Annotated in this window: 54 protein-coding genes and 1 other annotated feature (1 of these 55 running past the window's edge); of the genes, 10 read left to right on the forward strand and 44 right to left on the reverse strand. The window is 33.4% G+C overall.

Going from position 1 to position 57671, the window contains the following annotated elements:
- Window positions 1–97 precede the first annotated feature (97 nt).
- The 3 genes from EXD82_RS06325 to EXD82_RS06335 all read left to right on the forward strand — a co-directional run bounded on the left by EXD82_RS06325 (window position 98) and on the right by EXD82_RS06335 (window position 3383).
- On the forward strand, window positions 98–1498 hold the full coding sequence (locus EXD82_RS06325) for an RNA-guided endonuclease TnpB family protein (protein ID WP_142536077.1): 1401 nt from the start codon (window positions 98–100) through the stop codon (window positions 1496–1498).
- A 217-nt stretch (window positions 1499–1715) separates the two neighbouring features.
- Window positions 1716–2822: an acyltransferase family protein gene (locus tag EXD82_RS06330; protein WP_142536078.1), complete on the forward strand. Its 1107-nt coding sequence runs from the start codon at window positions 1716–1718 to the stop codon at window positions 2820–2822.
- A 144-nt stretch (window positions 2823–2966) separates the two neighbouring features.
- Window positions 2967–3383 carry a YjdF family protein gene (locus EXD82_RS06335; RefSeq protein WP_142536079.1) on the forward strand — a complete coding sequence of 139 codons (417 nt, stop codon included), beginning with the start codon at window positions 2967–2969 and terminating at the stop codon, window positions 3381–3383.
- A 37-nt stretch (window positions 3384–3420) separates the two neighbouring features.
- Here EXD82_RS06335 and EXD82_RS06340 read toward each other — a convergent pair whose 3' ends face one another.
- The 20 genes from EXD82_RS06340 to ltaE form a co-directional block, all read right to left on the reverse strand.
- Window positions 3421–3828 (reverse strand): hypothetical protein, encoded by a 408-nt coding sequence (locus tag EXD82_RS06340; protein WP_142536080.1) that lies wholly within the window; start codon window positions 3826–3828, stop codon window positions 3421–3423.
- A gap of 74 nt (window positions 3829–3902) precedes the next feature.
- On the reverse strand, window positions 3903–4289 hold the full coding sequence (locus EXD82_RS06345; RefSeq protein ID WP_142536081.1) for a hypothetical protein: 387 nt from the start codon (window positions 4287–4289) through the stop codon (window positions 3903–3905).
- A gap of 196 nt (window positions 4290–4485) precedes the next feature.
- Entirely contained in the window at window positions 4486–5373 is an 888-nt protein-coding gene (gene pepI / locus EXD82_RS06350) for a proline iminopeptidase (protein ID WP_142536082.1), read from the reverse strand.
- A 138-nt stretch (window positions 5374–5511) separates the two neighbouring features.
- The gene (gene ymfI / locus EXD82_RS06355) at window positions 5512–6246 is read right to left on the reverse strand and encodes an elongation factor P 5-aminopentanone reductase (protein ID WP_142536083.1); all 735 of its coding nucleotides are present in this window, start codon (window positions 6244–6246) and stop codon (window positions 5512–5514) included.
- 83 nt (window positions 6247–6329) lie between these two features.
- A complete protein-coding gene (gene pknB, locus EXD82_RS06360; protein WP_142536084.1) occupies window positions 6330–8168 on the reverse strand; it encodes a Stk1 family PASTA domain-containing Ser/Thr kinase in 1839 nt (612 codons plus the stop codon).
- Window positions 8169–8184: 16 nt separating this feature from the next.
- Complete coding sequence (locus tag EXD82_RS06365) at window positions 8185–8931, reverse strand: Stp1/IreP family PP2C-type Ser/Thr phosphatase (RefSeq protein ID WP_142536085.1); 747 nt, start codon at window positions 8929–8931, stop codon at window positions 8185–8187.
- Between the two features lie 15 nt (window positions 8932–8946).
- Window positions 8947–9975 carry a 23S rRNA (adenine(2503)-C(2))-methyltransferase RlmN gene (rlmN, locus tag EXD82_RS06370; RefSeq protein ID WP_142536086.1) on the reverse strand — a complete coding sequence of 343 codons (1029 nt, stop codon included), beginning with the start codon at window positions 9973–9975 and terminating at the stop codon, window positions 8947–8949.
- Window positions 9976–9980: 5 nt separating this feature from the next.
- Window positions 9981–11306, reverse strand: a complete 1326-nt coding sequence (gene rsmB, locus EXD82_RS06375) for a 16S rRNA (cytosine(967)-C(5))-methyltransferase RsmB (RefSeq protein ID WP_142536087.1) — start codon at window positions 11304–11306, stop codon at window positions 9981–9983.
- A gap of 184 nt (window positions 11307–11490) precedes the next feature.
- The gene (locus EXD82_RS06380; RefSeq protein WP_142536088.1) at window positions 11491–12192 is read right to left on the reverse strand and encodes a zinc metallopeptidase; all 702 of its coding nucleotides are present in this window, start codon (window positions 12190–12192) and stop codon (window positions 11491–11493) included.
- Window positions 12193–12221: 29 nt separating this feature from the next.
- A complete protein-coding gene (locus EXD82_RS06385; RefSeq protein WP_142536089.1) occupies window positions 12222–12959 on the reverse strand; it encodes a DUF116 domain-containing protein in 738 nt (245 codons plus the stop codon).
- Between the two features lies 1 nt (window position 12960).
- A complete protein-coding gene (gene fmt / locus EXD82_RS06390) occupies window positions 12961–13899 on the reverse strand; it encodes a methionyl-tRNA formyltransferase (RefSeq protein WP_142536090.1) in 939 nt (312 codons plus the stop codon).
- A gap of 12 nt (window positions 13900–13911) precedes the next feature.
- Window positions 13912–14352, reverse strand: a complete 441-nt coding sequence (gene def / locus EXD82_RS06395; RefSeq protein WP_142536091.1) for a peptide deformylase — start codon at window positions 14350–14352, stop codon at window positions 13912–13914.
- Window positions 14353–14390: 38 nt separating this feature from the next.
- Window positions 14391–16883, reverse strand: coding sequence for a primosomal protein N' (gene priA / locus EXD82_RS06400; protein ID WP_142536092.1), 2493 nt, complete (start codon window positions 16881–16883; stop codon window positions 14391–14393).
- A 101-nt stretch (window positions 16884–16984) separates the two neighbouring features.
- On the reverse strand, window positions 16985–18193 hold the full coding sequence (gene coaBC, locus EXD82_RS06405; RefSeq protein ID WP_142536093.1) for a bifunctional phosphopantothenoylcysteine decarboxylase/phosphopantothenate--cysteine ligase CoaBC: 1209 nt from the start codon (window positions 18191–18193) through the stop codon (window positions 16985–16987).
- Between the two features lie 4 nt (window positions 18194–18197).
- Window positions 18198–18467 (reverse strand): DNA-directed RNA polymerase subunit omega, encoded by a 270-nt coding sequence (gene rpoZ / locus EXD82_RS06410; protein ID WP_142536094.1) that lies wholly within the window; start codon window positions 18465–18467, stop codon window positions 18198–18200.
- Window positions 18461–19087, reverse strand: coding sequence for a guanylate kinase (gmk, locus tag EXD82_RS06415; protein WP_174919181.1), 627 nt, complete (start codon window positions 19085–19087; stop codon window positions 18461–18463). Before gmk ends, rpoZ begins: the two co-directional genes overlap by 7 nt.
- A gap of 16 nt (window positions 19088–19103) precedes the next feature.
- Complete coding sequence (locus EXD82_RS06420; RefSeq protein ID WP_142536096.1) at window positions 19104–19985, reverse strand: YicC/YloC family endoribonuclease; 882 nt, start codon at window positions 19983–19985, stop codon at window positions 19104–19106.
- Window positions 19986–19988: 3 nt separating this feature from the next.
- Window positions 19989–20819 carry a diaminopimelate epimerase gene (gene dapF, locus EXD82_RS06425; RefSeq protein WP_142536097.1) on the reverse strand — a complete coding sequence of 277 codons (831 nt, stop codon included), beginning with the start codon at window positions 20817–20819 and terminating at the stop codon, window positions 19989–19991.
- Between the two features lie 85 nt (window positions 20820–20904).
- Window positions 20905–21597 carry a YjjG family noncanonical pyrimidine nucleotidase gene (locus EXD82_RS06430; RefSeq protein WP_142536098.1) on the reverse strand — a complete coding sequence of 231 codons (693 nt, stop codon included), beginning with the start codon at window positions 21595–21597 and terminating at the stop codon, window positions 20905–20907.
- Between the two features lie 179 nt (window positions 21598–21776).
- Entirely contained in the window at window positions 21777–22805 is a 1029-nt protein-coding gene (gene ltaE / locus EXD82_RS06435; protein ID WP_142536099.1) for a low-specificity L-threonine aldolase, read from the reverse strand.
- A gap of 215 nt (window positions 22806–23020) precedes the next feature.
- On the opposite strand from ltaE, the gene EXD82_RS06440 reads away from it, so the two are divergent.
- The 3 genes from EXD82_RS06440 to EXD82_RS06450 all read left to right on the forward strand — a co-directional run bounded on the left by EXD82_RS06440 (window position 23021) and on the right by EXD82_RS06450 (window position 26909).
- On the forward strand, window positions 23021–23824 hold the full coding sequence (locus EXD82_RS06440) for an MBL fold metallo-hydrolase (protein ID WP_142536100.1): 804 nt from the start codon (window positions 23021–23023) through the stop codon (window positions 23822–23824).
- 14 nt (window positions 23825–23838) lie between these two features.
- Window positions 23839–25611: an Rqc2 family fibronectin-binding protein gene (locus tag EXD82_RS06445; RefSeq protein ID WP_142536101.1), complete on the forward strand. Its 1773-nt coding sequence runs from the start codon at window positions 23839–23841 to the stop codon at window positions 25609–25611.
- 221 nt (window positions 25612–25832) lie between these two features.
- Entirely contained in the window at window positions 25833–26909 is a 1077-nt protein-coding gene (locus EXD82_RS06450) for a M24 family metallopeptidase (protein ID WP_142536102.1), read from the forward strand.
- Between the two features lie 99 nt (window positions 26910–27008).
- On the opposite strand, the gene EXD82_RS06455 is transcribed toward EXD82_RS06450, so the two are convergent.
- Together EXD82_RS06455 and EXD82_RS06460 are read right to left on the reverse strand one after the other, a co-directional pair.
- A complete protein-coding gene (locus tag EXD82_RS06455) occupies window positions 27009–28346 on the reverse strand; it encodes a hemolysin family protein (RefSeq protein WP_142536103.1) in 1338 nt (445 codons plus the stop codon).
- 244 nt (window positions 28347–28590) lie between these two features.
- On the reverse strand, window positions 28591–29436 hold the full coding sequence (locus EXD82_RS06460) for a DegV family protein (protein ID WP_142536104.1): 846 nt from the start codon (window positions 29434–29436) through the stop codon (window positions 28591–28593).
- Between the two features lie 171 nt (window positions 29437–29607).
- Here EXD82_RS06460 and EXD82_RS06465 point away from each other — a divergent pair, with 171 nt between their 5' ends.
- Window positions 29608–30192, forward strand: a complete 585-nt coding sequence (locus tag EXD82_RS06465) for a TetR/AcrR family transcriptional regulator (protein WP_142536105.1) — start codon at window positions 29608–29610, stop codon at window positions 30190–30192.
- Window positions 30193–30253: 61 nt separating this feature from the next.
- On the opposite strand, the gene EXD82_RS06470 is transcribed toward EXD82_RS06465, so the two are convergent.
- The 16 genes from EXD82_RS06470 to EXD82_RS06545 form a co-directional block, all read right to left on the reverse strand.
- The gene (locus EXD82_RS06470; RefSeq protein ID WP_142536106.1) at window positions 30254–31189 is read right to left on the reverse strand and encodes a DMT family transporter; all 936 of its coding nucleotides are present in this window, start codon (window positions 31187–31189) and stop codon (window positions 30254–30256) included.
- Between the two features lie 119 nt (window positions 31190–31308).
- The gene (gene ileS, locus EXD82_RS06475) at window positions 31309–34428 is read right to left on the reverse strand and encodes an isoleucine--tRNA ligase (RefSeq protein WP_142536107.1); all 3120 of its coding nucleotides are present in this window, start codon (window positions 34426–34428) and stop codon (window positions 31309–31311) included.
- 79 nt (window positions 34429–34507) lie between these two features.
- Window positions 34508–34737 (reverse strand) — a binding site (T-box leader).
- Window positions 34738–34857: 120 nt separating this feature from the next.
- On the reverse strand, window positions 34858–35481 hold the full coding sequence (locus EXD82_RS06480) for a DivIVA domain-containing protein (protein ID WP_142536108.1): 624 nt from the start codon (window positions 35479–35481) through the stop codon (window positions 34858–34860).
- A gap of 15 nt (window positions 35482–35496) precedes the next feature.
- Entirely contained in the window at window positions 35497–36282 is a 786-nt protein-coding gene (locus EXD82_RS06485; RefSeq protein ID WP_142536109.1) for a YlmH family RNA-binding protein, read from the reverse strand.
- On the reverse strand, window positions 36282–36530 hold the full coding sequence (locus EXD82_RS06490; RefSeq protein ID WP_142536110.1) for a YggT family protein: 249 nt from the start codon (window positions 36528–36530) through the stop codon (window positions 36282–36284). The genes EXD82_RS06485 and EXD82_RS06490 overlap by 1 nt, the downstream gene beginning before the upstream one ends.
- Window positions 36531–36549: 19 nt before the next feature.
- A complete protein-coding gene (locus EXD82_RS06495) occupies window positions 36550–37002 on the reverse strand; it encodes a cell division protein SepF (RefSeq protein WP_142536111.1) in 453 nt (150 codons plus the stop codon).
- Between the two features lie 15 nt (window positions 37003–37017).
- On the reverse strand, window positions 37018–37725 hold the full coding sequence (locus EXD82_RS06500) for a YggS family pyridoxal phosphate-dependent enzyme (protein ID WP_142536112.1): 708 nt from the start codon (window positions 37723–37725) through the stop codon (window positions 37018–37020).
- Between the two features lie 102 nt (window positions 37726–37827).
- A complete protein-coding gene (locus EXD82_RS06505) occupies window positions 37828–38856 on the reverse strand; it encodes an NAD(P)H-dependent glycerol-3-phosphate dehydrogenase (protein WP_142536113.1) in 1029 nt (342 codons plus the stop codon).
- 18 nt (window positions 38857–38874) lie between these two features.
- Window positions 38875–39489 (reverse strand): glycerol-3-phosphate 1-O-acyltransferase PlsY, encoded by a 615-nt coding sequence (plsY, locus tag EXD82_RS06510; protein ID WP_142536114.1) that lies wholly within the window; start codon window positions 39487–39489, stop codon window positions 38875–38877.
- Between the two features lie 21 nt (window positions 39490–39510).
- The gene (der, locus tag EXD82_RS06515; RefSeq protein WP_281282230.1) at window positions 39511–40836 is read right to left on the reverse strand and encodes a ribosome biogenesis GTPase Der; all 1326 of its coding nucleotides are present in this window, start codon (window positions 40834–40836) and stop codon (window positions 39511–39513) included.
- Window positions 40837–40865: 29 nt separating this feature from the next.
- A complete protein-coding gene (locus tag EXD82_RS06520) occupies window positions 40866–42194 on the reverse strand; it encodes a DUF512 domain-containing protein (protein WP_142536115.1) in 1329 nt (442 codons plus the stop codon).
- Window positions 42195–42470: 276 nt separating this feature from the next.
- Window positions 42471–46007, reverse strand: coding sequence for a pyruvate:ferredoxin (flavodoxin) oxidoreductase (gene nifJ, locus EXD82_RS06525; protein WP_142536116.1), 3537 nt, complete (start codon window positions 46005–46007; stop codon window positions 42471–42473).
- A gap of 224 nt (window positions 46008–46231) precedes the next feature.
- Window positions 46232–46798 carry a phosphate propanoyltransferase gene (gene pduL / locus EXD82_RS06530; protein ID WP_142536117.1) on the reverse strand — a complete coding sequence of 189 codons (567 nt, stop codon included), beginning with the start codon at window positions 46796–46798 and terminating at the stop codon, window positions 46232–46234.
- Between the two features lie 135 nt (window positions 46799–46933).
- Window positions 46934–48019 (reverse strand): 3-dehydroquinate synthase, encoded by a 1086-nt coding sequence (aroB, locus tag EXD82_RS06535; protein ID WP_174919182.1) that lies wholly within the window; start codon window positions 48017–48019, stop codon window positions 46934–46936.
- A gap of 1 nt (window position 48020) precedes the next feature.
- Window positions 48021–48626: a flavodoxin family protein gene (locus EXD82_RS06540; RefSeq protein ID WP_142536119.1), complete on the reverse strand. Its 606-nt coding sequence runs from the start codon at window positions 48624–48626 to the stop codon at window positions 48021–48023.
- A 39-nt stretch (window positions 48627–48665) separates the two neighbouring features.
- On the reverse strand, window positions 48666–50447 hold the full coding sequence (locus EXD82_RS06545) for a PP2C family protein-serine/threonine phosphatase (RefSeq protein WP_142536120.1): 1782 nt from the start codon (window positions 50445–50447) through the stop codon (window positions 48666–48668).
- Window positions 50448–50578: 131 nt separating this feature from the next.
- Between EXD82_RS06545 and EXD82_RS06550 the strand changes: the two genes are divergently transcribed.
- Window positions 50579–51046, forward strand: a complete 468-nt coding sequence (locus EXD82_RS06550; protein WP_142536121.1) for a hypothetical protein — start codon at window positions 50579–50581, stop codon at window positions 51044–51046.
- A gap of 67 nt (window positions 51047–51113) precedes the next feature.
- On the opposite strand, the gene EXD82_RS06555 is transcribed toward EXD82_RS06550, so the two are convergent.
- From EXD82_RS06555 to EXD82_RS06570, 4 genes are all read right to left on the reverse strand, one after another.
- Entirely contained in the window at window positions 51114–52340 is a 1227-nt protein-coding gene (locus EXD82_RS06555) for a BaiN/RdsA family NAD(P)/FAD-dependent oxidoreductase (protein ID WP_142536122.1), read from the reverse strand.
- A gap of 12 nt (window positions 52341–52352) precedes the next feature.
- Window positions 52353–53279 (reverse strand): phosphatase PAP2 family protein, encoded by a 927-nt coding sequence (locus EXD82_RS06560; RefSeq protein WP_142536123.1) that lies wholly within the window; start codon window positions 53277–53279, stop codon window positions 52353–52355.
- A gap of 70 nt (window positions 53280–53349) precedes the next feature.
- Window positions 53350–53874 (reverse strand): hypoxanthine phosphoribosyltransferase, encoded by a 525-nt coding sequence (gene hpt / locus EXD82_RS06565; protein WP_142536124.1) that lies wholly within the window; start codon window positions 53872–53874, stop codon window positions 53350–53352.
- Window positions 53875–54014: 140 nt separating this feature from the next.
- The gene (locus EXD82_RS06570; RefSeq protein ID WP_330573739.1) at window positions 54015–54581 is read right to left on the reverse strand and encodes an HD domain-containing protein; all 567 of its coding nucleotides are present in this window, start codon (window positions 54579–54581) and stop codon (window positions 54015–54017) included.
- Window positions 54582–54766: 185 nt separating this feature from the next.
- Here EXD82_RS06570 and EXD82_RS06575 point away from each other — a divergent pair, with 185 nt between their 5' ends.
- Window positions 54767–55024 (forward strand): hypothetical protein, encoded by a 258-nt coding sequence (locus tag EXD82_RS06575; protein ID WP_142536126.1) that lies wholly within the window; start codon window positions 54767–54769, stop codon window positions 55022–55024.
- Between the two features lie 16 nt (window positions 55025–55040).
- Window positions 55041–56114: a pyridoxal phosphate-dependent aminotransferase gene (locus tag EXD82_RS06580; protein ID WP_142536127.1), complete on the forward strand. Its 1074-nt coding sequence runs from the start codon at window positions 55041–55043 to the stop codon at window positions 56112–56114.
- A 52-nt stretch (window positions 56115–56166) separates the two neighbouring features.
- Here EXD82_RS06580 and EXD82_RS06585 read toward each other — a convergent pair whose 3' ends face one another.
- Both EXD82_RS06585 and EXD82_RS06590 read right to left on the reverse strand, forming a co-directional pair.
- Complete coding sequence (locus EXD82_RS06585; protein ID WP_246082020.1) at window positions 56167–57456, reverse strand: sensor histidine kinase; 1290 nt, start codon at window positions 57454–57456, stop codon at window positions 56167–56169.
- Window positions 57457–57473: 17 nt separating this feature from the next.
- Window positions 57474–57671, reverse strand: partial view of a winged helix-turn-helix domain-containing protein gene (locus EXD82_RS06590; RefSeq protein WP_142536128.1) — the end only. 495 nt of this gene lie beyond the right edge of the window; only the last 198 of its 693 coding nucleotides appear in the window; the start codon falls outside the window, past its right edge — the gene reads right to left on this strand; its stop codon occupies window positions 57474–57476.

The following is a 57671-nucleotide window of genomic DNA, read 5'->3' on the forward strand; positions in this document are numbered from 1 at the left end:
AACCGTATTTTTAAAATATTATATACAGATTAATGTATAAACCTGATTCAAAATGGATATAATATAATAAAACACATTATGAATCGAGGTGAGAAAGATGAGTACAGTGATAAAAAATATAAAACAATATTCACTGCCTTTGAGTGAAGATGCAATCAAAGACCTTATATATTTAGCTACAGAATACAGGAACTTTAAAAATTATCTTTATTCAAGATTCAGCGGAATAAAGAGTATTCATCTTTTAAAAAATCCTCGAAAGAATGTGAGAGATAAATGGATAAAATCCGGAGAACGGAAAAAGTTTAAATTACCAGCCAGATACTGGAAGATAGCGCTAGATGAAGTATTTTCAGATATCAGAGGTAATTGGACTTCTACAAAGAAAAAGATAAAATACGCAATTACAAGAAATGATAACCTGACTCGGGAAGATATCCATTATATAAGATATATTTTAAGCTCTGATGAGCTGTATTATAAAACATTAAATCAGATAGAATTTGATATTCCAGATAAGTTTAAAGAGATAAAATTAAATTTTAAGTATTTGAACAATTTAATAAGACGATATACAAGAAAGTATAAAAACAAAATTCCTTACACAAAGAAAAATAATATATTTTCTGTAGATACTGGTTTATACAGATATGAAAATGGAAACATAAAAATAACAACTCTAAATAAAGGTAAAAGGGTATCAATTCCATTAAAGGATAGCAATAAATACAAAACCACTTTAAAAATAAAGATAGTTGATGATAGAATTGAAGTTCATGTACCTTTAAAGATATCACCAAAAGATCTAAATGGAGATATTGTAGTTGGTATAGATAAAGGAATAAACCATATTATAGCTACATCAACAGAAAATCTATACGGTGGTAGATTAAATGAATATCTGACAGATGAAACTGAAAGGTTGAATTATATAAATTCAAACAGAAACAGATTTTATGCTATGTATAAAACTGCCTTGGAAAATAATGATGTAAAGAAAGCCGAAAATATACTGAATAACAATCTTGGAAAGAAAAAATACAATCATCGGAAAAATAGAAATGATGAAAAGATGAAGTCGTATATAAATCATTCTATAAATGAATTTATACTAAAAGAGAAACCAAAAGAAATAGTTATGGAGGATCTGACTTTTGCAAACTGGAACAGTAAGTTTCCTAAAAATATAAAGAGAAAACTTTCAAGATGGACAAAAGGCTATATCAGAGAAAGGATTGAATATAAGTGTGAGTTATACAATATAAAATATACTTATATAAATCCAGCTTATACAAGTAAGGTATGTAGTATTTGTAGCAGTTTTGGAAAAAGAAATGGTGCCTCTTTTATATGTTCAAACTGCGGTGAGACACACGCAGATACAAATGCAGCAAAAAATATACTTTCAAGAAAAGATGATAAGGAAATAAGTTTATATACAAAGTATACAAAGGTTAAAATGATACTTGAATCCAGAATATCAAATCATAATAGTTAATAATATTAAATTTAATCACAAATATATGTATCTCACAAGCATATATTTCATCCAATTTGGAGGGTTAAATAGTAGTGTTTTATAAAATAATATTTTAAAAATACGGTTGTGGGATAACCAACTGGCACAACCAGGACTTAAAACTGATGTAAGTCAGAATAAGAGCGAAATATCTAAAAAGACTATATTTGTCTATATTTTTAGAACCAGAATAACTATGAACAAAAATATACATATGACTGTGCTGAAGGCAATAGGAATAATTGTAGTCGTAAGCTGTCATCTTGAGGAAAATATGTTCAATATTATCGGAATTCCTCTATCTCTAAGTAGAGAACTATTCCCTGAATATTCATATCATATTCCTCTGTTTGTATTTGCTTCGGGATATTTTTACAAAAGAATATACGAAAGCGACTACAAAACACTTGTAAAAAAGAGATTTGCAAATATCAGAAACTACTACAGATCTAATCTGTTTTACCTTGTATTATCATTTATTCTGGTATCTACAGGACTGCTCACAAGAAATATAGAATTTTCACTGTTCAGCTTTTTTGTTGAACCGTTTCTCGGTGGATTTCAGTTTTATTTCAATGGCCCTGGATGGTTTGTACCTTTTCTGTTTACTGTGCGGATTATGTATCCACTTTTCAGAAAAGGAGCATCATATATGCTTTCTTCGTTCAAACAGGGAGAAGAAAAGGACTTCAGAGATGAACTTATATTCACTGTATTTCTATGCGTAATAGGAGTTATTGCTGCATATTTTGCAAATAAATATCCTGTTGAAAATCAGGTGGTAAAACCATATCATGCAGTGCTTAGAACTTTGTGGGGACTTCAGTATATGCAGATAGGACTTTTATTCAGAGAGTTTCTTGAAAAATATCTGAAGTACAATATATATGAGTTTGTCATGATCGTAGCCTCAAAAGTCGTGTTTTATATGATTTTTGGATACTCTACGTTCTCGCTTAGAACTGTAAGTTTCTATGGAAACAATGTTCTAGGACTTGTTACCTCTATAATAGGGATACTTTATGTACTATATCTTTCAAAATTCATATGTCGTATTGTAGATGGCAAATATCCAAAAGTTATGGATTTCATAGTATTTATAGGAGATAATACATGGAGTGTAATGATACACCATCTTCTTGTAAAATGGACAATTACTCAGATGATAGATGCCGGTATGTTCAGTGGGTATGAATTTGTTGTGACATATTTTGTTACACCTATACTTTGTCTTCTGTTACCACTTCGGTTTGTATATGTGTGCAAAATATACAGAGAAAGAAAATCCACTCAGCCGCGGTAAAATTTTGACAGTGTGATATAATAAATTTAAGACAAAGATAAAAACACAGTCTGGTTGGTAGTCCAGACGTACAAATATGTATCAGTAGCCTTCCTCCTTGGTCGTCCGTTCTTTGTCCTCATATAATTTTAAGGAGGACTTGCTATGGACAGATTATCAGGTAGTTTCAAGGTATTTTTTGAACCACCATTCTGGGTGGGCGTTATTGAGGAGATTTCAAACGGAAAACTTTCCGCATGTAAAATCACATTTGGAAGTGAGCCAAATGATTCCGAGATTTTTGAATTTATACAGAAAAACTACTACAGATTAAACTTCAGTCCATCTGTTGCTGTAGTTAAAAAGGAAAAATCTCAAAATCCTAAAAGAATTCAGAGAGAGATCTCAAAATCCAGAAATAACTTTTCCGTATCCACAAAATCTCAGGAAGCACTGAAAATTCAGCACGAACAGATTAAATGTGAGAGGAAAAAGTTGAATAAGGACAGAAAAAAGGAAAAAGAGGAATATATTTTCCAGCTTAAACAGCAAAAGAAAAAAGCAAAGAAAAAGGGCAGATAGCCCTAACTTTAAAAGGAGCAGATAAACTGCTCCTTTTTTATATATTAACTACATTAATTATTCTTTTGTCATAAATGTTCTCTGAACTACAAGTATAGCCACCACAACTGCTGTTCCCAATATAAATCCAGTTATATCTGCAAATGCTAAACCTAGTCCTAATTCCTACAAGGAAACATGCATTCACCATTACACCTGCACCCTGCCAATTTGGTATCGCATTGAAGAAAGGAATATTCATAGATTTTTCAGCTATTGATAAAGCAAATCCCAAAACCACAAAGAAAACTCCTGTATATACTAAAAATATATTAGCTGGATTGTCAACTATAAACATCTTTGCAGCATATACAAAAACAGCAACTACTAATGCATATAATGCACCTTTCCAGTGAATACTTCTTTCATGTCTTCTTTCCATACTAACTGATTTTGCATTTCTCATAACTCTCCCTCCTATCATACATTAGAAACTATTATATTCAGGAAAACAATATTCAAAATCCTATTTATCTTATATTATTTATTTGTCATAAGTGTTCTCTGTGCTGCAAGTATAAAAGCTATTATTGTACTTCCACCTACAAAATGTGAAAATGTCGGAAATACAAGTCCAAGACCTATACCTACAAGACAGCACGCATTTACCATTACACCTGCACCCTGCCAGTTTGGTATCGCATTGAAAAAATCTATGTTCATCGCCTTTTCAACTATTGATAACGCAAAACCAAGAACCATAAATATAACACCAGGATATATAACAAGTGGACTTGTAACATTGTCTACTACAAATCCTTTTATCAGATATACTGCAAGAGCAAAGCACAGTGTATATAATGCACCTTTCCAATGAATGTTTTTATCCCGTCTGTCATTATTTTCTGCAGCTTTTGCACTTTTCATATCAATCCCTCCTATATAAGACTGAATTTTCATTTATCTATCTGTTACTTATATTGTACTCCTTTTGCATTTATAGTCAATCAATGTAACAGAACTGTAAATACAGTTACAACGCTGTTACATTTTATACTTTTTTTATACAAAAACGGACACACAAAATTGTGTGTCCGCATATTATCAATAAAGTTTATTTATATTATTTGTCGTGTCTGTTCATCCAGTCTATTAACATATTGACATATTTTTCATTATCTTCAACGAAGCACATATGACGGCAATCTCTGAATAATTCCCACTCAGAAACTGGTATTCTATCGTACATATATTTAGCTATGTATGGAGTACATAAATCGTTTCCACCAGATACAACTAGTGCAGGTTCTTTTATATCTTTTAACTGCTCAGTTACATCGTAGTCTTTAAGTGTTCCAAGAGGAGTAAATTCGTTTGGTCCCCATCCTACAACGTAAGCTTCAACACCTTTTTTAACTGGTCTTGTTAAGCACTCTGGACTGTTTTCATCAGTTGCTCCAGCACAGTGACGACGCATATACTCAGCTTCTGCTGCCTGATATTCAGGTGAGCTGTAGTCTCCGCTTTCTGTAGCTTTTGCTATTGCTTCCTGCATTTCAACTGGAAGAAGTGCTATATTTCTCTTCCGCTCAAGTCCCCACATCCAAGATGCTGGAAGTGTACTTGATAGTATTATACTTTTAACACCTTCTGGTTTGTAGTTGCATATATAGTCTAGAAGCTGCATACCACCCCAAGACTGTCCTAATATGTGAACTTCTTTTAGTCCCAGGTGTTCTCTTAGAGCTATTAACTCTTCTACCCAAGTTTTTGAGTTCCATAGGTCAGGTCTGTTTTCTACAAATGATTCACCGCATCCTATCTGATCGTACATTATAAGCTGTCTGTTGTCTAACTCAGCTATTCTATCAAGTACTTCAAAGTAGTTGTGTGAAGAACCTGGTCCACCATGTAAGAATATTATTGGTGCTTTATCTGGGTTTGGCTCACCTACTATACGGTAGTATGTCTTGTATTCAAGATATGGCATGTATCCTTCTGTTATTTTCATCAAAATCACTCCTCACTTTTTACTGTTCGGTAAATTTTCCGATATATTTTAATTATAAAGCGTTATCACGCCCTCGTTTTTATTATAACAATATTATGAGGGGTTTACAAGATGAATCTATAGAAAAAAATTATTGTTTTAAGCTATTACAAATCCACCATTTATATTAAATACCTGACCTGTTATAAAATCCGCCTTATCAGAGGCCAGATAGAGAGCCATGTTAGCTATATCTTCCGGCTGTCCATTTTTCATAAGGGGAGTTTCCTGTCTAAGTTCCTCAAGCACTTCATCTCCATAATACAGACTCATATCAGTAAGTATTACACCAGGTGCAATTGCATTTACTGTTATATTTGATGGACCTACCTCTTTTGCAAGTGCTTTTGTCATTCCTATTACGGCTGCTTTTGATGTAGAGTAATGAACTTCACATGATCCACCTACTACTCCCCACATAGATGATATGTTTATTATCTTTCCTGATTTTTCCCATATCATATGTTTCAGAGTTGCTCTTGTACAATTAAATACTCCTGTCACATTTACAGACATCATTTTTTCCCATTCTTCATCCGTTATATCTGTAAACAGTTTATCCTGACTTATTCCTGCATTATTTACAAGCACGTCTATTTTTCCGTATTTTTCTATACAATAATTTATCATTTTGTCAACTTCATAGCTTTTCGATACATCTGCTTTGTATGCTGATACATTTAGTCCTTCTGACAATAGTTTATTCTCTAATTCCTTTGCTTCTTTTTCTGATGAGTTATAGTTTATTATTACATTGTATCCATTTCTGGCAAATAATTCTGCTGTGCATTTTCCTATTCCTCTCGATGCACCTGTTATTATAGCTGTTTTCATTTTATATCTCCTTAATTTTATATTTATACTATATATATTATCAAAAAAGACACCTCTTATGAGATGTCTTTTTATTATATCAATTATTCAGTTGCTCCACCTGTGTCTCCGCCTGATGATCCTCCGTCACTTCCTGAACCACCTGTGTCTCCGCCTGATGATCCTCCGTCACTTCCTGAATCTCCTGTGTCTCCACCTGATGATCCTCCATCACTTCCTGAATCTCCTGTATTTCCACCTGATGATCCACCTTCATTTCCTGAACCACCTGTATTTCCACCAGTTGATCCTCCTGTATTTCCATCTGTATTATCATCTGGCTGTTCAGGTACTGTAGGTTTGTTTGCTGTATCTTCACCCTTACTTACTACAAGTGATATTTTTCCATCTTCGTTACTCTGAGACAGTACTGTTCCTTCTTTGTATGCGGAACTAAACTCATAAGTTATATCTCCAACTGCAAATCCACTTGATTGTATCATGTTCTGAGCCCGGCTAAGTGACATTCCTACTACGTTAGGCTCTGATTTATTGTTACTTCCCTTACTTACTACTACTGTAATCGTATCTCCTTCTTTAAGTTCTGTTCCCTCAACAGGATCCTGAGATATTATACAGTTTTCAAGTACCGAATAACTATATTCCTCGCTTGATACCTCAAGTTTAAGCCCTTTTGCTTCAAGCGTTGATCTTGCCCGATCAAGCTGCATTCCTACAACATTCGGAGCTATTATAGATTCTCCGCTTCCAAATAAACTGCTTCCAAACAGTTTGAAAAATACGAATATCTGAGCTACAAGAACAAGTGAAAGTAAAACTGCAGCTACTTTCAGTATTTTTCTCATTTTTGGAGTTTCTTCTTTTACAGGTTTTTTTACCTTTTTCTTTCTTTTTCTTGATCTTTTTGGAATTTCTTCTTCCTCTTCCTCATCAAAATATTCTTCTTCCTCTTCTTCACCATCATAATATGCACCATTATCTCCGTCTATGTCAGCTATTGATGAAGGCATTATTCTTGGTTTTGCTATTGTATTCAGATTTCTTTCGTCTATATGCTTTGTAGCAAAATCATCATATTCTTTTATAAAATCAAGGTCTATATTCTTTTCTATATACTCTATATCCTCTATAAGCTCTTCAGCTGTCTGATATCTATCCATAGTATTTTTTTCAGTAAGTTTTTTGATTATAGTTCTTACACTCTGAGGTATTCTTATTTTTTCCTCTTCTGTAAATTCTATATCATCATTTATATGCTGAAGTGCTATTGCAACTGGAGTTTCTCCTCTGAAAGGAACCTTTCCTGTAAGCATTTCATAAAGAACTATACCTAATGAATAAAGGTCAGCGTTGTTTGTTACAAATTTACCTTTTGCCTGTTCTGGTGAAAAATAATGAACAGATCCTATTACACCGCCTATATTCGTCATTGTTGAGTTTGATACAGCTTTTGCTATACCGAAGTCAGCAACTTTTACTATATTTCTTCCCTCATTTGATATAAGTATATTGTGAGGTTTTATATCTCTGTGTATTATCCCTCTTTTGTGTGCACTTCCAAGTGCCATAGCTATCTGTTTTGTTATATCAAGAGCTGTGTACTCATCAAGAGTACCCTCTTCCTGTATTATTTCCTTTAGATTTTTTCCATCTACATATTCCATTACTATATAGTGAACTTTTCCGTCTTCACCTACATCATATACATTCACTATATTAGGATGAGAAAGACTTGCTACCGCTTCTGCCTCTCTTTTGAACTTTTTAAGGAAATCCTGATCATCCACAAATTCCGGTCTCAGCACCTTAACTGCTACCCTTCTATTTAGGAGATTGTCTTTTGCCTCATATACATAGGCCATTCCACCTTCTCCTACTTTTTTCTCTATTTTATATCTGTTACCTAAAATTGTTTCTCCCACGTTATCACCGTCCTGACTATGCCCTTACAAGTACCACGGATACATTATCCCTACCTGTTTCATTGGCTGTATTTATTAAACTATCACTTATATATTCAAGATCTTCACTACTATCCATTATTTCTTCTATTTCAGAATCTTCCACACATCCAGTAAGACCGTCTGTGGCAAGAAGAATGATTTCATCTTTTTCTATTTTTCTTTTAAATATATCAACTATTACAAATGGATCCGGTCCTATCGCTCTTGTTATTTCATTTCTTTTCGGATGAGACATAGCTTCTTTTTCTGTTATTATATGTCTTTCCACAAGTTCCTCTACATATGAGTGATCTCTGGTAACTCTTATAATACCAGCTTCTCTACTGTATATGTATCCTCTACTATCACCGACATTTGCAATATATACATGGTCCTTATATAAAATTGCAGCTGTAAGAGTCGTTCCCATTCCAGAAAACTCTTCATTTCCTTCAGCTTTTTCATGTACCATCGTATTTATAATATTATACGCCTGTTTTAGTATATCGTCTATATATTCTATTTTTATATTTCCGTTTTGAAGAAGATTTTCCTTTAGAAATATTATTATATTTTCTGCAGCAATTCTGCTCGCAACTTCTCCCTTTTTATAGCCTCCCATTCCGTCAGCTATTGCAAAAATTCCTATTTCTCCATGTTCTGATTCTATAATTTCTCCCATGCAGTAATCTTCGTTATTCTTTCTTACCATCCCGACATGAGAGGCACAATAATATTCCATAGACGTCCTCCTTTTTTACCTGCGCTTTCTTCTAAGCTGTCCACAGGCGCCGCTTATATCAGAACCCATTGATATTCTGACTGTTGCAGGTATATTTCTAGATTCGAGATAATCTCTGAATCTATATATAAAAGCTTTGTCCGGCTTTTCAAAATCTCTTTCTTCAACCTCATTTATAGGTATAAGGTTGACATGGCATAACATTCCCTTTAAAAGTTCAGATAATGCTTCTGCCTCTTTTTTACCGTCATTTACTCCCTTTATAAGAGAGTATTCAAAAGTCACTCTTCTGTTTGTTTTTTCTATATAATATCTGCATGCCTTTATTATATCATTTATTGAGTATTTATTGGCAACTGGCATTATTTCTTTTCTTTTTTCATCGTATGGAGAATGAAGTGAAAGGGCAAGATTTATAGGTATCTGCATATCAGCCAGTTCATACATTTTTGGCACTATACCACATGTAGAAAGTGTTATATGTCTGTATCCTATATTAAGTCCTTTTTCATCATTTACAATCTTTAAAAACTGTTTTGTATTCTCAAAATTATCAAGAGGCTCTCCGCTTCCCATAAGTACAAGGTTTGATACTCTTTTGCCAGTATCTTCCTGTATTTTCATAATCTGGTCCAGAATTTCCCACGGTTCAAGATTTCTTATAAGACCATCCATTGTAGATGCGCAGAATCTGCATCCCATTCTACATCCTACCTGATTTGAAATACATACAGTCACTCTACTGTCATAGTCCATCATTACAGTTTCTATTATTTCTCCATCGTTAAGTTCAAACAGATATTTACTTGTTTTCCCATCTTTTGAATTGAGTTTTAAATCTATTTTTATATTACCTATGTACGAAACCTCTTCAAGTTTTTCTCTTAGAGATTTAGGTATATTTTTCATATCATCAAAAGTCTTTGCTCCTTTGTATATCCATGAGTAAATCTGAGTTCCTCTGAACGGTTTTTCTCCGATTTCCTTCATAAATTCCTTGAGCTCAGCCTCTGTAAAATTTTTAAGAGCTATTTTATCAGCCATTTTTATTACCTCATTTTTTTCATTTTCGCTATAAAGAATCCATCTATTCCGTGTATATTAGGATATATTTTCAGATATCCCTTTTCCTGTTCCTCAAGGTCTACGTTCACCTCTGTTATAGGAACCATACTGAATTCCTCATGCTCTTTTATGAATTCTTCTACTATTTCGATATTCTCGCTGTCCTGAACAGTACAAGTCGAATATATAAGAGTTCCCCCTGGCTTTACATATTTTGAAGCATTTTCAAGTATCTTTTTCTGTATAACCGGAAGTTCTGATACCTCTTCTCTGCTTTTGTATTTTATTTCAGGTTTTCTTCTTATTATTCCAAATCCTGAACACGGAACATCGGTTAAAACATAGTCGAATTTTTCTACGCTTTCTTTATCAAATTCTGTCGCGTCAAATTTTTCCACATCTATATTTTTAAGTCCCAACCTGTGAGCTGTAGATTTTATAAGTTTTATCTTGTGGTCAAATACATCCCTTGCAACTACTTTTCCCGTATTATTCATTATAGTCGCCATATGAGTTGTTTTTCCACCCGGTGCACTACACATATCAAGCACTTTTGAATTTTCTTTTGGAGATGCTATTTTACCAACAAGCATTGAACTTACATCCTGAACTGTAAACATTCCAGAAAGATATAGCCTGTTTTTATCTATTCCTTTAAGTCCTTCAACTCTTACAGCTTCATCCATCATAGCAACCGGATATGCATTTATTCCATCTTTTTTGAATTCTTTTATAAGTGTATCTCTATCTGTTTTAAGTGTATTCACTCTTAGATACATTTCCGGTCTTTCATTTCCAGATTCAAGAAGTTCTTCCGTAAATTCCTCCCCGAATTTCTGTATCCATTCTTCTATTATCCACTGCTGATATGAATATTTTACAGCAAGCCTTCTTGCAGGATCTTTTATATCTATTTCCTTTATTGTATTTCTCTGTCTTATTTCATTTTTCAGGATTGCATTTACAAATCCTGAAGACTTTCTGTCGTATTTTACTGCAAGCTTCACTGTTTCATTTACAGCCGCATAATCCTGTATATTATCAAGAAAAAGTATCTGATATGTACCCATTCTAAGGATTATTCTTACAAAGCTGGACATGTTTTTTGTTTTTATCTTTGATAATTTGTTTATTATATAGTCAAGGTATTTTTTATTTTCAATGACCCCGTATACGATTTCTGTTGCAAGGCCTTTTTCCCTTGTTTTTATATCATTTTCTCTAAAAATCCTGTTTATTGCCATGTTTGAATAATTTTTGTTTATCTCCACATCGCATAGAATTTTAAATGCTGCTTCTCTCGCATTCATGCTTTTTATCTCTCCTGACCTATAGTTTTTGTTTTTAGTCATATTGATATAATTATAATTATACACTACTTTACACTAAAAAGTAAATTCTTAGGGATACTATATTCAAATATCATGTTTTATTCACATATAAAAGTATTATTTTTCCGCATAAAAAAAGAGGAGAATATTCTCCTCTTTTTGATTAATCATCTCTGTTTGATGCTATCAGTACAAGTCTTAAAAGCTGAAGTAAAGCTGTAAGTGCTGCTGCAACATATGTCATAGCTGCTGCAGTAAGAACTTTTCTACTGTATCTGTTTTCTTCATGGCTGACTATTGCCAGATCTTCCAACTGGAAAAGTGCTCTTCTGGATGCATTAAACTCCACAGGAAGTGTTATTATCTGGAAAAGTACTGTCGCTGAGAATAAAAGTATTCCTATCTGAAGCATTGTATTGTTTCCAGTAAAGAATAATCCTGCAAATATAAGTATCCATGAAACACTCGATGCAAAGTTTACAACCGGAACTATAGCTCCTCTTATAGTAAGAGGTGCATATCCGTCCGCATGCTGAAGTGCATGTCCGCATTCATGTGCGGCAACTGCAATAGACGTTACTGATGCTCCATAGAATACATCCTCAGAAAGTCTAAGAACCTTTCTTGTCGGGTCATAATGGTCTGTAAGCGTTCCTCTCACAGGTTCTATTCTTACATCGTATATTCCATTTGCATGAAGTATTCTCTCTGCAACAGACCGTCCTGTATATCCACTTGCAGATTTAACTCTGAAGTATTTCGCAGTTGTTGATGATACCTTAAACTGCGCATACATTGTAAATATTATCGCCGGCAATAATATTATCATTGTCGGATCCCAAAATCCATATCCATAATATGGCATATTTTTCACTCTCCTAGTTTTTTATTATTCTAAAGGTTTCCCTTGAAGAATCTTACAGCATTTCTCACATCATCTATATTTACCCTTGTATCAAAGCACGGTCCGTTTGGTCTTTCATTAAATACACCATATACAGGTATTTTTCTGACCTCCCTCACTCCAGATGTGAGATCTCTCTCACATGCAACAGCTATTACCGCCTTTGGTCTTGTGTCCACTATTATTTTTCTGGCAAGAGTTCCACCCGTTGCAACAAATATCTTTACGCCTTCCTCATCTCCAAGCTGAGCAAGTTCTGATATGTTGCATAGTCCACATCTTGCACAGTTTTCTATTGTAGATGTTACCTTGAATCTACAGCTGTGAAGCTGTATACAGTGAGGCATAAGTACAAGTATATCCTCTCCGTCAAAACTGAATTTCAGACTTTTTATGTATCTGTTGTTCAGTTTTATAAAAATTCTTCTTATTCCCGCCTTGTCTATTCCCGATATATCGGCCATTACTGTAATAAGTGGAAATACAGCTTTGACAAGTCCAAGATTTATTTTCATAAGAAACTCAGGTACTTTTCTGTCTGCTACAGTCAGATACGTTATAACTGTAGATGCTGATAGAAGAGCTATCAGTATAATCATAACAGCTATTACGGATATTATTATAACAGCCGGTTTTTTCATTACAGCAACTGCCATAATTGCAGTTATTACAATTATTATTGCCGATATTATACCTATCGACGATATATATTTTCTGAAATCGCTCATACTATTTTTCCTGACCAAGTATTGCTCCTGTATCTATACTGTTTCCTTTTATATATTCAGATACAGGCATTCTTTTTTTGTTCGGCATCTGTATTTCTTCAACAAGAAGTATACCATCTCCTGTACTTATCTTTATACCATTTTTGTCGACACTTAAAACAGTACCCGGTTCTTTTGATGATTTTTCATTCAGTACATCTGTTTTCCATATTTTCATTTTTACATCGTTATAGAATGTATATGCTCCCGGCCATGGATTTACACCTCTTGCAAGGTTATGTATTTCCTCAGCTGATTTTGTAAAATCTATATTTCCAAGGTTTCTGTCCATTATAGGCGCATAAGAAAATTCATCGTGATTCTGTGGAGTTCTCTTTGCCTCGCCCTTTTCTATAAGGTCTATAGTGTCCTTCAGAATTTCAGCTCCCTCTACCATCATTCTGTCGTGAAGTTCACCTGCAGTTATATATCTGTCTAAATCAAACTCCTTAGAAAGTATTATATCACCTGTGTCAAGTCCCTCATCCATGTACATAGTCGTAATACCTGTTTTTTTCTCTCCGTTTATTATTACCCAGTTTATAGGTGCAGCTCCTCTGTATTTAGGAAGCAGAGAAACATGTACATTTATACATCCGTATTTAGGTATTTCAAGAAGTTCTTTTCCTAGTATCTGACCAAATGCTATAACTACAATTAAATCAGGATTTATTTCTTTTATACTTTTTACAAACTCTTCATCTCTGGCTCTTACGGGCTGAAGAACCGGTATATCGTATTTTACTGCAAGTTCCTTTACAGGAGGCATTGCAAGTTTTTTTCCTCTTCCTTTTGGTTTGTCCGGCTGTGTTACAACTGCTGCAACCTCGTGTCCTTCATCTATAAGTTTCTGAAGGCATGGGACAGCTATATCCGGTGTTCCCATAAATACAACTTTCATTCAGACTCCCCCTTATTTATTTACTCTGTCTACAAAAAGTATTCCATCAAGGTGATCTATCTCATGACAGAATGCTCTTGCAAGAAGACCTTCACCTTCCATTGTAAATTCATTTCCGTTTCTATCAAAAGCCTTTACTTTTACATAGTTAGGTCTTGTTACTTCTTCATTTATATCGTCTACACTCAGACATCCTTCCATATCTGTCTGCTCTCCACCTGTAGAGATTATTTCAGGATTTATAAGCTCTATTATTCCGTCTCCAACATCTATTACTACCGCTCTTTTTAGTATTCCTACCTGTGGTGCCGCAAGTCCTACACCATCTGCATGATACATTGTATCAGCCATATCATCAAGAAGAACGGCAAGTTTTTCATCAAAGTTTTTAACAGGTTTACATACCTTTCTTAAAACTGGTTCTCCCATTTTTGTAACTCTTCTTAAAGCCATTTTTATATCCTCCATTTATAAGTTATTTTTATAATTTCCTACAGGATACTGTTTGGATTTATATCAATAGATATATTTATATTTTTATCAAATACAGAATCCCTTTTAGTTATACATACATATCTTATTATACCCTTTAATAAGTTTATTTCAACACCCTCATCTCTAAATAAAATCTGCCATCTGTAGTTTCTGTTTATTTTTGATATAGGGCATGGATTTGGACCAAGCATAAATTCAAAATCCGTATATCCCCTCTCCTTCAGAAGATAGACTATGCTGTTATACATACTGTGTATATTTCTTTTTACTATACCCTCATTTTCTCCACTTATAACAACACTTATCATATTGTTAAACGGAGCATATTCAAATGCTTTTCTGATTTTTATTTCATTTCTATAAAAGGATTCAAAATCATAGTCCATAGCATTTTTTATCGCATAATGTTCCGTATTATATGTCTGAAGTATGACCTTTCCATCTTTTTGAGCACGACCTGCTCTTCCGGCTACCTGTGTTATAATCTGAAAAGTTGTTTCAAAGCTTCTGAAATCCGGAAAATTAAGCATCATATCTGCAGATACAATTCCCACAACTGTAACATTGTCAAAATCAAGTCCCTTTGTAATCATCTGTGTTCCAACGAGTACATCCGCTTCCTTTTTGGAAAATCTTTTGAGTATGTCGTCAAATGCACCTTTTTTAGATGTTGTATCCTTATCCATTCTCAGAACCTTTATTCCCGGTATCAGATTCTGAAGTTCTTCTTCTATCCTCTGCGTACCCGTACCAAATGGTTTTATATACGGACTTTTACATTCCGGGCATTCTGCAGGCATTTTTATTTCATAGCCGCAATAATGACACCTTATACTGTTTATTCCCTTATGATATGTAAGAGATATATCACAGTTTGGGCATTTTGCTACGTATCCGCAACTTCTGCATGATACAAAATTTGCATATCCTCTTCTGTTCAGAAATACGATGGACTGCTCTCCTTTTTCGTATGCATTTCTTATTTCCTTTATCATTTTTCTGCTGAATATACTCTTATTTCCATATTCAAGTTCTTCTCTCATATCGACAGTTTCTATCTTCGGAAGAGGTTTTTCATTTGCTCTTTTCTTTATTTCAAGAAGTTTGTACTCTCCATTTTCCGTCCTGTAATATTCTTCAACAGATGGTGTTGCAGATCCCATTATAAGTGTTATTTTCCACTTGTATGCCATAAATCTTGCAACCTCAATCGTACTGAATTTTGGATTTTTCTCGGATTTATATGATGATTCGTGAAACTCATCTATTATAACAAGCCCCAGACTTTTAAACGGTGCAAATATTGCGGATCTGGCACCTATAAGTATCCTGGTATCTCCATTCTCTACTGATTTAAATACATCGTGTTTTTCACCTTCTGAAAGCTGACTGTGAAATACACCAACTATGTCTCCAAATCTGTTTTTTATTCTCGCCACAGTCTGTGGTGTAAGAGAAATTTCAGGAACAAGAAGAATACTGTCAAGTCCCTGTGACAAAGCGTACTCTATAATATCCATGTATACCTCGGTTTTTCCACTTCCTGTTACACCATGTATCATATACGGTTTTTTACCTTCGTCAAACATTTCATTTTTTATTGTTTCTGATACGTATTTCTGTTCTTCATTTAGAACTATTTTTTTTCTATCTGATTGGTATACTGAATCAGGTCTTCTATAGTAATCTTCATATCTGAACTTTACAAGACCTTTTTCACTCAGAGATTTTATACTCCGGGATGATACTTTCAGAATTTCCATTATATCATTTATTTCTGATGAATCATTCAGTTTCAGAAACTCTATTATATCCTTCTGTCTTTTTCCAAGCCTGATTTTATTTTTTTCTATGTATATGTCTATATTCTCTATTTCATCTGATATACTCACTATACATAATTTTTTTTCGTTTTTTCTGCTTTTATACTCCCATTTCAGCTGTATAAGTCCTTTGTTTTTCATCCTGTATAGAAGTTCTGTCAGATTTTCTATACCTCTGATTTTATTTTCTTCTATTCTCTCTTTTCCATTCAGAAGACTTTCAATTACTTTTTTCTCATTTTCAGATAAATTTTTAATAATTTCATATATTTCTGCATCTGAAATTCTGGAAATTTTTTCACCAGGATATACCACTCTATAATTTTTTATATTGATTCCTTTAGGATGCATAACATTTATACAATCCATATATGTGCATAAATATCTGTTTCTCATCCATTTTATAAGTTCCAGCTGATTTTCCGAAAATATTGGATTCTCATCCAGCACATCAACTATATCCTTCATATTATCTGGACATTCATTTGTTATTCTTCCAATTCTGAATATATATCCTTCCACAGGTTTGTTTCCTCTGCCAAAGGGAACCAGCACTCTATGTCCAGGTTTCAGTATATCTTCAAGATGATCCGGTATTTTATATGAATATACTGTATCTGTATGTATGCTGTTGTTTTTGACTATAATCTCTGCATATCTATTCATCCTGATTCCTCCCTTGCATAGGTATTTTCAGATATATAATAATTATTTCCTTAAATTTATAAAAAAATAGGGGAAAGAATCCCCTATTTTATCTGCAGATTCTACCGGTTCTGCTTTTCCAAAAGCTCTTTTACCTTATCTAGTATTATGTCAGCTACATCCTCTTTGCTCATTAGAGGGTAATCTTCCATATTTCCTTCTGCATCTATTATTTTAACAATATTTGTATCAGTATTGAATCCTGCTCCCTTTTTAGTCAGGTCATTTGCAACTATAAAATCGAGATTTTTTGACTCTATCTTTCTCTGTGCATTTTCAAGTAGGTCATTTGTTTCGGCTGCAAACCCCACAAGAACTTTGTCTGATTTTATTTTTCCCATTTCTTTTGCTACATCCTTTGTTCTTGCAAGTTCTATAGAAAGATCTCCGTCCTTTTTCTTAACCTTTTTCTTTGAATAGTTTTTAGGTTTATAGTCAGCAACTGCAGCACTCTGTATAAGTGCATCACATTCCTCAAAGTTTTCGTTTACCGCCTCAAAAAGACTTTCTGCAGACATTGTTTTTACAAGTTTTTTAATTCCTCTTGGAACCTCTATGCTTGTAGGCCCTGATATAAGAGTAACGTCTGCTCCTCTCATCACAGCTCTTTTTGCTATTGAATATCCCATTTTTCCAGAAGATCTGTTTGTTATATATCTTACGGGATCTATATCTTCTACTGTAGGACCTGCTGTTACTGTTATTTTCATACCTTTCAGGTCATCACTTCCATAAAGAGATGCATATACAGCATGAACTATATCGTCCACATCGGCAAGTTTTCCCTTTCCTGTATCTCCACATGCAAGTCTTCCAGATGCAGGTTCCACAAATGAATATCCGTATTTTTTCAGTTTTTCTATATTGTCCTGAACTATAGGATTCTCATACATACCAGTATTCATAGCCGGAGCTATTATTACATCAGCTTTTGTCGCCATAACTGTAGTTGTAAGCATATCATCGGCTATTCCTGAAGCAATTTTTCCTATAACATTTGCTGTAGCAGGAACTATAAGAAAAGTATCCGCTTTCTTTGCAAGAGATATATGCTCAACATCCCATGTTTTAGGTTCCTCAAACATATCAGAAACTACAAAATTCTGGCTTAGCGTCTGAAAAGTCATAGGTGTTACAAATTCACATGCCGATTTTGTCATTATGACATGCACTTCTATATTCATTTTCTTAAGCCTGCTCACAACCTCGCATGCCTTATACGCAGCAATGCCTCCGCATACTCCTATGACAACTGTTTTTTTATTTTCCACTTAATTAGTCCTGCTGCTGAGCAAGCTGTCTGTTCTGTTCTTCTTCGTGAAGTTTTTCTGCTTCTGCTATTTCCTCTTCAGTAAGAAGTCTGTAAGTTATTTTTCCTTCAGTAACTTCTTTTGTAGCAGTTATAACAGGTTTTTCTTTCTTTTCTACTGTTACAAGTGGTTCTGCTCCATCTACAAGCTGTCTTGCTCTCTTTGCAACAGTCCATACAAGATAGTATCTGTTATCTATTTTTTCAAGTACGTCATTTATTGATGGTTTTAACATGTTTCATATTCCTCCCTGAATTTATTTATTATATCACTGCTGTATCTTGAAACTCTGTTCTTTTCAGCAGATAGTATCTCTTCTATTTCAGAAGCCGCTTTTTCAACTTCTTCATTGATTATAAAATAATCATATTCTTTCATTGTCTGTATTTCTTCATATGCCATTGAAAATCTCTTTTCAATCTGCTCTTCAGTTTCTGTTCCTCTTCCAGTAAGTCTTTTCTTAAGTTCTTCAAGAGATGGTGGAAGAACAAATATTAAAACTGAATCAGGGCACATTCTTTTTACATTAAGTGCACCTATCATTTCTATCTCAAGAAGCACATCTATACCTTCTTCAAGATCCTTCATTATAGCTGCTTTTGGTGTTCCGTAGAAGTTTCCGTATCTTTCAGCATATTCAAACATATCGCCGTCATCTATCATTTTTTTAAACTCGTCATGAGTTTTGTAGTAATAGTTTACTCCTTCTACTTCCCCTTCTCTCGGAGCTCTGGTTGTAGCTGATACCGAAAGTTTTATATTTTTGTTGTTTTCAAGAAGTTCTTTACATATTGTTCCTTTTCCAGCTCCAGATGGACCAGAAACAACCATAAGGATTCCTCTTTTTTTCATCAAACCGACCTCATTTCCTCTATTCTATATTCTGTATCTGTTCTCTTATTTTTTCAAGTTCGCTCTTTATCTCTACTACAGTGTCTGTTATATCAAGGTCTGAAGATTTTGAACCGATTGTATTTGTCTCCCTGTTCATTTCCTGTATAAGGAAATCGACTTTTCTTCCTATTGATTCGTTTGATTCTATAGTTTTTCTAAGCTGTCCTATATGGCTTTTGAATCTCACTATTTCCTCTGTTATATTGCTTTTATCAGCATATATTGCAGCTTCCATAGCTATTCTATTTTCGTCTATTGCTTCGGGATTATCTATGAATTCCTTTATTCTTGCTGTAAGCTTGTTTTTATTTTCAAGCACAACTCTATCAGCATATCCTTCTATTTTTATTATATATTCCTCAAGAAGGTTGCTTCTCATCTTAACGTCGCTTTCAAGCTTCATACCCTCTTCTCTTCTCATTTCAGTAAGCTTTTTCATAGATTCCTCTACAGCTTCTTTAAGCATTGACCATATAAACTCTTCATCTTCTTCTTTTTCCTCTGTTCTTACAACATCAGGAAACTTCGCTATGTTTATGGCGCTTATATCATCTTTAAGATCAAACTTGTCTCTTATTCTTTTAAGAATTTCAACATACTGAGAAGCAAGATTTTCATCAAGTTTAAGCTCTACATCCTCACTTCCAGATACCTCCATTCTTACAAATACATCCGCTCTACCTCTTTTGACATATTCCTTTATAAGATTTCTGACCTTTTCTTCAAGAAAAGATATTCTTCTGGGCATTCTTATATTTATGTCAGAGTATTTATGGTTTATAGTTCTACATTCAACCACAAACTCATAGTTTTCATTCTTGAATTCGCCTCTACCGAATCCTGTCATACTGATAGCCATATCCTATACCTCCAGATATCCTTCACATATTTTAACAGCTGGACCTGTCATATAGATACAATCGTCTATATCTATTTTTACTGTACCGCCTTTTGAAGTTACATTTACACTTTTTTCTGTTTTTTCAAGGTAATTACATATAACTGCTGATGCTGTCATACCTGTTCCACATCCAAGAGTGTATCCACATCCTCTTTCCCATGTATAAACATTTATATTGTACTGATCTCTGACTTTTACAAAGTTTACATTTGTTTTTTCCGGGAATATTTCGCAGTGTTCTATTGCTGGTCCGTATTTTTCTATAAAGTCAATATCAAACTCATCTATAAATACTATTGTATGAGGAACTCCCATAAGCATTGAAGATAGCTCAAACTCTCTATCAAGTATTTTCACTTTCTGATTTATAAACATTTCTTCATCTGTATTTACAGGAACATCTTTGGCAAGAAAGCTTCCATGTCCCATATCCACTTTTATGCTGTTTACTCTTCCATCAGATGTTTTAAGAGTTATATGTTTTACCCCATCAAGTGTATCCACAGTAAATTCTTCTTTTTTGACTATATGTGTATCGTATACAAATCTACAGAAGCATCTTATACCATTTCCACACATGGCAGCTCTCGAACCGTCAGAATTATAGTATACCATTTCAACGTCTGCCTTGTCTGAATTTTTTACTACAAGAAGTCCATCAGCACCCACTGACATTCTTCTGTTGCATACTTTTGCTGCAAAAGATGAGTAATTTTCAGGCTCTATACCATCAAATCTGCCATCTATTGCAATGAAATCATTTCCGATTCCGTGAAGTTTCCAGAATTTCATCTTCATAACCTCCTCTGTCAGCACTGTATATCCGACAAAATACTCTATCTTAACTATATAATTATATCCTAGTTTTGAGATGTTTTCAATTAACTATCGAATCCAAATCGTGTAAATTCTGTATTATATATGTAGGAGATAGACTGCTTTCATTTTTTATACCTTTTGGGTTATACCAGCAGGTATCAATTCCTGCATTATATCCACCCTGTATATCACTTGTCAAAGAATCACCTATTATAAGTACCTCACTCAGATCATTTATTCCAACCTCTGATATAACTTTTTTGAAAAAATTTATATCCGGTTTTTCATATCCTACTATTTCTGATATAAATATATGACTCACTATATCCTGAAGTCCTGATTTTTCGAGTTTTTTCTTTTGAGCTACAGCCGTTCCATTTGTTACAAGAACTATTTCAAATTCTTTCTTTTGTTCCTTTATAATATCCATTGCATCATCACAGAACACAATCGTGTCCCCAAGTGCCAGTTGATATTCCCTGTTAAAAGAATCAGAAATACCAGCATCCATTCCTTCTTTTGAAAAAAATTCAACAAACCTTTCGACAAGTATTTTTTCTTTTGACATTTCTCCACGCTCAAGCATCTGCCAGTATTTTCTATTTATTTTTGAATATCTTTCAATCATTTCATCAGAACATTCTCCAAGATTAAATCTCTCAAACAGTGTTTTTATCGCTGCTTTTTCTGCTGATTCAAAATCCAGAATAGTTCCATCAATATCCCACAGCAGATATTTATATTTAGACATTATATCCTCCTGTTATATTATTCTTTATTAAATAATAAATAAATTTCTTTTAAAATATTATAACATGATATCAATACACTGTCATTTGTGCTATACAGACATGTTTATTCTGTCTTTTATAAATACAAAGCAAAAAAAATACGCATCCAGAAACAGGATGCGTATTTCATATACAATTATTATCCGATAAGCTCTTTTACAGTATCTATTACATAGTCTACATCTTCTCTGCTTACGTTTACATGAGTAACAAATCTGTACTCTCCATTTTCCATACCGCTTATTTTGATTCCTTTGTCGTACATTTTCTGAACAAATTCTTTTTCTTCTATAACAGTTTCTGGAAGTACAAAGTAAACCATACTTATATCATTTGTATTTTTATTTACTGTTATTCCGTCTATCTCGTCAAGTTTTTCAGCAAGATAGTGGCTGTTTTCGTGGTCTATAGATAGTCTTTCTGTCATTTCGTCTATAGCTATAAGTCCGGCAGCAGCAAGTATACCTACCTGTCTCATACCACCACCCATAAGTTTCTGTTTTCTTCTTGCTTTCTCTATAAACTCTCTGCTTCCTGCAACGATAGATCCAACCGGTGCTCCAAGTCCTTTTGAAAGACAGAACATTACAGAATCACACTGTGCAGTTATTTCTTTTACATCCACACCAAGTGCTTCAGCTGCGTTGAATATTCTTGCTCCGTCAAGATGAACCGGAAGATTGTGTCTTTCAGCTACTTCTTTTATTTCTTTAAGATTTTCCACACTTACAACAGTTCCTCCAAGACATGCATTTTCTACACATATAAGTCCTGTTGACGGCTCATGTATATCATCTCTTCTTATCGCTTTTTCAACTTCCTTAGGATCAAGTTCTCCTTTTATTCCTGTTTCAAGAGTTCTAAGCTGTACTCCGGCTATAACTGCAGGTGCACCTACCTCATGAACAACTATATGATAATCCTTACCTATTATTATCTCCTGACCTCTTGTGCAGTGAGTAAATAGGCAAAGCTGGTTTCCGAAAGTTCCACTTGGAACAAATATTGCAGCTTCTTTTCCCACTTTTTCAGCCGCTCTTTTTTCAAGTTCGTTAAGTGTAGGGTCGTCTCTATATATAGAATCTCCTACTTCTGCTTCAGCCATTGCTTTTCTCATTTTGTCAGTAGGCATTGTTACTGTATCACTTCTTAAATCGATAAATCTCATTTTCTGTATCTCCTTAAAATAAAATTAGTTTTAGGCTAAAACCTTACAGATATATTATATCAGAAGATATCGATTTTTTACACAATTAGAGTATTTTTAAATGAGCTATTTTTTACTGTTATTTTTTAGTTTTTTATCCTTATACACCTACTGTTGACGCTATTATATATATATTGTGTTATAATAAGAGTATATTTTTTGAAAGGAATGATATAATGAAACTTACTATGCTAGGCACTGGAAATGCAATGGTTACAGAGTGCTACAATACATGCTTTACAATAAGCGACGATAATAGTCATTTCCTTGTCGATGGCGGAGGAGGAAACGGACTTCTTGTTCAACTAAAATCTGCCGGAATCGACTGGAAAGACATAAGAGATATATTTGTTACACATAAACATATAGATCATCTACTTGGAATAATGTGGATGATAAGACTTATTTGTCAGAATGTAAACAGAGGAAATTATACAGGTGAAGCCAGACTTTATGCACACGATGAGGTAATAGACATTCTTATGGATATGTCTGAAAAACTTCTTCGGAAAAAAGACTTTGCTGTAATCGGCAAAAATCTTCATCTTATAAAAATAACCGATGGAGAAACTGTATCTATCATGAATAAAGACGTTACTTTTTTTGATATACAGTCTACAAAAGCCAAACAGTTTGGTTTTTCAATGATGATAGACAAGGATAGAAAACTTACATGCTGTGGCGATGAACCATACAATAAATGCGAGAAACCATACGCACAAAACAGTGCGTATCTTCTTCATGAGGCATTCTGTCTTTATTCTCAGGCTGATGTTTTCAAACCATATGAAAAAAATCATTCAACTGTAAAAGACGCATGTGAACTTGCCTCAGAACTTAATGTTGATAATCTTATACTTTATCATACAGAAGACAAAAATATAGAAAACAGAAAAGAGCTTTATCTGAAAGAGGGCGAAGAATTCTTCAATGGAAATATATTTGTTCCTGAAGATCTTGAAGTTATAGAGCTTATATAGAAAGGAGATTTCAAATGGCATTAGATGGTTTAGTTGTACATTCACTTGCCGATGAATTAGGCAGATGTCTGTGCGGCGCTAAAATAGATAAGGTTTATCAGCCTGAGGAAGACGAGATACTTCTTCAGATAAGAAACCACAAAATAAACTACAGACTTGTACTTAGTGCAAGTGCATCAAATCCAAGAGTATATCTTGCGGATGACTACAAAAAAAGCAATCCAAAGAAAGCACCTATGTTTTGCATGCTTCTCAGAAAATACATTCAGGGTGGAGTTATAACTGCTGTAGAACAGGTAGGATTTGAAAGAATACTTAAAATAAGCGTCGAATCTTTTGACGAACTGAAGGAAAAAAGTATAAAAAATATCTACATAGAAATAATGGGAAGACACAGCAACATAATTCTTGTATCAGAAAAAGACAATAGAATTATAGATGCTGTAAAAAGAGTTCCTGTAAGTGTCAGCAGAGTAAGACAGATTCTTCCAGGACAGGATTATGTGCTTCCTCCTTCTCAGGACAAGCTAAGTCCACTTGAAAAAATAGAATTGGATGAATTCTCATCTTCTATTAGATTACATGATATGCCTGTTTTTAAGGCTATATATTCTTCTATATTAGGTGTAAGTCCAACTGTTGCCAGAGAGATATGCTTCAGGGCTGGAGTTGATAAAAGTGAACTTGCTCCTTCTCTTTCTGATTCTGAAATAGAGAAAATATACAATTCATTTGAAAGTATATTTTCATCAGTTAGAAAGAATGAATTTTCACCTTGTATAATAATCAATGAAAAAGTCGATAGAATAGTTGATTTCAGTTGTATTGACCTTCTTATGTACCACGAAATAACATCTATAAAAAGAGATAGTATTTCCGCAGTCATAGAAGAATACTACAGAACAAAGGATATAAAAGATAGAATCCATCAGAAATCAGCTGTAATGAAGAAAAATATTTCCATAAAACTTGAACGACTTATCCACAAGCTTGAAAAACAGAAAAAGGAACTTATAGAATCCGAAAACGCTGAGGAGTTCAAAATAAAGGGAGAACTTATAACGTCATATATATACATGATAGAAAAAGGTATGGAAAGTGTTGAGGTTCAGAATTTCTATGATCCTGAATACTCAAATATAACAATAACTTTAAATAAAAATCTTACTCCTTCAGAAAATGCTCAGAAATACTTTAAAAAATACAACAAGCTTAAAAATGCAAAAGTTGAAATTACACATCAGATGAGTATGACAAAAGAGGAAGTAGACTATCTCGAAAATATTATATTTTCTATAGAAAACTGTGAAAATACAAAAGAACTTAGAGATATAAGGGAAGAGCTTATAAAAACCGGTTATGTGAAATCACAGAAAAAGATTGGCAAAAAAGACAACCAGCCTTCAACTGCACCACTTGAGTTCATATCTTCTGACGGCGTAAAAATACTTGTCGGAAAAAATAACAGACAGAATGACTATCTTACACTTAGACTTGCAGACAACGATGATATATGGATGCACACAAAGGACATCCCTGGTTCTCACGTCATAGTAAAATGTGCCGGAACTGAAGTAAGTGATAAAACACTTACTGAGGCTGCTACTCTTGCTGCATACTACAGTAAAGCCAGAATGTCTGCAAAGGTTCCAGTTGATTATACAAAAAGAAAAAATGTCAAAAAACCTTCAGGTGCAAAACCTGGTATGGTTATATACGAAACAAATAATACAGCATATGTAGATCCTTCAGAGGAAGTCGTTGCATCACTAAAAATAAAGGAATAATTCAAAAGAGAGATGATAATTTTTCATCTCTCTTTTTTAATGTGAGTGAATTTATTTTGATTATATTTTCATATTTTCTTTAATTATGTAAATACGTTTGCCCCGATTTTAAATATTTCTGACTTTTTTTACAAAAAGGTATTCCATTTTAAATTTATTGTGCTAAAATTAAATATGGTAATACATTTATGTAATACAATTTTAGCAGGAGGTAGTTTACAATGAAAACTCAGAGATTAAATGCTGTTTTAGAGCAGATGAAAAAAGACGGTATCCAGCAGATGATAGTGAGTGATCCATACTCAATATTCTACTTAACTGGATTAATGCTACACACAGGAGAAAGATTATTTGCTTTATACCTAAATGTAGACGGAAACCACAAATTATTCGTTAACGAATTATTCCCAATAGAAGAAGATCTTGGTGTTGAAAAAGTTATATTCAAAGACACTGATGATTCTGTAAAAGTTGTTGCTGATAGAGTTGATCACAACGCTGTTATGGGAATAGACAAAAACTGGCCAGCTAGATTCCTTCTTGGATTAATGGAACTTGGAGCTGGAAGCAAATTCGTAAACGGTTCTTATATAATAGACAGATTAAGAATGTGCAAAGACGAAGAAGAAAAAGAATTAATGAGAAAAGCTTCTGCGTTAAATGATAAAGCTGTTGAAAAACTTGAAGCAGCTATAACTGGTGATTTAACAGAAAAACAGTTAGTAAGTGTATTAAAAGGTATATATGAAGAATTAGGAGCAGACGGACTTTCTTTCGATCCAATAATAGGATTTGCTGCAAACGGAGCTAACCCACACGGTGAGCCTGGTGACAGATACGTTAAAGAAGGAGACGCTATAATACTTGACCTTGGATGCGTTAAAGATCACTACTGTTCAGATATGACAAGAACTGTATTCTACAAATCAGTTCCTGAAAAAGGTAAAGAAATATTTGAAATAGTTCTTGAAGCTAATAAGAGAGCTATAGAAAAAGTTAAACCAGGTGTAAGATTCTGTGATATAGATGCAGCTGCAAGAGACTACATAACTGAAAAAGGTTATGGAGAATACTTCACTCACAGAACTGGACATTCTATAGGATTAGAGTGCCACGATCTTGGTGACGTTTCTGCAGTTAACACTGACGAATTAAAACCAGGTATGATATTCTCAGTTGAGCCAGGTATATATCTACCAGGAGAATTCGGTGTAAGAATAGAAGACCTTATACTAGTAACTGAAGATGGTTATGAAAATCTAAACAGCTTCAACAAAGAATTAGTTGTTGTTGGTTAATATTGAATTTAAAGGATGCTGAAATTCAGCATCCTTTTTTATTTTATGTACAAATTAAAAGAGAGATGAAAACTTCACCTCTCCTGCATATTATAAATTTTATTTCTCGATATGTTTATCTGTTCTTTTGTTTACTGTTACAATAGCCTTTTCGATTTTTCTGTTTTCTATCTTTTCAACCTTTATCCTGATGCCATGCACTGCAACCTCAATTCCAGTTGCATCTGAAGGTATTGTTCGTAGACAGCTATAAACCATTCCCGCAACAGTATCATATGGAAGATTCTCCGGAAATTCTACATCTATTTCATCCGATAAATCCGAAATAATGGTATTTCCTCTTACAGACCACTCTGTTTCAGATATTTTCAGAATATCCTTATCTTCTTCATCATCAAATTCGTCATATATATTACCAACTATTTCCTCTATAAGATCCTCCATAGTAACAATACCAGAATTATCTCCGTATTCATCTATTACTATTGCTATATGAGTTTTATTTTTCTGCATATCCTTAAAAAGAACTGCAGCTTTCATGTTGTCTGAAACAAGATATGCCGGTCTTAAAATATTTCTTATATCAAATTTATCTATGTCACATGAATTTCTAAGCCCTATGAAAAATTCTCGGGCATTCATTATACCCAATATTTCATTTTCATCATCGCCATAGACAGGGTATCTGGAATATCCATATTCTTCTATTATCTTTTCAATTTCATCCGGTTTCATATCTACAGATATAGAAATAACATCCGATTTTCTGGCCATAACAGATTTTACAACTTCATCACCGAAATCAAATACATTCTCTATCCATTCTCTTTCATCTTCTTCTATTTCTCCACTTTCCTGTCCCATACCTACCATGAGCCTTATCTCTTCCTCTGTTATCTTTTCCTCTTCTGCTTCTGTTTTCATTCCAATCAGCCTAAGTATGGTGTTTGTAGATACCGATAAAAACCACACCACTGGTCTTACTGCAGAAGATATAAACGATACCGGAACACAGGATATTTTAGCTATCTCCATCGGCTTTTGCATAGCTATTCTTTTGGGAACAAGTTCACCAAATATAAGCGTAAAATAAGAAAGTATAAGTGTTATAACGACCACAGCTATGGTATCCAGTGTCGTTTCCGGTATATTTCTTAATCCAAGATCGTTATAAACCCAATTCACTAGATATCCTGAAAAATTGTCAGCAGCAAATGCACTTCCCAGGAATCCTGCCAGTGTTATACCTATCTGTATAGTGGATAAAAATCCTGACGGATCTTCTGATATTTTAAGAAGCTTTCCAGCAGTTTTATCCCCTTCTTCATACATAGCCTTAAGCCTGGCAGTATTTACAGAGATAAGCGCTATCTCTGTCATTGCAAAAAACGCATTCAGTAGTATAAGTACCACCTGTAAAATTAATTGTCCATACATTATTATAATCTCTCCATTCTATTCAATATATTATACGTTTTAATACTCATAACCTAATATGTATACTAAAGCACTCTTTTTGAATAGATACAGTAGAGCCTATACAATTTTTTTGATATTATTGAATACCTTTTCGATTCTTCCTCGTCATCTGAGTCCATAAAATCCTCTTTCCTTTATGTTTATTTAATCTATATTATATTATATCAATAAAGTTTTTTCAAGAATTTTATATATGAAATAACTATATTTCTGCTGCATTAAGAAGTATACATCCTTCAGCTGCATAAGTTCCCATTATAGGACCTATTTCACATATAACAACTTCCTTAAATGCTTTAAGCTTTTCTATTTCAATTTTTACTTTTTCAGCTTTTTCAGGAAGATTTGAATGTCCTATAAACAGAGTCTTATTCTCTGTATTTTCCTGCTTATCAAGAAACAGAGATATAAGTTTTCTTACACTATTCCCTTCTCCTCTTGCTTTATCAAATGGATGAACAAGTCCACCCTCAACTTTTATAAGTGCTTTAAAATTAAATGTATTTATTATACTTCCAGCCAATTTACTTATTCTTCCGCCCTTTATTGCATTTTCAAGAGTCTGAAGTACTCCAAAAAATGCCTCTTTATCTATAAGTTTCATTATGGCTTTTTCTATTTCATCCGCACTTTTTCCATCTTCAGAAAGTTTAGCAGCATAATACACAAGTAAACCTTCTCCTATAGAACCACTTAATGTATCTATTACTCTTATATCTACTCCACCATCTTCATCATACATGCTTTTTGCAAGTACAGCACTATTGTATGTTCCTGAAAGTTTTGAGCTTATACTTATAACAACTACATCTGTATTCTCCTCTTTATATAAATCAAGAAATCTGTCTGGAGATGGACATGCTGTTTTTGGAAGCTGAGATTCCTGTTTCATTCTCTTATAGAAAGTATCATTATCCATTCCTACTCCCTCTTCAAATCTATCTTCACCGAATATTACATCAAGACCTATAACTTTTATACCATATTTTTCAACTATTTCTATAGGCAGGTCACTTGCACTATCTGTTATTATTCTTACTTTACTCATCTTTATTCCTCTTTCATACGTTTTTTCGGTCGGCCGACCGATTTACTTTTATTTTAATATCCTATTCCTATATTGTCAACTTATATTTATATACTGCGGATAAGTATATTTGACAGCTTTATGGTTAGATACTATAATTAAGTTATAAATTTTTAAAAGAAGGGTTTTTTTATGAAATCAAACAACAATACAAAGCAGATTATTCTTGAGTCTGCATCTAAACTTATAGCAAAACAGGGCGTTAAAAGTACAAGCCTTGCAGATATAGCGAAATATTCTAATATAAGCAAAGGTACACTTTATTACTACTATTCTTCAAAATACGATATTATAGCTGATATAGCAGATACTCATCTTGAAATAATTACAAAGGCTGTACTCGACTGTGTAAAAAATGTTACCGGCGATGAAGATACATTCAGTCTTGTTCAGGTAATAGTTGATAGAATATCCACTATATCATCTACCGGCAGAATACATATGTACCTTATATGTGAAGCAATTACTGAAAATGAAGCTCTAAGACTTCAGTTTGCTGAAAAATACAGAGAATGGAGATTCACTTTAAGAGAGGAACTTATAAAGGCTTTCGGTGGTATTAAAGATGAGAGAGAAATAGAGGCCTTATCTTTTCTTCTTATATCAGTAGTCGATGGACTTGTTATGCAGAGCCTTCTCAAAGCTGAAAATATTCCATATTCGGATATTGCAAAATGTCTTGTAGATACAATAGTTACAAAAAAAACACGTGATTAATCACGTGTTTTTCTATTTATATATACAAACTGTATTATATTTTATATAATTATTTCAAAAATTAATATCTGTTTCTTTTGTACCTCAGGATTCCAATTTTTTCTCTTACTTTATCAAGATCTGTTTCAAGGATACAAGCCGCTGATATAACTATAAAAGCTCCCAGTAACTGTATCTCAGACATTGTTTCTCCAAATATTATAAATGCGAATACACTTCCAAGTATTGGTTCAAGTGATACAAGTATACTTGTAACCTGAGTTTCTATATACTCTGTAGATTTAACATAGAATGTACTTGCTATGAATGTAGATAATACCGCTATTGCGAATGCGTTTATGATTACTCTTACTGAATAGACTCCTGTAAATGCAGAGGCAATATTTGAAAAATCTGCAAAGAATGAAAGTACTATTGTACTTGATATAAATCCATATACAAGTATAGAATCCTTTGAATATTTACCTTCAAAGAATCTTGGAATAACTATCTGCATTGCAAATGTTATACCATTTATAAGTCCTGCTGCAACTCCTATAACATCAAGGTTATTTCCACCTGTAGATATTACATCTGATATACATACACATCCAAGTATGCACATTATTATTACTGCAACTTTTTTCTTTGTCATCTTGTCCTTAAATATTACTGCACCAAATATACTTACCCAGATAGGATTTGTAAACATAAGAACTGTTGCCACTGATATAGGTACTCTTGCAACCGATACATTATATGTCATGAATCCAAGCACAAAACATATTATTCCATATACCGCTCCAGCTACAACTGCTCCTATTCCACTTTTTAAATCTTCAGGCTTTCTTATAAGCATATATATAAAGAAAAGAACTCCAGCTACAGAACATCTTATAAATGCTATATCCATAGCAGAAAGACCTGAATTAGAAAGAATTCTACTGTTTATACCCATAAGCCCCCAGAAAGTAGTTGCTATAAGTACAAGCATAATACCTTTTCTTCTGTCTTCCAAAGAATATACCCCCTTTTTTTCTGCACATTAAAGAAGTGCCCCGAATAAACGAAACACTTCTTTATATTTTATACTCACATTATAGTATATTTTATAGATTTTTCCAATACCTGATAGTATTATTTTTTAGTTACTTTTATACCAGTCATATGGTCGTTTAAGTTGTGCTGTTCAAGAGTTGAATCTTCTACTCTGTTAAGCTCAACTGCAAGAGTTTCTGACTTGATATAGTCTTCAAATGCTGCTACAGCTTTTGCTATTTCATCATCTGAACAGTAGTCTATTACTATATTGTCAAGAACCTCAAAGTTTGCTGCTTTTCTAAGCTGCTGAACTTTAGATACAAATTCTCTTGCATAACCTTCATTTATAAGTTCTTCGTTAAGCTCAGTATCAAGTATTACGAATAGGTTATTCTGCATTGATACGTTGAATCCTTCTTTTGCTGTTATGTTTACAAGAACATAATCCTTACCAAATTCGAAGTCTTCTCCTGAAAGGTTAACTGTAAGCTTTTCACCTGCTTCAAGTTTTGCAACTGTATCATGTGCATTAAGTTCAGTAAGAGCTTTTCCAAACTCGTTTACTTTCTTACCAAGCACTGATCCAACTTCTCTGAAGTTTGGTTTTAAGCTGTAGTTCATGTATTCGCTAAGGTCTTTTGCAAATACAACTTCTTTAACGTTAAGCTCTTCTTTTATTATATCTATAAGATCTGAAAGAACTTCTTCGTATTTACCGTCTATTAATACTTCTTTTAGAGGCTGACGAACTTTTATTCTTGAGTTTTCTCTTGAAGCTCTACCTAATGTTACAAGGTTTTTAGCAAGGTCCATTTTTTCCTCAAGTTTTTCATCTATAAGCTCTTTATTACATCTTGGATATGATGCAAGATGTACTGATTCCTCTCCTGTAAGATTTCTGTACATTTCTTCTGATAGATAAGGAGCAAATGGAGCTATTACTCTACATAACTCAGTAAGAACTTCATATGTAGTGTTGTATACTGATTTCTTGTCTTCAGTAAGCTCTGTTTCCCAGAATCTTCTTCTAGATCTTCTTATATACCAGTTAGAAAGGTCATCATTTATGAATTCCTGTATTCTTCTTATAGTTTTGTTTACCTCAAATATTTCAAGGTTTTCTTCTATTTCAGCCTTAAGGTTGTTGAACTTAGATAGTATCCATCTGTCTAGTTCTGATCTGTCTTTGTATTCAACGAAGAAGTCAGCAGGATTTATTCCATCTGTATTCGCATATAGAGTGAAGAAGTTATATACGTTCTTCATTGTTCCTATAAACTTAGACTGAACTTCTTTTAATCCATCAAGGTCGAATCTTATTGGAGTCCATGGTGGAGAAACGTATAGAAGATACCATCTTAAGGCGTCTGCACCATACTCATCGAACAATTCGAATGGGTTAACTGTATTTCCTCTTGATTTTGACATTTTCTTACCGTCTTTATCAAGTACAAGGTCGTTTACAAGTACATTTTTGTAAGGAGCTTTTCCAGTTACAAATGTAGATACCGCAAGTAATGAGTAGAACCATCCTCTTGTCTGGTCTATACCTTCACAGATATAATCTGCAGGGAATAACTCATCAAAGTTTTCCTTGTTTTCAAATGGATAGTGATGCTGTGCAAATGGCATTGATCCTGAATCGAACCAGCAGTCTATAACGTCTTTAACTCTTGTCATAGGCTTACCACATTTTGGACACTTAAGATGTATTTCATCTACATATGGTCTATGAAGTTCTACAGTTTTTGGATCTATATCTTCTATTGCCATATCTGCAAGTTCCTGTCTAGAACCTACTGATTCAGTGTTTCCACATTCACATCTCCACATTGGAAGAGGAGTTCCCCAGTATCTACTTCTTGATATAGCCCAGTCCTTTAATTCTTCTAGCCAGTTTCCAAATCTTCCCTGACCTACGAATTCAGGATACCAGTTTACTGTATTATTGTTTTCTATTAATTTATCTTTAAGTTTAGTCATCTCTATATACCAGCTTGGTTTAGCGTAGTATACAAGTGGAGTCTGACATCTCCAGCAGTGAGGATAGTTGTGTGCAACTTTCTCTTTGCTGAATAATTTATTTTCTTTTGCTAACCATTTTATTATTTCAACATCTAGTCCTTCTTCCATTACGAATTTACCTTTCCATGGAGTGGCAGTAAATTCACCGTTTTCATCAACCGGCTGAAGAACTGGAAGTCCGTATTTTTTACCACAGTTGTAGTCGTCTTCCCCGAATGCTGGTGCTGTATGAACTATACCAGTACCATCTTCAGTTGTTACATAATCTGCACATGTAACGAAGAATGCTTTTTTGTCTGGCTGAACAAAATCCATAAGCTGTTCATATTCAACATACTCAAGATCTTTACCAAGCATTTTTTCTACAACTTCATATTCAGTATCCTTCATTACCTTTTCGGCTAAAGGTTCTGCAAAATAATAGTATTCATCCACATCTGCAGGTTTAACTTTAAGATAAGTAACCTCTGGATTTACTGTTAATGATACGTTTGAAGGAAGAGTCCATGGAGTAGTTGTCCATGCAAGGAAGTACTCATTTTCAGTTCCTTTTCTCTTGAATTTAGCAACTAATGTATTGCTCTTAACTTCTTTATACCCCTGTGCAACCTCATGTGAAGCAAGTCCTGTTCCACATCTTGGACAGTAAGGAAGTATTTTATGTCCTTCGTACATATATCCTTCTTTGTTGAATTTATTAAGTATCCACCAAACTGATTCTATATAATCATTGTCTAGTGTTATATATGGATTATCAAGGTCAACTTCATAAGCCATTCTTTCTGTCATATTTCTCCACTGTTTTTCAAATGTGAAAACAGATTCTCTACATTTATCACAGAATTCAGCTATTCCGTAATCTTCTATTGCCTGTTTATCTGCAAGTCCAAGTTCTTTTTCAACCTGTATCTCAACTGGAAGACCGTGAGTATCCCAACCAGCTTTTCTTTTTACCTGGTATCCACACATTGTTTTATATCTACATACCCAGTCTTTAAGTGTTCTTGCAACAACGTGGTGTATTCCAGGGTTTCCGTTTGCTGTAGGAGGTCCCTCAAAAAATACGAAACTTGGATCGTTTTTACCTTTTTCAAGTGTTTTTTCAAGTATATTGATGTCCTGCCAGTAATCAAATACTTTTGCTTCAGCGTCTTTTACAGACGTGTCTACTAATGGTTTAAATTTTTCCATTCTCATCACCCTTTCTTAAAAATTCTATTCTTAATCCAGTAATTTTTCATAACATTAAAAAAGCCCCTTTGTATTTCTACAAAGGGACGAATTTATCGCGTTACCACCCTAATTCCATACAGCCGCATAAAACTGAACTGTACAGCACTCATATGTATAACGGTACATTACCGGAGAGACTTAATCGGATAATCCTTTCAGCCTTCAGCTCAGAAGTGATATTCAGATACATATATTTTCCGGTTCTCAGCAATCCCGGTTCTCTGTAAAAATAATCCTGTAACCTACTGTCTTCGTCAAAGCCTTTAAGATTTATTTGCTTTCTATACTTTGAAATTGTATAACAAATTGTCAGAATAGTCAATATCATTTTTAAAATTTTTCTTTATTTTACACTATTTTTATATTATACCAATGATATTTATTTAACTATATATTAAATATACTTTCCGGAGAATCTTTTTCCTCTTCTTTTATTTCTATTTCCATTGCAGATGTTGGATGTACATCATCCTCAACCTCAAATCCGTCATCATGCATAGATTCTTCCTCATCATATGATTCCATAGCACTTCTCCACTCATATTTGCTTATAAGTGTAGTGTCTATATTTGAACACATTTCATCTATATTTCTAAGTTCACCTTCAAGAAGTGCTGTAAACTTATTTTTAAATATCTTAAATTCAGAAAGAAGATTGTCGTATTCTTTTCTTATCTCTATAACACGCCCATTTGCCTCATCTATTCTCTGTTTTCCTCTGAATTCAGCTTCTTCAACTATTATTCTAGCCTTTTTATTTGCAGCAGATGTAGTATCCTCAGCCGCAGTCTGAGCTGTTATAAGAGTTTCTTTTAAAGTATCCTCTATATTAGTATACTTATCAAGCTGCTCATTATACATTTTAACTCTTTCTCTAAGCGCCTCATTTTCTCTCATAAGACTCTCATAATCTACTTTTATCCGGTCAAGGAAATCATACACCTCATCGCAGTTAAATCCTCTTACCGATTTTTTAAACACTTTTTCTTCTATTTCCTGTGGAGTAATCATTATAAACCTCCCTGATTATAATATTATTTTAGATTTAAGCTTTATTCGTCCTTTTTTTGTTATCTCTCCAATTTCAGATATTTCCGCTCTTCCTTTTCCTCTTACAGATAAAAGATCCCCGGAAACAACCTGCTTTGAAGCAGATACTATCGGTTCATAATTTAGATGAACTCTTTCAGCTTTTATATATTTAAGACTTTCCTGTCTTGATATATTATAAATTCCACTTATAACACAATCTATCCTATCTGAAGATATTGTACATCCTGTTTCCTTGTATTTTTTTTCAGATGGAATTATTTGTTCTCGTGAAATTTCTTTCACTGATACATTATTTCTTCCTACTTTTTCAAGATTCATTATTATAAAATCCGCTATGTCAGGGCTTACTATTATCTGACAGAATTTTTCATGAATCAGAATATCACCAATTTTTTCTCTTTTTATTCCAAGACCCAAAACTGATCCCAGATAATCTTTATGTGATACAGCTCTGAATCTGAAATCCCCTTCTATTTGAAGATATCTTAGACCTTCATCTATATCCTCGTACTCCATATAAAACGGGTATATAAACACTATTTTTCTTTCAGCACCCTCATATCCACCATCAGTTGTATATTTTATATCAGATTCTGAATTAAGTATCGCTTCCGCATTTCTTGTCTCATACGGGTTCATGAATTCAGTAAATCTTATATCATAGTTTTTAAGAGTTCCATTTGCTTTATCTATAACTCTGAACATTTTATTTTTAAGGTCTATGTCCTTTATATGTCCCGTAAGTCTATTTTTATCCATTAGATTAACCGCCCTTTGACAAACATAAGTATTATTATTGCTACTACAGGAGAAAAATCTACTGGACCGTCATAGTATTTATACATAACTCTCCTGATAGGACCCTCTATAGGTTCTGTGATATCATCCATTATTTTATATATTCTGCTCTGTCTGGTAGACGGAACCCATGACATAAAGCTCTTTATTACGATTATCCACGATATTATATCAACAAGATATGCTATGGATATTCTTAGTATTGTCATATCACTTCACTCCCCTGTTTTATTTCTGCCATGGGAATAAGGCTCTGCTTTCAAGTTCCTTCTTAACATTCGCATCAATATCCACATTGTTTGGAGCTATTATGAATATTGTTCCTGTAACTTTCTGTATGCTTCCTTCAAGTACATATACTGCACCGTTTATAAAATCAAATATTGATTTTTTCACAGATGAAGACACTACATCATCAAGATTTACAACTACTGTCTTTTTCTGTTTAAGACTATCCGCTATCTGTGCAACGTCTTCATATATTTTTGGAGCATATATTACAACTTTCATTGTATGATGCATGTTTACAACATTATTTACTGGAGCAGGCTGAATAGCTTCATATGAATCATCTTCATCCTCTATTTCTTCAGTTTCTTCGTATTCATCCTCATATTCATAATCATCTTCATATTCATCTGTGAACATTTTTTTCATTTTATCAATAACTTTATTAGCCATTATATTTCCTCCCGGTTATTGTTTTTTATCATAATCTCTTTTTCCAAATATAGCTGTTCCTATTCTTACCATTGTGGCTCCTTCTTCAATGGCAATTTCAAAATCATTTGTCATTCCCATAGACAGCTCTTTCATTTCAACATTTTCAATATTTTCATTATCAATTTTTTCTGATAGCTCTTTTAAACCTCTGAATACCCGTCTGATTTCATCTTCTGATGCATCAAACGGTGCCATAGTCATAAGTCCTTTTATTTTTACATACTGACAGTTTTCTGAGATATATTTTATTATAGACATAGCTTCCTCAGGAGATACACCATGTTTACTTTCTTCACCAGATATATTTACCTGAACAAGACAATCCATCTTTATATCTTTTGACTGAGCTCTCTTGTTTATTTCTTCGGCAAGAGATATACTTTCAATGGAATGTATCATACATGCCTTGTCTATTATATATTTTACCTTATTTTTCTGCAGAGTACCTATCTGATGCCATTTTACTGCATCTCCAAGAATTTCGTATTTTCTGGAAAGTTCCTGAGGCTTATTTTCACCTGCAGATTCTATTCCCGCTTCTATAGCTTCCTCAACTCTATCTGTATCAACTGTTTTTGTAACTGCTATCAGCTTTATATCATTATAATTTCTTCCCGCTTTTTCAGCTGAAGCTTTGATTCTTTTATTTATCTCATAAAGATTTTCCTTTATTGTACCCAAGATATCACCTGCTATCCATAAATTTTATATACATCTAGTAACTATTATACCAAATTTACAGACTATTGTACTAATTTAATCAATACTTTTCTAATAAGTTACCTATTTTGAACTTTTTTTATAACTTAGGCCAACCTGCTCAACCTCATGTTTCTTTTCTCTCATCATAAGTCCAACAATGGCGTCCTTAGGATCTACATTCTCATGAAGTACTGCATATATGGCATTTGTTATCGGCATATCTACACCAATCTTTTCAGCCACATCGTGAGCAACTTCTGTTGCAGTTATTCCTTCCACTACCATTTTTACCTTTTCAAGAGTTTCCTCCACACTGTATCCCTCTCCTATAAGGATACCAGCTCTTCTGTTTCTACTGTGCATACTTGTGCATGTAACTATAAGGTCTCCTATACCCGAAAGTCCTGTAAATGTAACAACCTCTGCACCCATAGCTGTACCAAGTCTGCTTATTTCAGCAATACCTCTTGTCATAAGTGCTGCCTTTGTATTGTCTCCAAATCCAAGCCCATCACATATACCTGCTCCAAATGCAATTATATTTTTCAGTGCTCCACCAAGTTCAACACCTATAAGATCAGGATTTGTGTACACTCTAAGTTTTGGAGACATAAAATAATCCTGTACTATTTCAGCTTTTTCTATATCTTCAGATGCTACAACTACAGTTGTAGGAAGATCTCTTGCCACTTCTTCAGCATGAGAAGGTCCTGAAAGCATAACATAAACATTTTGCGGAAGTTCCTCTTTACAAACCTCTGAAAGTCTCTTTCCACTTCCTTTTTCAAGACCTTTTGCTACGTTTACAAGTATCTGATCATCTTTAACTATTCCTTTTATCTGTCTGCAAAGACTTCTTACAGCCTGAGAAGGAACAGCCATAACTACCATTTTACATTCTTCTACAGCTTCTTTTATATCGTCTGTTACAGTAAGATTGCTTGGAAAAAGTACTCCCGGAAGATATTCTGTATTTTCTTTTGTCCTGTTTATTTTTTCAGCCTGTTCGCTTCTTCTTGACCACATCACTACCTCGTATCCTTTTTTAGCAAGGCTAAGAGCAAGTGCTGTTCCCCAACTTCCAGTTCCAAGTACACATAGTTTTTCCATAACAAACACCACCTAATTTTATTTATTCTTTTTCTTATCTCCTATTTTACTTTCAGTTCCGTTTATCAGCCTTTTTATGTTAGCTCTATGAGTATATATTACTGATGCAGATAAAAATAATGTAACTAAAAGGCCTGATACATTGTGCTTATAAAGCATTATAAAAGGTGAACATGATATTCCCACTACAGAACCAAGAGATACATATTTTGTAACCTCTACTATCACTATAAATATTCCAAGGCAGGTTAATGCTGCTACAGGATTTACTGCAAGCATAGCTCCAAGAGATGTAGCAACACCTTTTCCTCCTCTAAATCCAAGAATTGCAGGCCAGTTATGACCGGATACAACCGCAACTACAGCTATATATTTTGCTGTCATAACATCTACTTTCATCGCATCCGCAATCAGACCTGCTATAAGTACAGATAATGTTCCTTTTAGTACATCACCTATAAAAGTCATGGCCCCTGCTTTTTTCCCAAGTGTTCTCATTACATTAGTAGAACCTGCATTTCCAGATCCCTGAGTTCTTATATCAACACCAGTCATTCTTTTTGCTATTATATATGAAGTCGATATATTTCCAAGTAAATATCCTATAATCGCTATAAGAATATAACTAAACATTTTTACTTTAAACCCCCGATATTATCTTTTTTTCTGTCTGTATTCAAATCTTATTGAAGTACCCTCAAATCCAAAGTTTTCTCTTATTCTGTTTTCAAGGTATCTCTGATATGAGAAATGTGTAAGTTCCTTGTCATTTATAAACAGAGTTATCTTTGGAGGTTTTATATCTGTCTGTGCTCCATAGTATATTTTCAGTCTCTTACCTTTATCAGATGGTGGCTGATTAAGCATTACAGCTTCTCCTATAACTTCATTAAGCGCTGAAGTAGATATTCTCTTTGCATACTCTGATGCCACAAAATCAACTGTTTCAAGTATTTTATTCATTCTCTTATTTGTAAGAGCTGATACAAACAGTATCGGTGCATATGACATGAATGGGAATTTTGATCTTATATCATCTGTATATTTTTTTACTGTATGATTATCTTTTTCTACAAGATCCCATTTATTTATTACAAATATACATGCCTTTCCTTCATCATGAGCTATACCGGCAACCTTCGTATCCTGCTCTGTAACACCTTCATTGGCATCTATTACTATAAGTACGACATCTGCTCTATCAACTGCACTCATGGCTCTTATAACACTGTATTTTTCTATATTTTCATATATCTTGCTTTTTCTTCTAAGTCCTGCAGTATCTATAAGAAGATAATTCTGCCCATTCTTCTCAAAATATGTATCTACAGCATCTCTTGTAGTACCTGCTATCGGACTGACTATAACCCTGTCTTCACCAAGTATGTTATTAAGTATTGAACTTTTACCTGCATTTGGCTTACCAGTTATTGCAACTCTTATTGTATCCTCGTCAACCTCAGTATTAAGTCCTTCAGGGAAGTTTGCAACTATCTCATCAAGAAGATCTCCAAGTCCCATACTGTTTGCTCCTGATATCGCATGTGGTTCACCTAATCCAAGTTCATAAAAATCATATATATTGTCGTACTGACTCATACTGTCTATCTTGTTTACTACAAGTATTACAGGTTTATTTGTTCTTCTAAGAGTTTCAGCTATCTCTCTGTCAGCTGCTGTTACTCCCTGTTTTCCATCTACCACCATAAGTATTACATGAGCCATATCCATTGCAAGATTTGCCTGATTTCTCATCTGAGATACTATTATATCGTCGCTTTTCGGCTCTATACCACCAGTATCTATAAGAGTGAAATATTTATTAAGCCATTCAACTTCTGTAAATATTCTATCTCTTGTAACACCCGGTGTATCTTCTACTATAGATATTCTTTTTCCAGCAAATTTATTGAATATTGTCGATTTTCCTACGTTTGGTCTTCCTACAACCGCAACTATCGGTCTGTTCATATCTGACATATTATCATCTCCTTTTTATTTTATATTTTCTATTTAAGTATCTTTTCGACAAAATCTTTTCCGTTGTTTTCTGATGCTACAACCTCTACTCCAAGTATTTTCTCAAGTTCTTCAAGTGTAACATCGTCAAGGAATATTTCCTCATCAGCTTTCATCATACTTCTCGTTATATAAAGAGTTTCACCTTTTTCCACATCTGAAAGCTGTTTTATTAAATCCTGAGCTGTTATAAGACCTGATACAGTTATAGTCTCTCCCCAGAATTCATTTCTTATCTTATACACATTTATTTTTATCTGAGGAAATCTACTCATCACAAGTTCCGCCATTTCACATATAAATTCATATGCCGAAGAACCTGTCGCTATTGAAACAGTTTTTTCTCTGACATCAAATTCTTCAGGAATATTTTTTAATTCATATTTTATTTCTTCTCCCAGTTTTCTTATCATACCTACGCCGTCTTCAAACTGAAGAAATCCCTCATATGAATCGTAATCCGGAAGTTCTCTTTCTGCAATTATATAAAGTTCATCCGACATAAAAGCAAATCTAGAACCGAATTTATCAAAACATTTCTTCTGAAGCCCCTCAACAAGATCTATCGCTTCATTTGCTGTATCCTTGTTGAATATTTCAAGGTGTGGCAAATGTTCTCTGTGTTTTGTTATTCCTACAGGAACTATTGCTACACTATTTACATTCGGATACAATGCCGAAAGATCATTTATAGTTCTTTCAAGCTCTTTTCCGTCGTTTACTCCAGGGCATAGAACTATCTGACAGTTCATCGTTATACCGGCATCTGCAAGTCTTTCCATGATGCCATAGACTTTTCCGGCAAATCTGTTTGTTATCATTTTCTGTCTAAGTTCAGGATTAGTCGTATGTACTGATATATTTATAGGACTTATTCTATATCTTATTATATCATTTATATCCTGCTCACTCATATTTGTAAGCGTTATAAAGTTTCCCTGCAGAAAAGAAAGTCTTGAATCGTCATCCTTGAAATAAAGAGTTTCTCTCATACCCTTTGGAAGCTGATCTATAAAACAGAACATACACTTATTTCTACAGCTTTTTGCTTTATCTATTATAGGATTTGTAAATTCTATTCCAAGTTCTTCGTCAAATTCCTTTTCAATCTCATATACTACTCTCTCACCGTTCTTTGTCTCTATTTCAAGCTCTATGTAGTCATCATCTGTAAGAAATCTGTACTGTATAATATCTTTTACTTTTTCCCCGTTTACAGATATAAGTATATCTCCTATTTCTATATCAAGTTCCTCTGCTATACTGCCCGGATATACTCTGCTTATAATATTATTCGAATTTTTTACATTTACTTCCATTTGTTTCACCATCCTTCCATTTTAGTTTGTATATTTAAAATATATTATTATTCAAAGACACAAGATATCATTTTATGATAACATTTTTAATAAAAATATTCAATACTGTCAACTATTTATAACACAGGTTATCGTTTTTTAAATTATTTTTATATATTTTAGAAATTTCTGATTCTTTCACTTTAATATAAAATCTCTGTTTATGATATATTGTATTTTCCATAAAAAAAGAGCCACAGTAAATCTGTGACTCTTTTATGCTTATATATTCAGCTATTATACTAATCTTTTGTAAGACTCGTATCTTTCTTTAGCGTTCTGTTCTGCCTGAGCGAATAACTCTTCAGCTTCTTCTGGGAACTGTTTAGCTATTGCTGAGTATCTAGTCTGTTTCATTATGAAATCTCTGAAAGATTCAGTTGGCTCTTTTGAATCAAGTGAGAATGGGTTCTTACCTTCTTCTTTAAGCTCTGGATTGAATCTGTATAAATGCCAGTATCCACAATCAACAGCCTGTTTTTCGTTAGCTATAGTTCTTCCCATACCTTCTCTTAAACCATGGTTTATACATGGAGCATAGCATATGATTAGAGATGGTCCGTGATGAGCTTCAGCTTCTGTTATAGCTTTCATGAACTGGTTCTTATCAGCACCTATAGCAACCTGAGCTACATATACGTTTCCGTAAGACATAGCCATCATACCAAGGTCTTTCTTTCTAGATCTCTTACCAGCAGCAGCGAATTTAGCCATAGCAGCAACTGGAGTAGCTTTAGAAGCCTGTCCACCAGTGTTAGAGTAAACTTCTGTATCGAATACAAGTACGTTTACATCTTCACCCTGAGCAAGAACGTGGTCTAATCCACCGTAACCGATGTCATAAGCCCAACCGTCTCCACCAAGTATCCACTGAGATCTCTTAGCTAAGAAGTCTTCTCTATCTTTTATATTCTTAACAGCAGCTGCAACTTCTTCATCAGCCATGCAAGATTCGCACATTCCGTTTACTAATGCAGCAACCTTAGCTGAAGCTTCTTTGTTTGCAACACCGTCTTCTTTAGTTTCTAACCAAGCGTTTAATACCGCTTTTGATTCTTCATCATGAGCTTTTTCAGCAAGAACTTTTATGTCTTCTGCTAATTTAGCTCTCATCTGGTTAACAGCTATATGCATACCAAATCCGTACTCTGCGTTGTCCTCGAATAATGAGTTTGCCCAAGATGGACCTTTACCTTCGTGGTTGCAAGTGTAAGGAGTTGATGGTGCAGATCCTCCCCATATAGAAGAACATCCTGTAGCATTTGCTATCATCATTCTGTCACCAAATAACTGAGTTATAACTTTTATGTATGGAGTTTCTCCACATCCTGCACATGCACCTGAGAACTCTATAAGTGGCTGTCTGAACTGAGAACCTTTTACAGTGTTAACGTTCATTATATCACCTTTTGGAGCTACTTTAGTAGTATCAACTGCATATTCCCAGTTAGCTATTTCAGCATCCTGAGTTCCAAGAGGAAGCATTTCTAAAGCTTTGTTAGGAGCTGGACATATGTCAGCACAGTTTCCACATCCTGTACAGTCAAGTGGAGATACCTGCATTCTGTACTGTAATCCTTCGAATCCTTTACCTATAGCTTTCTTAGCTGCAAATCCTTCTGGAGCATTCTGTAATTCTTCTTCAGTTACAAGAACTGGTCTTATACAAGCGTGTGGACATACAAATGCACACTGGTTACACTGTATACAGTTGTCAACTTTCCATTCAGGAACGTCTACTGCTATACCACGTTTTTCGTAAGCTGCAGTACCACATGGGAATGTTCCGTCTGGATATTCTTCAAATGTACTTACAGGTAGGTCATTACCTTTCTGTGCAGTCATTGGTCTTAATATGTTTTTGATGAATGCTGGTTCGCATACTTCTTCTTTTTCTGCGTCAACAGCAGTTTTCCAAGATTCTGGAACTTCAACTTTAACTAATGCATTTATACCTGCATCAACAGCCTGGAAGTTCATGTCAAGAACTTTCTGTCCTTTTTTACCGTAAGATTTAACTATTGATTCTTTTAAGTGTTCAACAGCTTCATCTAGAGGTATTATTTCAGCTAGTTTGAAGAAAGCAGCCTGCATTATCATGTTTATTCTGTTTCCAAGACCTATTTCTTTTCCTAACTGTACAGCGTTAACTGTATAGAAGTTTATATCATTATTAGCTATATACTGTTTCATTGAAGCTGGAAGATTTTCTTCTAATCCTTCCTGATCCCATATAGTGTTAAGTACGAATGTACCACCTTTTTTAAGTCCTTTTAATAGGTCATACTGATGTACATATGACTGGTTGTGACATGCTATATAGTCAGCTTCGTCTATTAAGTAAGTTGATCTGATTGGAGTATCACCAAATCTTAAGTGAGACATAGTTATACCACCAGATTTTTTAGAGTCATAATCGAAGTAAGCCTGAGCGTATTTGTCAGTGTTATCTCCTATTATTTTTATAGCCTGTTTGTTTGCACCAACAGTACCATCTGATCCAAGACCCCAGAATTTACATCTTACAGTACCTTTTGAAGTTATTCTGAAATCGTCAGCAACTTCTAGAGATGTATTAGTTACATCGTCTACTATACCTACTGTAAACTGGTTCTTTGGACATTCTGAAGTAAGATTGTCGTAAACAGCTTTTAACTGAGCTGGAGTAGTGTCTTTTGATCCTAATCCATATCTTCCACCTATTATCATAGGAGCATTTTCTTTTCCGTAGTATATATCTCTTACGTCTAAGTATAGAGGATCTCCAGTTGCACCTGGCTCTTTAGTTCTGTCTAATACACATATTCTTTCTACTGTAGAAGGCATTGCTTTTAAGAAATGCTCTGTAGAGAAAGGTCTGTATAGATGAACTTTAACACATCCGTATTTTCCACCTTCAGCGTTTAATTTATCTATAGTTTCTTCTAGTGCTTCAGTAACTGAACCCATAGCAACTACTACATATTTAGCATCTTCTGCTCCATAGTAATCAAATAGGCTGTGTTTTCTTCCTGTTATAGCACTTACCTTTTCCATATATTTTTCTACTATACCAACCATGTTGTTGTAGTATTTGTTTGATACTTCTCTTGTCTGGAAGTATATATCAGGGTTCTGAGCAGTACCTCTAGTTACAGGATGGTTTGGAGATAAAGCTTTATCTCTGAATGCCTGAACTGCTTCCATATTTAATAATGAAGCGTAGTCTTCATTTTCAAGTAATTCAACTTTCTGTATTTCGTGAGAAGTTCTGAATCCATCGAAGAAATGAACGAATGGAAGACTTCCTTCTATTGCTGCAAGATGAGCTACTGGAGCTATATCTGCAACTTCCTGTACAGAACCTGAAGCAAGTAAACAGCATCCAGTCTGTCTAGCTGCCATAACGTCCTGATGGTCACCGAATATTGATAATGCCTGAGATGCTAAAGCACGAGCAGATACGTGGAATACTCCTGGAAGTAATTCCCCTGCAACTTTATACATATTAGGTATCATTAATAATAATCCCTGAGATGCTGTAAATGTAGATGTTAAAGCACCTGCCTGTAATGAACCGTGGAATGCACCAGCTGCACCAGCTTCTGACTGCATTTCAACTACATTAACTTTCTGACCGAATACATTTTTTCTTCCCTGAGAAGCCCACTCATCAACTAATTCAGCCATTGTTGATGATGGTGTTATTGGGTATATAGCTGCAACATCTGTAAATGCATAGGCAACATGAGCTGCGGCAGTATTCCCATCAACAGTTTTCATAAATTTTGCCATGATTAAAATATCCTCCTTGATAGTTTCAATAAGGCTTGTCTTCTAAAGGCAAGTCTATCTCTGACTTATATATCATATGCAGTTCTTTTTATTCCACTGCATATTTTACAGTATATAAATTTTTACTTCCTTACTATAATACTACAAAACATTCTAAAATCCAACCATTTTTTCAGAATATTTAATATCGTATACAATGTTCGTTATTAATTTAATTATTTAAATTATTCAGCTATAAGTTCAACTAAATCTCCATTTTTAACGCCTGCTGCATTTCCTTCTTCCATGTCAACATGCATTTCTAATTTGAAGCTGTCTTTTGCTCTTACTAGAACATTTTCAAATATAAGACCTCTTGGTCCTTCTGTTCTTACTTTTACTATGTCTTTATCTTTTACTCCGAACTTAGCAGCGTCTTCATTGCTCATGTGTATATGTCTTGAAGCAACTATTACACCTTTTTCAAGTTCAACTTCACCTGCAGGTCCTACAAGTTTAAGTCCTGGAGTTCCTTCTATATCTCCTGACTCTCTGATTGGAGCTTTTATTCCTAGAGGGAAACAGTCTGCTAAAGATACTTCAACCTGAGTTTCTGGTCTAGCTGGTCCAAGTACTCTAACTGTCATTTTTCCTTTAGGTCCTACTATATCTACTTTTTCCTCACATGCATACTGTCCTGGCTGAGAAAGATCTTTGAATTTTACAAGTTCATGACCTTTTCCAAATAGGGCATCTATATGCTCCTGTGATAAATGTATATGTTTGTTTGATAATGCTATTGGTAATTTCATTTTAAACCTCCCACTGTATATACTTCATAATACATTATACAAAATATCTCTTTTAAAATCAAATCATCTATTTCGGATTTATGTTTTTTTCTCAGATTTTTTCTTCAGTATTTAAAGCCATTTTTATATTAAAATTTATTTATATATATTTTTTTCTATAGTTTGTTTTATATCAGAATTGCAATTAAGATCTATTTCAAACTGTCCTACACTGTATTCTCCACATGGCAGAATAAACATATTCTTTCCAAAGCTGCTTTTTTTATCTCTTTTTATAAGTTTTTCAATCTCATCATAGGAAGAATCTATATTTATATCTTCTATATCAAATTTTCTTATTGTAGCATAGAATTTATCCGCATATTCTTTTTTTATGTATCCTTTCAGCAATGAATACTCAAACGCCATTTTCATTCCATATATGACAGCTTCACCATGACTTATTCCAGCCAGCAACTCTATCGCATGTCCAAATGTATGACCAAAATTAAGTATTTTTCTAAGTCCACATTCACATTCGTCAGATTTCACTATTCCTGCTTTAAACTCAGAACAGTTCCATATAATCTGAAACAGCACTTCCTCATCTGAATTAATTATCCTGTCAGAGTTTTCCATTATATAATCCATAAGTTTCCCGTCATCATCCATTATTGCAGAATATTTTATTACTTCACCTATTCCGCTTATCATTTCTCTTTTCGGAAGAGTTTTTAGAACCTCTGTGTTTATATATGTAAACAATGGCTGTTTAAATGCTCCTATTGTATTCTTGTGAGTTGATGTATCTATTCCCGTTTTTCCACCTATCGAAGCATCCACCTGTGCAAGAAGAGTTGTCGGTAAATTTATATAATCAATACCTCTCATATATGTAGCTGCTGCAAATCCTGATATATCAGTGCAGACTCCTCCTCCAAATGCTATAACAAGTGATTTTCTGGTCATATTTGCCTCTGAAAATGAATTTATCAGCTTTTCATACTGTATTATATTCTTATTTTCTTCTCCTGGTTTTATCAGTGTAACCTCATAATTTAAGTTATATTTATCCATTGATTTTTTCAGAAAATCAAAACACTTGGGGTAGATATTTGAATCAGTAACAATCATAAATTTATCATATCTTTCTTCTTTTTTTAACTCATTAAGAAGAACTGCAAACATATCATAGTTTCTGTCTATAAACACTCTGCAAATTTCATTTCCTGCATCCACCATATTATTCATCTCCCCTCTTAAGTTTTTCTATTTGTTCGGCATAGTTTTCTGCCTCAGACAAAAGCTTCTTCCTGAAATCTTCATTTTCTAAATATCCTATCCTGTCACTGGATGTCATTTTTATATTTGAAGACGATCTTGAATTTATACTTCTAAAGAAAAAATCCATAGTTATATCATACCCACCAAACTGCGTATCATAACTATCTGCTCCACCTACTGCTATATTCATTCCAATTCTCTTCTTATTTCTGGCTATTATAGAATTTTTCAGTATAAATTTACTGCAGTAAACAGCCTGTATTCTATCTATTAGAGTTTTCATTTTTGCTGATACAGAATCAAAATAGACCGGACATACGACTACTGTTCCATATGATTTATCAAACATTTCGTACATAGGTGTCATATCATCTTTTATTCTGCATTTACCTGTTTTCTCACAGTATCCACAGGCATCGCAGTATTCAATATTCATATCATATATATCAAATCTGGTTGCCAATATTCCTCTTTTTTTAAGTATTTTTTCTATATCCTCTGATATATTTCTGCAATTTCCCGATTTTCTAGGACTTGCATTAATAATAATTATTTCCGGATTCATAATATTTCTCCTTTTTAAATAAATATTTAAACTGTATATTTATCTGTTTCTGAGATTTTTTTTCATCATGACAAGCATTATGTCATCTGAATACTCTTCTTTACCCGAATAAACCTTAAGTTCCTGCATAAGTTTTTCAATTATAAAATGCTGGCTGTAATTATGGTTTTCAGATAGTATTTTTTCAACTCTTTCAAGTCCGAATTCTTCTCTGTTTTTATTCTTGACCTCTATTATACCGTCTGTAAAAATACATATCATTGAATATTTATCTGCATCGATTGTATATTCTGTATATTCGGCATCTTCTATAACACCTATAGGTATACCTTTTCTACATCCTATATCAGTCTCTATTTCTGAATCGTGTCCTATCGCAATAGGGCAGTAATGTCCTGCATTTGAAACAGTCAGCGTGTTTTCTACTGTATCAAAAACTGATATTATACCTGTTGCAAAAACTTCCATCTTATCAAATTCATCAAAAAGCATCTGGTTTAAACATTCCATAATCTTCTGAGGACTTCTATACTGTCTGCACAATATTTTAAATGCTCCCTTCAGAAGCGCCACCATGTAGTTTGATACTATACCATGTCCCATGACATCTGCTACTATATATGTAATATATCTATCATCAACTTTTACAGCATCGTAGAAATCCCCCCCGACAACTTTTGCCGGTCTATGATAACAGTAAAGCTCTTTTTTGCTGTTGCAGATCATATTTGCATCGTCCATTATAAGTTTCTGCTGCTTATTCAGAACTGCAAGCTCATTCTGCAGAACTTCATTTTTTATTTCATTCTGGTTATACTCATATATTTGAGTCCCAACTATTATCTGATTTGAAACTATAGAAAGTATATTTAAATCATCATTTGTATATTTTGAGGCATTTGCACATATAACAAATCCCTCATTTGATTCGCCGTCTGCAATCCTGCAGTATATGTAACTATCTATTTTTGATCCATTATCCAGAACTATCCCTGCATTATTTACATATCCTGAATATTTACCGGACTCAAGTATTTTCTTTCTTAAAAAGTAAAGATTACTCTTCTTCTTATTACTTGTGTTATAGCAGTCTATAATTCTACCACTCTTTGTAGAACTATCCAGAATTATTATAGATTCACTACTTTCTGTAAGTTCCGCTGCAAGTTTTGTAAGTGAACCCAGGTAATTATCCTCATTTTTATCTACATAAAGTCTTTTTGTTGCAGTGTTTATAGATACAACACCCTGTCTCAACTTATTTACCAGTTTCTGAACAGATTTATTTTTTCTTGTTATTTCTATTGAAAGTGCCATGAGAGAAGCTACAGAAGATATAAAATCTATATCATCTTCTTCTATCTCCTCTTCTTCTGTCATGAAAACTGTCATAAATCCTACAACCTTATCTTTAATAACAAAAGGAAAGACTGCTCTTTTTATATATCCTTCTTTTTCCGCTACTTCTTTTTCTTTTTCCGCTGATTTTTCATCAAATACATTTTTTACATACACAACTTTTTTCTCTCTGACTGCATCATGTATATAATCAGGATACATTGAAAAATCTATTTTCGTTCCTTCTGGACCTTTTGACTCCGGAAAGACTGTAGGAATATATTTAAGTGTATTTGAACATACAAGATATGCATGGGTATAATCGTTGTTATAAAATATATTTACACATGCTTTGGCAGGATGAACAACCTCAAGCATTTTGTCTATTACTGTATCTTTTATATTAAAAAAATTATTTGATTTCGTTACTATTGAAGATATCTCGACAAGATTCTTCATTCTCTTTATTTTTATATCAGTCATATGTTTCTCCTTCAATACTTAATTTCTATACTGCAATTATATATCAATTAAACCTGCTGTTCAACCGAGTGTATACAGCTTGATTTTTTGTCAGAATTATTTTACAATATATTAAAAGGATGTGATAAACAGTGCTGATAGAAGAACTTTCTCTTGAGACTAGAAGCAAGATCTATACTCTTACAAAGAAGGTTTTGAGAAAATATCAGAAGGGAATCATCTCTGGAAAGCTGACATCTGAAAAATTTGTTAACAATATCTTATGTGATGTTCAGATTCACGAAGTTCTATCTTCAGATATAATCGAGGAAATCGATTTTATAGAATCTTACCATCGATATGTGGACAAACTTATATCTATACAGAATGAATCTTTGTTAAACGGAAGAAAGAAAAATTATTCTGGAGCAAAGGAAAAAGTCGATGTATCGAAAGTTATAAAACTTAGACATCTGCTTGATGATACCGGGTATGCCTTATCTATACCAAGCCAGTATCTATCGGCAAGAGATATTGATAACATCTCAAAATTTATAACAACAGGAGATATTGATCTTGGAAACGAGAATATTTACAACTATGTTCACAAAAAACACTAAAAAATAAAAAAGCTGTATCATACTTAAATGTACAATACAGCTTTTTTATTTTTATATTCTATTTTTATTATGCATTCATACCCGCAAGATATCCTGTCGAAAATGCAATCTGAAGATTAAATCCTCCTGTATATGCATCCACATCTATTATCTCTCCCGCAAAGAAAAGACCCTGTACAATTTTTGATTCCATTGTACTTGAATTTATCTCTGATGTTTTTATTCCTCCTGAAGTTACAATTGCCTCTTCTATTGGTCTGTATCTTTTAACTGTAAGAGTCATATTTTTTATTGCTTTTACAAGATTTTTTCTTTCTTCTCTTGTTATTGAATTTACCATGGTTTTTGGATTTATACCACTCAATTCAACAATAATAGGTATAAGCTTTGAAGGAAGTAAATCCTTTAGCGACTCGGAAAATCTTTTGTTTATATACTTTTGAAAATCTCTTTGAATTCTTTTATCAAGCTTTTCATCATTTAATGCAGGCTTTAAATCGAGATTTATCTTGTAACTCTCTTTTGAAATATCTTTCATTATACAACTTGCCGATTTTATTACCGGTCCATCTATACCATAATCATGAAATTCCATTTCACCAAAATCCTCATAAATTTTCTTGTTTCTTTTATCATATACCGATATTGATATATTTCTCAGATTAAGTCCAGAAAGTCTTTCCGAGTAATTCTCAATAATTTCCATTCCTACAAGAGATGGTTTTATATCAACAATAGTATGTCCCAGTTTCTTGGCTATTTTATATCCGTCTCCTGTCGATCCAGTTCTTTTGTAGCTTGCACCACCTGTAGCCAGTATTACTGAATCAGCATGTATTTCTTTTCCATTTTTAAGTACAACCGATTTTACATGGTTATCTTTTGTTTTTATTTCCTTTACAGATGTATCTGTCATTAATTTAATATTTTTGTGATTTATCATCCTGTACATGGCATCAACAACATCCATGGCTCTGTCACTCTCAGGAAAAACTCTGTTTCCTCTCTCTACCTTTAATTTTACACCATATCTTTCAAATATATCCATAACATCTGTATTGGTAAATGTATAAAATGAGCTGTATAAAAATCTGTTATTTGTAGTAACATTTTCTATAAGTTCTTCAATTTCACATGCATTTGTTAAATTGCATCTTCCTTTACCTGTTATAAGAAGTTTTCTTCCAACTCTATTGTTTTTTTCTATTATTGTTACAAAATTTCCATTTTCAGCGGCCGAATACGCTGCCATCATACCAGCAGGACCGGCACCTATTACAACAATATTTTTCATTTTTTCCTCCACCTATATTCCCATTTTCACGAATATCGCAGGAACTACAGCGGTTCCCCAGAAAACAGTTATCATGTATCTTATAAAATATACCATATTTTTTATAAATTCTGATTCACTATGAACAACCGGTGCCGAAATATATTTCAATCCTATATATACTGCTCCAAGGCTTACAATACCTATTATGTATCTTTTTATATAGTTTCCAATATCTGATTTTGGATTGTATCCTTTTGTTTTTCTTTTTTCTTCAATAGTTTTAAATCCAATAAACTTTGTTTCAACAATATAGCCCATGGTTGCGCCAAAAGAGGCTCCGAATATTCTCGTATATTCTGTCCCTTTATTTAAAGCAAGTCCAATTACCATAACAATTATAACAATATATAAAATATTGAAATTATGTTTTTTCTCAGAAGAATCTATTATACTTATAGATATTGCTGAACCTATCAATCCAAAAATTGCACCCGCTATTACATCTGTTGGCCAATGTACACCGAGATATAACCTTGATAAAGCCACTGCTATCGTCATAACAAAGGCTACAGCATAGATCCATTTTTTTCTTATGCAGATTGCAAGAGATGACCATAAAGACGATGCATTCTGCGTATGCCCGCTTGGAAAAGAATACCCTGTAGCTGTCCTCTCTCTAATCGATTCTATTCCATACTTTCCAATAGGTCTCTCTATTCTAAAAAAATCCTTTACAAAAACGTTCATTGCCATGTTTAAAAGTAATGAATATATTAATCTTATACCATACCTTTTACTTATACACCAGTAAAGAACTGTCGATATCAAAACTGCTAATATTCCTTCAGCAGTTATTGTTATCGGAATAAAAACACCATTTAAAAAAGGCGTTCTTATAGACTGAAAAAACAGTAATATCTGTGCCTGCTGAAGTTCTATAGCTGAAAAAATATTCATATTTATCCTCCATCCAAAACTCAAATATAGCCTGCTTTTAAAGCAGGCTATTACATTTTTTATTTATAATTTATACGTCTTCAACTATACCTATATATGGAAGATTTCTGTATTTTTCAGCATAATCTATTCCATATCCAACTATAAATTTATCTTCTATTTCAAATCCTATATAATCCACATCAACCTCTGTAACTCTTCTACTTGGCTTATCAAGAAGAGTACAAAGTTTTAGGCTCTTAGGCTCTCTTATTTTCAGTTCCTTTACAAGATTTGATAATGTTCTTCCTGAATCTATTATATCTTCTACTATAAGAACATTTTTTCCATGTATATCAGTATCAAGATCTTTCAGTATTTTTACTGTACCAGAAGATTCTGTTCCACTTCCATAACTTGATACACTCATAAAATCAATTCTTACATCAAGGTCTATTTCTCTTATAAGGTCACATGTAAACATATTTGCACCTTTTAAAATACCTACAACTAGAATTTCTTCTCCTTTGTAGTCGTTTTCAATCTGTTTTCCAAGCTCTTTTACTCTGTTTCTGATTTCTTCTGCAGAAAACATTTTGCCTGTTATTTTATACATAAAAACTCTCCTTATCCACTTGATTATTTAATATATTTTATATCTATTTAATGATTATACTCTAAAATCACATTTATTTTCAACTCTTTAGACATATATAATCCTATAATATATAAAAAAGAGCGCAAAAGCGCTCTTTTTTATATATCCATTTTATCTGTAAGAGATTTCATTGCATCTATAGTTCTCTGCATAAGTTCATCAAGTTCCCATCCAAGATTTTCAGCACCCTGTCTTATAGTATCTCTTGAACATCCTGCTGCAAATTTAGGAGTTTTGAATTTTTTCTTCACTGATTTAAGTTCAAGATCTGATACACTCTTTGATGGTCTCATTATCGCAACAGCTCCTATAAGACCTGTTAATTCGTCTGTAGCAAAAAGGATTTTTTCCATTATATGTTCTGGTGCTGTATTTGCTCCTTCACATATACCATATGCATGACTTATTACACCATGTATTATATCTTCATCTATATCATTTTCCTTCAGTATATCAACTGCTTTTACACAGTGTTCCTCAGGATACAGCTCAAAGTCTATATCATGAAGAAGTCCGACAACCGCCCAGAACTCCTCATTTTCCGGATCATATTCTTTTGCAAAATATCTCATTACTCCTGATACAACTTCCGCATGTCTTATATGGAAGTCTTCTTTATTGTACTTTTTAAGTATTTCAAATGCCTGTTCATATGAAGGTCTCATCTGCATCCCCTCTTTTCATATATTTATTCTTTTTGGTTGACCTTATGTTCTTATATTACTATATATTTTTTGATTAATCAATGTTTTTATAATTTTCTGATTTATTTTTAATATTCATCGCACTTAATTTATATTTTCTTTGTGTTATAATATTGATATCTAAAAAATATAGAGAGGTGTATATTATGAATGAAATATATAGAGCTATCGAGGAAAAAATAAAAGCTTCTGGATATAGCGGTACTTTTACAGGCGAAGAAGTATATAATGATATATGTGATGAAATAGAAGACAAGGAAAATGGAACATATCTTCTTCTTTCAAAGAAGGAAAATGGTGATACTTTTACATATAATGTATCAATTTTTGACGATGATTTTAATCTTTCTATTCTTAAAATAAATAGTGGAGAAGATGAATTCATAATAAATTTTGATGAGTAATACAAGGAGGCAAACAATGAGCGTTAATCATGGGGCAAATCTGTATCAGCTTTCACAGAAGTACGGATTTTCTAAAGATGAGTTTATGGACTTCAGTTCAAATATAAATCCTTTTGGTTCTTCTGAAAAGGCAAGAAATTATATATCTGAGCATATGGATATGGTTTCAATGTATCCAGATCCTGAATACATAGAATTAAAACAGTCAATTTCAAAGTATTGTGGATGCAACGAGGATAATATTATCCTTGGAAGTGGAGCAACTGAACTTATATCATCTTTTATTGAAACAGTAAATCCAGAATCTGCTCTTCTTTTATCTCCTGCATACTCAGAGTATGAAAAAGAACTTAAGAAAATTAATTGTTCTATAGACAGATATTATGCCAAAGAAGAGAATAATTTTAAAGTAGATGCAGACGATTTAATAAATAGAGTTAATTCAATGAATCATTCACTGATAGTAATATGTAATCCATGTAATCCTACAGGATTTGCATTTACATCTTCAGAAATAAAACATATTTCAGAATCTACAAATGCATGGATAATGGTAGATGAAACATATGTAGAATTTGCGGATAAATCAATCTTTTCTTCCGCGTCAGTTACTGATTCATGCAATAGACTTTTTGTTATACGAGGAACATCCAAATTTTTCTCTACGCCAGGCATCAGACTTGGATATGGACTTTCATCAGATTCCGGTATAAAATATTCGATACTTAAACATATAGATCTTTGGAATATAAATATAATTGCTTCAAAAATGGGAGAAATTATGTTTGTAGATGATGAATTTATTGATTCAACTGTAAAACATATGTCTTCTGAAAGAGACTATTTATTTTCTGCACTTTCATCTATAGAATCTGTAAAAATTTATCCTTCTTATGGAAATTTCATACTTTGCAGGATAAAAGATAAATCAATGACTGCTGCAGAACTTAGAGAAAAACTTATTCCTCACAAAATTATAATCAGAGACTGTAATTCATTTGACGGTCTTGACGAATATTATTTCAGAGTATGTATACTCAAACCAGAGGAAAACAGGCTTCTTATAAAACAGCTTTCTGAAATACTATAAAACTTTAGAATAAAAAAAGAGAAGATAGATTATCTTCTCTTTTTTTATCAAATTATAATTTTCTTTCTATAGGAAGTTTAACTGTAAATGTTGAACCTTCATTAACCTTACTTTCAACATTTATAGTTCCCTGAAGATGAATTACTATATGTTTAACTATAGCAAGTCCAAGCCCTGTTCCTCCTATTTCTCGACTTCTTGCCTTATCTACCCTGTAGAAACGTTCAAAAATTCTATCTATATCTTCTTCTGGTATTCCCATTCCATTATCTTTGACCTTTATGACAATATTTCCACCATCCTTGAATATAGATACATTAACTTTTCCATCCGATGGAGTATATTTTACTGCATTATCGACAAGGTTAAGCATTATTTGTTTTATATAATCTCTATTTGCAGATATTGAAATATCATCACTACTGCATTCACAGAATATAGATATATTTTTTGTATCAGCATTATTTTTGACCATAGCCTCAACTCTTTTGTATACATCATATATATTTACGACTTCTTCATTTGAGCTCTGCTCTTCATTCTCAATAAATGAAAGTGTAAGTATATCATTTATAAGTCTTCTAAGTCTATTGGCTTCTCCATCAATTATATCAAGAAATCTTTTTCTTGTTTCAGGCTCCATATCTTCATTCATTTTAAGAGTTTCCGCAAATCCACTTATAGATGTCAGTGGTGTTTTAAGTTCATGACTTACATTGGCCACAAAATCACTTCTCATATTTTCAAGCCTTACTCTCTCTGTTATATCTTCTATATTAACTATAGATCCTATTATTATACTTTTATTGTTCTGAAGATAAACAGGATCCAGTTTTATGCTGCAGAATCTATATCCTTCCAGCTTTATTTCTTTTTTCTTGTGTTCTTTTGAACCCATAAATTTTATTATCTGTTTCAGAATTTTTTCATTCTTTACAGCAAAATTTATATTTCTGCCCTCTACCTTTACATCATCCGGGCATTCTATTATTCTCTTTGCCTCATTATTGATAAGAAGTATATTCCCTTCAACATCTATAGCTATTATACCATGTGATATACTTTTCAGTATCGATCTTAGCTGCATATTTTTGTATTCGACTTCTTCAAATGTTTTATATTTGTCCTTAAGCATTTTATTGTAGTTTCTGGCAAATTCACCCATGTCTCCATTTGCATGCATGTGTACTCTGGCATGCATTTCATTGTTGCTGGCTCTTTTTGACACATCTACAAATTCTTTAAAATATTTTCTAAGATTAATTGCATATCTCGCAGATATAATAGCCACTATTACAGCAATCAGAGTTATTATCATCTCTAAATCAAAAACTTTTTCCAAGTATATTCCCCCTGATTTTATAAGTCTATTTTGTATCCTACACCTCTTATAGTTTCAATATATTTATCATGCGCTCCGGCTTCTTCTAGTTTCTTTCTCAAATATCTTATATGAACATCCACAGTTCTGGTTTCTCCGTAATATTCATATCCCCATATTTCATCAAGAAGGAAATTTCTTGAAAGAACCTTTCCTTTATTCTGAAGAAGCAATCT

Source organism: Peptacetobacter hominis, from assembly GCF_006861675.1.
GTDB lineage: Bacteria > Bacillota > Clostridia > Peptostreptococcales > Peptostreptococcaceae > Peptacetobacter > Peptacetobacter hominis.

Coding starts and splice junctions, on each gene's coding strand:
- rpoZ (WP_142536094.1), bottom strand. CDS start 18,467: ATGTTAAAACCATCAATAAATGACGTACTTGAAAAAATAGATAACAGA.
- EXD82_RS06325 (WP_142536077.1), top strand. CDS start 98: ATGAGTACAGTGATAAAAAATATAAAACAATATTCACTGCCTTTGAGT.
- ileS (WP_142536107.1), bottom strand. CDS start 34,428: ATGGAAAAATTTAAACCATTAGTAGACACGTCTGTAAAAGACGCTGAA.
- EXD82_RS06480 (WP_142536108.1), bottom strand. CDS start 35,481: ATGATTACTCCACAGGAAATAGAAGAAAAAGTGTTTAAAAAATCGGTA.
- EXD82_RS06575 (WP_142536126.1), top strand. CDS start 54,767: ATGAATGAAATATATAGAGCTATCGAGGAAAAAATAAAAGCTTCTGGA.
- aroB (WP_174919182.1), bottom strand. CDS start 48,019: ATGGTGGATGCAGGAAATGAAATTTGCAGAGTGTTTATAGACAGAAAC.
- EXD82_RS06460 (WP_142536104.1), bottom strand. CDS start 29,436: ATGAGTAAAGTAAGAATAATAACAGATAGTGCAAGTGACCTGCCTATA.
- EXD82_RS06340 (WP_142536080.1), bottom strand. CDS start 3,828: ATGAGAAATGCAAAATCAGTTAGTATGGAAAGAAGACATGAAAGAAGT.
- plsY (WP_142536114.1), bottom strand. CDS start 39,489: ATGTTTAGTTATATTCTTATAGCGATTATAGGATATTTACTTGGAAAT.
- EXD82_RS06570 (WP_330573739.1), bottom strand. CDS start 54,581: ATGAGACCTTCATATGAACAGGCATTTGAAATACTTAAAAAGTACAAT.
- der (WP_281282230.1), bottom strand. CDS start 40,836: ATGTCAGATATGAACAGACCGATAGTTGCGGTTGTAGGAAGACCAAAC.
- def (WP_142536091.1), bottom strand. CDS start 14,352: ATGGCTTTAAGAAGAGTTACAAAAATGGGAGAACCAGTTTTAAGAAAG.
- EXD82_RS06540 (WP_142536119.1), bottom strand. CDS start 48,626: ATGAATCCGGAAATAATTATTATTAATGCAAGTCCTAGAAAATCGGGA.
- dapF (WP_142536097.1), bottom strand. CDS start 20,819: ATGAAATTCTGGAAACTTCACGGAATCGGAAATGATTTCATTGCAATA.
- EXD82_RS06330 (WP_142536078.1), top strand. CDS start 1,716: ATGAACAAAAATATACATATGACTGTGCTGAAGGCAATAGGAATAATT.
- nifJ (WP_142536116.1), bottom strand. CDS start 46,007: ATGGCAAAATTTATGAAAACTGTTGATGGGAATACTGCCGCAGCTCAT.
- rsmB (WP_142536087.1), bottom strand. CDS start 11,306: ATGAATGCGAGAGAAGCAGCATTTAAAATTCTATGCGATGTGGAGATA.
- EXD82_RS06430 (WP_142536098.1), bottom strand. CDS start 21,597: ATGTCTAAATATAAATATCTGCTGTGGGATATTGATGGAACTATTCTG.
- priA (WP_142536092.1), bottom strand. CDS start 16,883: ATGAATAGATATGCAGAGATTATAGTCAAAAACAACAGCATACATACA.
- EXD82_RS06465 (WP_142536105.1), top strand. CDS start 29,608: ATGAAATCAAACAACAATACAAAGCAGATTATTCTTGAGTCTGCATCT.
- ymfI (WP_142536083.1), bottom strand. CDS start 6,246: ATGAAAACAGCTATAATAACAGGTGCATCGAGAGGAATAGGAAAATGC.
- EXD82_RS06440 (WP_142536100.1), top strand. CDS start 23,021: ATGAAACTTACTATGCTAGGCACTGGAAATGCAATGGTTACAGAGTGC.
- EXD82_RS06455 (WP_142536103.1), bottom strand. CDS start 28,346: ATGTATGGACAATTAATTTTACAGGTGGTACTTATACTACTGAATGCG.
- rlmN (WP_142536086.1), bottom strand. CDS start 9,975: ATGGCTGATAAAATAGCTCTTAAAAATTTTACAGAGGCTGAGCTCAAG.
- EXD82_RS06335 (WP_142536079.1), top strand. CDS start 2,967: ATGGACAGATTATCAGGTAGTTTCAAGGTATTTTTTGAACCACCATTC.
- EXD82_RS06450 (WP_142536102.1), top strand. CDS start 25,833: ATGAAAACTCAGAGATTAAATGCTGTTTTAGAGCAGATGAAAAAAGAC.
- EXD82_RS06485 (WP_142536109.1), bottom strand. CDS start 36,282: ATGGATAAAAATAGACTTACGGGACATATAAAGGACATAGACCTTAAA.
- EXD82_RS06445 (WP_142536101.1), top strand. CDS start 23,839: ATGGCATTAGATGGTTTAGTTGTACATTCACTTGCCGATGAATTAGGC.
- fmt (WP_142536090.1), bottom strand. CDS start 13,899: ATGAAAGTTGTATTTATGGGAACACCGGATATAGCTGTCCCATGCCTT.
- pduL (WP_142536117.1), bottom strand. CDS start 46,798: ATGAAATTACCAATAGCATTATCAAACAAACATATACATTTATCACAG.
- ltaE (WP_142536099.1), bottom strand. CDS start 22,805: ATGAGATTTATCGATTTAAGAAGTGATACAGTAACAATGCCTACTGAC.
- EXD82_RS06495 (WP_142536111.1), bottom strand. CDS start 37,002: ATGGCTAATAAAGTTATTGATAAAATGAAAAAAATGTTCACAGATGAA.
- EXD82_RS06345 (WP_142536081.1), bottom strand. CDS start 4,289: ATGAAAAGTGCAAAAGCTGCAGAAAATAATGACAGACGGGATAAAAAC.
- EXD82_RS06385 (WP_142536089.1), bottom strand. CDS start 12,959: ATGAGCGATTTCAGAAAATATATATCGTCGATAGGTATAATATCGGCA.
- EXD82_RS06580 (WP_142536127.1), top strand. CDS start 55,041: ATGAGCGTTAATCATGGGGCAAATCTGTATCAGCTTTCACAGAAGTAC.
- EXD82_RS06505 (WP_142536113.1), bottom strand. CDS start 38,856: ATGGAAAAACTATGTGTACTTGGAACTGGAAGTTGGGGAACAGCACTT.
- hpt (WP_142536124.1), bottom strand. CDS start 53,874: ATGTATAAAATAACAGGCAAAATGTTTTCTGCAGAAGAAATCAGAAAC.
- EXD82_RS06490 (WP_142536110.1), bottom strand. CDS start 36,530: ATGACAATACTAAGAATATCCATAGCATATCTTGTTGATATAATATCG.
- EXD82_RS06555 (WP_142536122.1), bottom strand. CDS start 52,340: ATGAAAAATATTGTTGTAATAGGTGCCGGTCCTGCTGGTATGATGGCA.
- EXD82_RS06380 (WP_142536088.1), bottom strand. CDS start 12,192: ATGCCATATTATGGATATGGATTTTGGGATCCGACAATGATAATATTA.
- EXD82_RS06420 (WP_142536096.1), bottom strand. CDS start 19,985: ATGGCTATCAGTATGACAGGATTCGGTAGAGGCGAATTCAAGAATGAA.
- EXD82_RS06520 (WP_142536115.1), bottom strand. CDS start 42,194: ATGGAAGTAAATGTAAAAAATTCGAATAATATTATAAGCAGAGTATAT.
- pepI (WP_142536082.1), bottom strand. CDS start 5,373: ATGAAAATAACAGAAGGATACATGCCATATCTTGAATACAAGACATAC.
- EXD82_RS06545 (WP_142536120.1), bottom strand. CDS start 50,447: ATGACTGATATAAAAATAAAGAGAATGAAGAATCTTGTCGAGATATCT.
- EXD82_RS06560 (WP_142536123.1), bottom strand. CDS start 53,279: ATGAATATTTTTTCAGCTATAGAACTTCAGCAGGCACAGATATTACTG.
- EXD82_RS06365 (WP_142536085.1), bottom strand. CDS start 8,931: ATGGAATATTATTGTGCCTCTCATGTCGGGATGGTAAGAAAGAATAAC.